Genomic DNA, 57,233 nt, shown 5'->3' with positions numbered 1-57,233 from the left:
CGCCGCTCGCTCCTCACTGAGCACGCGGGGGCGTGAGGAGTCGCCTCTCGCGCCTCCAGGGCGCGAGCAGCCGCGCATCCCGCCTGCCGGTCACTCCTCCCCTGACCGCCCCCCGGGCGCCAGCAGCCGCATCCCGCCCATCAGTTCGCGCAGGCACCGCACCGCGAGCTCCGCGGGCGCGCCCTCGCCTCCCCGTACCGGCGCGTCCGTCTCGGCCCAGGTCTCCAGGGCGAGCCGGATCGCGTCGGTGGCCGCGGCGGCGGCGAGTCGCAGTTCGAGCGGGTCGGCGCCGGGGCCGGCGAGCTCGGCGAGGACTCCGCGCAGCCGGTCCTCGGACTCCTGGTTGACCCGGTACCAGACGGCCCGCAGCGCCGGGTCGTGGTCGGCCGCGCGTAGCAGCCCGCGGGTCCAGCGCAGCCCTTCCTCGGCCTCCGCGCCCTCGGCGGCGAGCGACTCGGCGATGGACCGCTCCAGGGCGGTGGGCAGCGTGGTGCCCGGCGCGGTCGCGGCGAGCGCGGCCCGCCAGCGGTCGGCGCCGCCCGCGAGGAGCGGGGCGACGGCGTCTTGCTTGGAGCGGAAGTAGCGGTAGAAGGTGCGCAGCGCGACCCCGGCCCGCAGCGCGATGTCCTCGGCGGTGGTGTCGTCGGGCCCGCGCTCGGTGAACAGCTCGGCCGCCGCGCGGGCGATGTCGAGCTGGGTGGCGGCCTTGCGGCGCTCGGTCAGCGTCGCGGGCCGGGGCGGGCGGGGGGATCGGGGCTTCGGGTCCACCGGACCAGAGTACGCCCGCGCCTGCCAGGCGTGCATTTCGTGCAGCTATGGCAAAACGTGCCACTTGGGCGTACGGTGGCAGTACCCCCGGAAGCTCGACATCGAGAGGTTCTCGTCATGAACCAGCTGACCCGTTACGAAGGACGCCGCGCACTCGTCACCGGAGGCGGCTCCGGCATCGGCCAGGCCACCGTCCTGCGCATGCTCGCGGAGGGCGGCCGGGTCGTCGCCGCCGACATCAGCGAGGACGGCCTCAAGGACACCGTCGCCAAGGCCGGCGCCGCCGCCGACCGCCTCACCACCCTGGTGGTGAACATCGCCGACGAGACCTCCGTGCGCGAGGGCGTCGCCGCCGCCGTCGAGGTCCTCGGCGGCCTGGACGTGCTGGTCAACGCGGCCGGCATCCTGCGCTCCTCGCACACCCACGAGACCAGCCTCGACGCGTTCGAGCAGGTCGTCCGGATCAACCTCACCGGCACCTTCCTGATGATCCGCGAGGCCATACCGGCGCTCCTGGAGGGCAACGGCTCCGCCGTCGTCAACTTCTCCTCCACCTCGGCGATGTTCGCCCACCCGTACATGGCGGCCTACGCGGCCAGCAAGGGCGGCATCCAGTCCATGACCCACGCGCTCGCCGCCGAGTACGCCAAGCAGGGCATCCGCTTCACCGCCGTGCAGCCCGGCTCCATCTCCTCCGGCATGACCGACGGCTCCGGCGCCTCCAAGCAGTCCGAGGGCCCCGGCCTGCCCGAGGACACCGACTGGTCCCTCTTCGCCAAGCTCGCCCCCGCCCTCGGCCAGGGCTTCGCCGGCCCCGAGACCGTCGCCGGTGTCGTCGCGATGCTCGCGAGCGAGGACGGCAAGTTCATCACCGGCACCGAGATCCGCATCGACGGCGGGACCCACTTCTGATGTCCACCCCGGCGGACACCCCGGTCACGGACCCGTCCACGGCCGTCGGTCCGGCCACGGGCCCGTCCACGGCCGGCCGTCCGGCCGCGGGTGCGGCCGCGAGTTCCGGCGCGGCCATAGGCCCGACCACGGGCCCGTGCCCGGCCGCGGGCCCGGCCCCGGCCACCGGCTCCGCCCCGGCCACCGGCGCCGCCCCGGCCACCGGCCCCGCCCCGGCCGCCGGCGCCGCCCCGGCCACCGGCACGGCCCCGGCCACCGGCTCCGCCCCGGCCGCCGGCCCCGTCTCGGCCGCCGGCGTGTTCGGTGGCCGGGTGGCCGTCATCACCGGTGCCTCCTCCGGCATCGGTGCCGGGCTCGCCCGGCATGCCGCCGCGCTCGGCATGAAGCTGGTCCTCGCCGACATCGCCGCCGAGCGGCTCGCCGAGTTCGCGGGCGAGCTGTCCGCCACCGGCGCGGAGGTCATGGCCGTCGTCACCGACGTCGCCGACCCCGCTTCCGTCACGGCGCTCGCGGACACCGCGTACACCCGGTTCGGCACTGTCGACCTGCTGGTCAACAACGCCGGGATCATGGCCATGGGCTACTCCTGGGAGATCCCCGCCGAGCGCTGGGACGCCATGCTCCGGGTCAACATCGGCGGATACGTCAACGGCATCCGGGCCTTCGTCCCGCGCATGCTGGAGCGGGGCGAGCGCGGCGAGAAGTCGTGGGTCGTCAACGTGTCGTCGATCGGCGGCCTGCTGCCGAGCCCGCTCATGGCCCCGTACAGCGTCACCAAGTTCGGCGTGCTCGCCCTCACCGAGTCGCTGCACTACGAGATGCGGATGAAGGGCGCACCGGTCCAGGTGTCCGTCGTGACCCCCGGCTCGGTCAAGAGCGAGATCTTCAGGGCCGCCCGCCCCGGCGAGACCGCGCCCCCGGAGATCGCCGCGTTCAACGCGCAGCTGCAGCAGCTCGCCGACGAGCACGGGCTCACGCCCGAGGAGCACGCCGAGAGGGTCTTCGACATGGTCGCCGAGGGGAAGTACTGGGCGATACCCCAGCCCGAGCAGCTCTTCCCCGCCCTCCAGCCGCGCACCGACATGATCCTCGGCCAGGTGAACCCCGAGCTCCGGCTCGGCGGCTGAGCCGGAAGGACGCCCCTCAGGGCGCCCGAACCGGGCCGGGCCGGAGCCGAATCGGTCCGGACCGGCCCGGTTCGGCTCCGGCCCCCTCCGTCATGCGGGGCCGAACCGGGCCCACAGCCGCGGGAAGCGGGCCGCGAGCACCCCGTCGTCGTCCAGGTCGAACGGGGTGCCTGCCGGCTCCGCGGGCTGCGGCGGAATGCCCAGGTCCGGTGCCTCCGTGCCGGTCAGCCGCTCGTACGCCTCGTCCGCCGCGTAGCCGAGCTCCTCGCCGTCCCCGTCTATCTCCTCGTCGAAGTCCACGAGCAGCTCCGCCAGCGCGTCCGGCTCGTGCACCGCCCCCTCGAAGACCTCCCGGCCCTGGCCGATCAGCCAGCAGCGGAAGTAGTCGAAGGCGTCGTCACTCGCCCCTTCGAGCAGGACGGCCGCCGCACCCCACAGCTCCCAGGTGTAGGCCCGGTTGTAGCGGGCCTCGAAATGGCGGGCGAAGTCGAGGACGGAGTCCGGGTCGAGCTCCGTCAGCCGCTCGACGAGCAGGTCGGCGTGCTCCTCCGGATCGCCCTCCGCGCGCTCCCGCGTGGAGTCGATGATCTCCCAGAACTTCGTCTCGTCCATCACGGGACAAGCATCGTGGCTCACGCCGGGCGACGCACCCGGAAACGGCTGAAATCAATCCGGACAGAAGGTGTCGTCTTTCCCTGTCACGCTGGCCGCATGATCAACGAGACCCAGGAACAGCTGCCCCTCGCCGGACGTGTCGCCCTCGTCGCCGGCGCCACCCGGGGCGCCGGGCGCGCCATCGCCGTCCAGCTCGGCACCGCCGGAGCCACGGTCTACGTCACCGGCCGCACCACCCGCGTCAAGGTCAGCGAGGTCGGCCGCAGCACCGAGACCATCGAGGAGACCGCCGAACTCGTGACGGCCGCGGGCGGCACGGGCATCGCCGTCCCCACCGACCACCTGGAACCCGACCAGGTCCGCGCCCTCGTCGACCGGATCGACCGCGAGCAGGACGGCCGGCTCGACGTCCTCGTCAACGACGTGTGGGGCGGCGAACATCTCATCGGCGGCTCGTTCGGCAAGAAGACCTGGGACATCGCCCTCGCCGACGGCCTGAGGATGCTCGAACTCGGCGTGAAGACCCATCTGATCACCTCCCACGCCGCCCTGCCGCTGCTCACCCGCCGGCCCGGCGGACTCGTCGTCGAGGTCACCGACGGCACCACCGCCTACAACGGCACCCACTACCGCGAGAACCTCTTCTACGACCTCGCCAAGAACGCCCCCATCCGGATGGCCTTCGGCCTGGCGAAGGAGCTGGCCGACACCGGCGGCACCGCCGTCTCCGTCAGCCCCGGCTGGCTGCGCTCCGAGCAGATGCTCGCCCACTTCGGCGTCACCGAGGACAACTGGCGCGACGCGACCAAGAAGCTGCCGGACTTCGGCATCTCCGAGTCGCCGGTGTACGTGGGCCGGGCGGTCGCCGCGCTCGCCGCCGACCCGGAGCGGGCCCGCTGGAACGGGCAGTCGCTCGACAGCGGACAGCTCGCCCGGGCGTACGGCTTCACGGACGCGGACGGCTCGCGGCCGGACTCGTGGGGCTTCATGCTCGCGAAGGAGGCCGACCCGGACGTACGGGTCGAGGACTACCGGTAGCGGTCGGCCACCGGTAGCCCTCCGCCGCGGCCTGCTGCCCGAAGATCTCTCGGTCATGGCCCGCGCGGTGCCCGTCGGCTACCCGTAGTCCTGCGCCACGGCCCGCTACCGGTGGACCTCCGTCACGGGGCCGCGCGGCAGCGGTCGGCTACCCGTAGTCCTGCGCCACGGCCCGCTACCGGTGGACCTCCGTCACGGGCTCGCGCGGTAGCGGCTCGCTACCGGTGGACCTCCGTCACGGGGCCGCGCGGCAGCGGTCGGCCACCCGTAGTCCTGCGCCACGGCCCGCTACCGGTAGACCTCCGTCACGGGCTCGCGCGGTAGCGGTCGGCTACCGGTAGACCTCCGTCGTGGCGCGCGGAAATGGCCCCGCTACCCGTAGACCTCCGCCATGGCCCGCGCGGCCTCCGCGAACCGCTCGCGGAGCGTCGCCGGGGCCAGCACCTCCACCTCCGGCCCGAGCCCGAGCAGCTGCGAGAAGGCGACCTCCTCGCTCTCCACGGCCAGCACCACCCGCCGCCGGCCGTCCTCGTCGGCCCCGGCCGCCAGCGCCGCCTCCGCGGCCGCCCGGTCCGTCACGTACGGCAGCCGCCGCGCCCCCGCCGCCGTGAGCCGCAGCTCCACCTCGGCCCGCAGCAGCGAGCGCGCGAACTCGGCCGCGCGCTCCGTCCAGAACGCCGCCAGATCGAAGTCCGGGTCACGCTCGAACCGCTCCTCGCCGGGCACGACACGCGTGAACCGGTCCACCCGGTACGTGCGGTAGGCGGTGCCCGCGCGGGCGCACACGTACCAGACCCCGGCCTTCAGGACGAGTCCGTACGGCTGGAGCTCGCGCTCCACCTCGCGGTCGCCGCGCCGGTAGCCGGCCCGCACCGGGCGGTCGTCCCACACCGCCTCCGCGAGCGGCGCGAGCAGCTCCGGGGTCTCCGGCTCCTGGTACCAGGCCGGGGCGTCCAGGTGGAACCGCCGCCCCGCCGCCTCCGGCGCGTCCCGCAACGACGGCAGCAGCGCCGCCGACACCTTCAGCCGCGCCGCCGAGGCCGCGTCCGCGAGCCCCATGTCGCGCAGCGCCTGCGGCAGCCCGGACAGGAACAGCGCCTCCGCCTCCCCGCGCGCCAGCCCGGTCAGCCGCGTCCGGTACCCGCCGACCAGCCGGTATCCCCCGGCCCGCCCCCGGTCCGCGTACACCGGCACCCCCGCCTCCGACAGCGCCAGCGCGTCCCGCGTGATGGTCCGCTCCGACACCTCCAGCTCTGCGGCGAGTTCGGCGGCGGTCATGGACGGACGGGACTGGAGAAGAAGCACCAATTTGATGAGGCGGGCGGCACGCATGGGCCCAGCCTGCCATCCATACTGTGGCCCTGGGGCCGGAGACCACAGGGGGGAGCGGCGATGCAGCGAGGCGTGTTACTGGACGGCCGGTACGAGCTCACGCACGAACTCGGCCAGGGCGGGATGGGCGAGGTCTGGGCCGCCCGCGACCAGAAGATGCAGCGGGATGTGGCGGTCAAGTTCGTCAGCAGGACCGCGCGGGACGAGACGCTCCTCATCCGCTTCCGCCGCGAGATCCGGGCCGCCGCGGAACTGCCCGGCCGGTACACGACCGTCGCCCACGACTGGGGCGCCACCGAGATCGGCGGCGTGCACCTCCTCTACATGGTGATGGAGCGACTGCCCGGGCCCACGCTCAAGGACGCCGTCGAGGCGGGACTGCCGCGCTGGGACGTGGCCGTCTCCTGGGCACGGCAGGTGGCCGCGGCCCTCGACGCCGCGCACCGGCGCGGGATCGTCCACCGGGACATCAAGCCCAACAACGTGATGTTCACCGAGGAGGGCGAGCTGAAGGTCCTCGACTTCGGCATCGCCAAGTTCTTCGGGGAGACCCTCAGAGAGGGCGGACTCACCCTCACCGGCATCCCGCTGGGCACCCCCGCGTACATGTCGCCCGAGCAGGCGAAGGGCGCACGGACCGTCGACCACCGCAGCGATCTCTACTCGCTGGGCGCGCTGCTCTACTTCCTGCTCACCGGTCAGGCGCCCGTCACCGGGGACAACGCGTGGGCGATCACGTACCAGGTGATCCACGGCGAGGTGCGCGCCGTCGACGAACTCGCGCCCGGGATCCCGCCCGAGCTCGCCGAACTCGTCATGCAGCTCCTCGCCCGCGAACCCGAGGACCGGCCGGCCTCAGCGGCGGCCGTCCTGGACCGTCTGGTCGGGTACCCGGCCTCGGCAGTCGAGGGGGTGCTGGAGCTGGCCGCGGCGGAGGCCCTGCAGCTGCGAGAGGAGGCCCGGCAGGCCGCCGAGCAGCACCGCCTGCTGGCCGAGTCGGCCGCCCAGCAGGTGCGCGACGACGCGGAGGCCTTCGCGGCCGAGCTGCGTTTCGAGGTGGAGAAGGACGTCGCGGCCGTACGGGGCGCGGCGCTGCAGGACGCCCAGGACCTGCGGGCGCGGGCGGAGGCCCTCTTCGCGGAGACCCGCGACAAGGCGGCCCAGGCCGCCAAGGAGTTCGAGACGAGCCTCGCCAAGCGCCGCGAACAGTCGGAGCGCGACCTCCTCTCGCGTCAGGCCAAGGCGGAGACGCGCCTCGCCGAGATCGAGAACCGGGCAGAAGAACTGCGCCTGGAGGCGGAGAAGCTGCGCACGGACGCGGAGCGCAGGGCCCGCACGGTCGTGGGCCGGGCCGTGGAGCTGCGGGACGCGGCGGAGCGGGAGTGGGCACGGCTGCAGGAGGTCCATGCCGAGATCGCCGCGATCCTGGCGGCAAGCCGGTACCAGCCGGTCGACGCCCTCGTCGAGCAGCGGTCCCGCATCGTCCGCCAGCTGCAGGCCCTTGCGGACGCCCTGTCGGCCGGTACGGCGCCCGAGCCCGGGCCGGCCGAGGCGATCCCGGTCCAGCAGACCAAGGGCTGACCGCACGGAACCGCGAGGGGCCGCCCTCCGCGTACGTGTCGGCGTACGGGGAGGGCGGCCCCTCGGTCACTCACCGCCCGGGCGGGCGGCCGGCCTCACAGGCCGTACCGCTCCCGGGCCTCCTTGACCGCGGTCACCTGGACCTCGCCCTTGCGGGCGAGCTGGGCCAGGGCGGCCACGACGATCGACTGGGCGTCGACGCCGAAGTGGCGGCGGGCGGCCTCACGGGTGTCCGACAGGCCGAAGCCGTCGGCGCCCAGCGAGGTGTAGTCCTGCTCGACCCACTGCGCGATCTGGTCCGGGACCTGGCGCATGTAGTCGGAGACGGCCAGGACGGGCGAGTCGACGCCCTCCAGGGCCTGGCGGATGTACGGCACCCGCTCCTCGCCGCGCAGCAGGGCCGCGTCGGCCTCGAGGGCGTCACGGCGCAGCTCGGTCCAGGAGGTCGCGGACCACACGTCGGCGGCCACGCCCCACTCGGCGGCGAGCAGCTTCTGCGCCTCCAGGGCCCAGTGGATGGCCGTGCCGGAGGAGAGCAGCTGGATGCGGGCGGCGTTCGCGGGCAGCTCCAGGCCGGCCGACTCGGCCGTGTTGAAGCGGTAGAGGCCCTTGACGATGCCCTCGTCGACGCCCGCGTGGCCCGGCTTGGCCGGCTGCGGCATGGGCTCGTTGTAGACGGTGAGGTAGTAGAAGACGTTCTGGTCCTCGCCCTCGGCCGCCTCGCCGTACATGCGGCGCAGGCCCTCCTTGACGATGGCCGCGACCTCGTAGGCGAACGCCGGGTCGTAGGTCAGCGCCGCCGGGTTGGTGGCCGCGATGACGGGGGAGTGGCCGTCGGCGTGCTGCAGGCCCTCACCGGTCAAGGTCGTGCGGCCGGCGGTCGCACCGACGAGGAAGCCGCGGCCGAGCTGGTCGCCGAGCTGCCACATCTGGTCGGCGGTCCGCTGCCAGCCGAACATCGAGTAGAAGATGTAGAACGGGATCATGGCCTCGCCGTGCGTCGAGTACGCGGTCGACGCGGCGATGAAGTCGGCCATCGAGCCGGCCTCGGTGATGCCCTCGTTCAGGATCTGGCCGTTGACGGCCTCCTTGTAGTACATCAGCTGGTCGCGGTCGACCGGCTCGTACGTCTGGCCCTTCGGCGAGTAGATGCCGAGCGACGGGAACAGCGACTCCATACCGAAGGTACGGGCCTCGTCCGGGACGATCGGGACCCAGCGCTTGCCGGTCTCCTTGTCGCGGACCAGGTCCTTGATCAGGCGCACGAAGGCCATCGTGGTGGCGACGTTCTGCGAGCCGGAGCCCTTGTCGAAGGAGGCGAAGACCTTGTCGGCCGGGGCCGGCAGCGGCGCGACCGGGTGGACGCGGCGGGCCGGGGCGGGGCCGCCGAGGGCGGCGCGGCGCTCCTGGAGGTAGCGGACCTCGGGGGAGTCGGCGCCCGGGTGGCCGTAGGGGACCACGCCGTCGACGAACTGCGCGTCGGAGATCGGCAGCTCCAGCAGGTCACGCATCTGCTTGAACTCGTCCGACGACAGCTTCTTCATCTGGTGATTCGCGTTCTTCGACGCGAAGCCCTCACCGAGGGTGAAGCCCTTGACGGTCTGCGCCAGGATGACGGTCGGCGCGCCCTTGAACTCCAGCGCGGCCTTGTACGCGGCGTACACCTTGCGCGGCTCGTGGCCACCACGGGAGAGGTGGAAGCACTCGAGGATCTTGTCGTCGGACAGCAGCTGCGCCATCGCGACGAGCGCCGGGTCCTTGCCGAAGAAGTCCTGGCGGATGTAGGCGGCGTCGCGGGTCTGGTACGTCTGGACCTGCGCGTCCGGCACCTCGCGGAGGCGGCGGACCAGGGCGCCGGTGGTGTCGAGCGCGAACAGCTCGTCCCAGGCGTTGCCCCACAGGGTCTTCACGACGTTCCAGCCGGCGCCGCGGAACTGGGCCTCCAGCTCCTGCACGATCTTGAAGTTGGCGCGGACCGGGCCGTCGAGGCGCTGCAGGTTGCAGTTGATGACGAAGGTCAGGTTGTCCAGACCCTCGCGGGCGGCGAGTGCGAGTGCCGCCGTCGACTCGGGCTCGTCCATCTCGCCGTCACCGAGGAAGGCCCACACGTGGGAGGCGGAGACGTCCTTGATGCCGCGGTTGGTCAGGTAGCGGTTGAAGCGCGCCTGGTAGATCGCGGAGAGCGGGCCGAGGCCCATGGAGACGGTCGGGAACTCCCACAGCCAGGGCAGGCGGCGCGGGTGCGGGTAGGAGGGCAGGCCGTTGCCGCCGGACTCCTGCCGGAAGTTGTCGAGGTGGGCCTCGTTCAGGCGCCCGTCGAGGAAGGCGCGGGCGTAGATGCCGGGGGAGGCGTGGCCCTGGATGTAGAGCTGGTCGCCGGAGCCGTCCCCCTCCTTGCCCTTGAAGAAGTGGTTGAAGCCGGTCTCGTAGAGCCAGGCCGCGGAGGCGAAGGTGGCGATGTGGCCGCCGACGCCGTGCTTGGCGCCGCGGGTGACCATCGCGGCCGCGTTCCAGCGGTTCCAGGCGGTGATCTTCCGCTCCATCTCCTCGTCGCCGTCGATGACGGGCTCGGCGGAGGTGGGGATGGTGTTGAGGTAGTCCGTCTCCAGGAGCTTCGGCAGGGCGAGGCCCGCCGTGTCGGCGTGCTGGAGGGTACGGCGCATCAGGTAGGCGGCCCGGTGGGGGCCGGCGGCCTTGGTGACGGCGTCGAGAGAGGCCGCCCACTCGGCGGTCTCCTCGGTGTCACGGTCCGGGAGCTGGTCGAGCTCGCTCGGAATCTTGCCTACGGGATCGGTCATGATCGCCGCCTTCCGGACAGGTGGGGGTGGAGATAAATCGGCCTTGTCTGGCAGGACAGGGCGTGGACCGGGGTACGGCCCGCCGAAGACTGTAAGCCGTCGATCGATGATCGATCAAAGCTTCGCCAAGAAAAAGATGCCCGGAGCACCAAAGTCGGCACAGGGTGCCGCGACGGAGGGCACCCGGTGCCTTGTTTTCGCAGGTGGGCTCTCATTCTGAGGCGCCCCTCGCACAAATGAGCGGGCCCGCCCGGAGGTGGACCCGCTCATCGATCCGGTGGCCGGGATCAAACGACCCGTCGGCCGGATCACGCCCTCGGCGCGCATCCCAGGACGTGCGCCTTCACCAGCGCCCCGATGTTCGGGTCGCCCCGGCGGAACGCCTCCACCAGCTCCTGGTGCTCCTCCGCGTACGACTTCTGCACCGTGCCCAGCCAGCGGATCGACAGCGCCGTGAACACCTCGATGCCCAGGCCCTCCCAGGTGTGCAGCAGCACGCTGTTCCCGGCCGCCTTCACCAGCTCCCGGTGGAAGGCCACCGTGTGCCGCACCTGCGCCGTGCCGTCCGAGGCCGCGTCCGCCTCGTACAGCGCCGCCACGTGCGGCTCCAGGGCCGAGCAGTCGGCCGCCAGACGGCCGGCCGCCAGCTCCGCCGCGATCTGCTCCAGACCGGCCCGGACGGGATAGCTCTCCTCCAGGTCCGCGGCCGAGAGGTTGCGCACCCGGACGCCCTTGTTGGGCGCCGACTCGATCAGCCGCAGCGACTCCAGCTCGCGCAGCGCCTCGCGCACCGGCGTCTGCGAGACCTCCAGCTCGGTCGCGATCCGCCGCTCCACGATGCGCTCGCCCGGCTTCCAGCGACCGCTGACGATGCCCTCCACGATGTGCTCGCGGATCTGCTCGCGCAGCGAATGGACGACGGGCATGGTCATGGGGGCAGCTCCAAATAAAAAGGTGCGGCCCGAAGGGCCTCCGGCAGGGGTGGCGGTCGGGCGACGGGAGGGCGTGACATTTAGACAATACGGCGGCGCCCCCGCCCGGAAACACATCCGGACGGGGGCGCCGACGGTGAGGCTCGTTACGTTGCCTTCCGGCCGCGTGCCTTACAGACCGAGGTCGACCTCGAACTCGCCGGCCTCCAGGATCGCCTTCACGGCGGTCAGGTAGCGGGCCGCGTCGGCGCCGTCCACCAGGCGGTGGTCGTACGACAGCGTCAGGTAGGTCATGTCGCGGACGCCGATGACGGTGCCCTCGGCGGTCTCGATGACGGCCGGACGCTTGACCGTGGCACCGATGCCCAGGATGGCGACCTGGTTCGGCGGCACGATGATCGTGTCGAAGAGCGCACCGCGCGAGCCGGTGTTGGAGATGGTGAAGGTCGCACCGGACAGCTCGTCCGGCGTGATCTTGCTGGCGCGGACCTTGCCGGCCAGCTCGGCCGTGGCCTTGGAGATGCCGGCGATGTTCAGGTCGCCCGCACCCTTGATGACCGGCGTCATCAGACCCTTCTCGGAGTCCACGGCGATGCCGATGTTCTCCGAGTCGAAGTACGTGATGGTGCCCTCGTCCTCGTTGATCCGGGCGTTGATGACCGGGTGGGCCTTCAGCGCCTGGGCCGCCGCCTTCACGAAGAACGGCATCGGGGAGAGCTTGACGCCCTCGCGGGCCGCGAACGCGTCCTTGGCGCGGGCGCGCAGCTTCATCAGCTTGGTGATGTCGACCTCGACGACCGAGGACAGCTGGGCCTGGCCGTGCAGCGCCTTCATCATGTTGTCGCCGATGACCTTGCGCATGCGGGTCATCTTGACCGTCTGGCCACGCAGCGGGGAGACCTCCAGGGCGGGGGTCTTCGGCGCGGCGGCGGCATGGCCTGCGGCAGTTGCAGTGGCGGGGGCCGGGGCGGCAGCGGCGGCCTTCTTGGCCTCGGCGGCCGCGAGGACGTCCTGCTTGCGGATGCGGCCGCCGACGCCCGAACCCTTGACGGCCGTCAGGTCGACACCGTTCTCGGTGGCGAGCTTGCGGACCAGCGGGGTCACGTAGGCGCCGTCCTCCGCCGGCTGTGCGGCGGCGGGAGCCGGAGCGGCCGGGGCGGCGGCCGGGGCCGGGGTGACCGGGGCCGGAGCGGCCGGGGCGACCGGAGCCGGGGCGGCGGCCGGGGCAGCCGGAGCCGGAGCCGGAGCGGCCGGAGCCGGAGCGGTGGCGGGGGCCGGAGCGGTGGCGGGGGCCGGGGCGGCGGCCGGGGCCGGGGCGGCCGGAGCGGCACCCGCGGCACCGATGACGGCCAGCTTGGCGCCGACCTCGGCGGTCTCGTCCTCACCGACGACGATCTCCAGGAGAACGCCGGAGGCGGGGGCGGGGATCTCGGTGTCGACCTTGTCCGTGGAGACCTCGAGCAGCGGCTCGTCGGCCTCGACGGTCTCGCCGACCGACTTCAGCCAGCGGGTGACGGTGCCCTCGGTGACGGACTCGCCGAGCGCCGGCAGGACGACGTCGGTGCCCTGGGCGGCACCGGCGGGGGCGGCGGCCGGAGCCTCGGCGGCGGGCGCCGGGGCGGCCGGGGCCTCGGCCACGGGGGCCGGAGCCGGCTCGGCGGCCGGAGCCGGAGCGGCCTCGGCGGCGGGGGCCGGGGCAGCCGCGGGGGCGCCGGTGCCGTCGTCGATGATGGCCAGCTCGGCGCCGACCTCGACCGTCTCGTCCTCGGCGACCTTGATGGAGGCCAGGATGCCCGAGGCGGGGGCGGGGATCTCGGTGTCGACCTTGTCGGTCGAGACCTCGAGCAGCGGCTCGTCGGCCTCGACACGCTCGCCCTCGGCCTTGAGCCAGCGGGTGACGGTGCCCTCGGTGACGCTCTCGCCGAGCGCCGGCAGGGTTACGGAAACCGACATGGTTTCAGTTGCTCCTAACGAATTGCGGAAGTTGGTCGTCGCGCCCTGTGATGACGTGAGCGTCAGTCGTGGGAGTGCAGAGGCTTGCCGGCCAGGGCCAGGTGGGCCTCGCCGAGCGCCTCGTTCTGCGTCGGGTGGGCGTGGATGAGCTGCGCGACCTCCGCCGGCAGCGCCTCCCAGTTGTAGATCAGCTGCGCCTCGCCGACCTGCTCGCCCATGCGGTCACCGACCATGTGGACGCCGACCACGGCACCGTCCTTGACCTGGACGAGCTTGATCTCGCCCGCGGTCTTCAGGATCTTGCTCTTGCCGTTGCCCGCGAGGTTGTACTTCAGGGCGACGACCTTGTCCGCGCCGTAGATCTCCTTGGCCTTGGCCTCGGAGATACCGACGGAGGCGACCTCCGGGTGGCAGTACGTCACCCGCGGCACGCCGTCGTAGTCGATCGGCACGGGCTTCAGACCGGCCAGCCGCTCCGCGACCAGGATGCCCTCGGCGAAGCCGACGTGCGCGAGCTGGAGCGTCGGGACCAGGTCGCCGACCGCGGAGATCGTGGGCACGTTGGTCCGCATGTACTCGTCCACCAGGACGTAGCCGCGGTCCATCGCGATGCCCTGCTCCTCGTAGCCGAGACCGGCCGAGACCGGGCCGCGGCCGATGGCGACGAGCAGCACCTCGGCCTCGAAGGTCTTGCCGTCGGCCAGGGTGACCTTGACACCGTTCTCGGTGTACTCGGCCGACTGGAAGAACGTGCCCAGGTTGAACTTGATGCCACGCTTGCGGAAGGCGCGCTCGAGCAGCTTGGAGCTGTTCTCGTCCTCGACCGGGACGAGGTGCTTCAGGCCCTCGATGACCGTCACGTCGGTGCCGAAGGACTTCCACGCCGAGGCGAACTCGACGCCGATCACACCGCCGCCGAGGATGATCGCGGACTCCGGCACCCGGTCCAGGGTCAGCGCGTGGTCCGAGGAGATGATCCGGTTGCCGTCGATCTCCAGACCCGGGAGCGACTTCGGCACGGAGCCGGTGGCGAGGAGGACGTGACGGCCCTCGACCCGGCGGCCGTCGACGTCGACGGAGGTCGGGGACGACAGGTGGCCGGTGCCCTCGATGTACGTCACCTTGCGGGAGGCGACGAGACCCTGCAGACCCTTGTAGAGGCCCGAGATCACGTCGTCCTTGTACTTGTGCACGGCCTTGATGTCGATGCCCTCGAAGGAGGCCTTGACACCGAACTGCTCCGCCTCGCGCGCCTGGTCGGCGACCTCGCCGGCGTGGAGCAGGGCCTTCGTGGGGATGCAGCCGTTGTGCAGGCAGGTGCCGCCGAGCTTGTTCTTCTCGATCAGTGCGACGTCCAGGCCCAGCTGCGCTCCGCGCAGCGCCGCGGCGTAACCGCCGCTACCGCCGCCGAGGATCACTAGGTCGAAAACGGTGCTGGCGTCGTTCGCCACGTCACGTCCTCCATGCATGTGCGCTCGTCGCTGGTCGTCGGTGACCAGGCGGCGGCTCCGGGTGTCCGGCCGCATATTTGTCGGCCCTGTGGTGGGGGCCCTGTCCTGCCGAGAACCCATCTTCGCACTTGTTGCCGGACGGCGGGACGCGGGGCCGCGCTCTGAGACGGCGGATAGTCCGTACGGACGGGCGACGGCCACGTACGAAGCTACGGATTTCGTCGCGAGCGAACGGCCCCCAGGTCGATGACCTGGGGGCCGTGACGCGGATCACTCAGTGACCGGAACCGGATCGGAACCGGATCGGAGCCGGACCGGACCTGGCCCGGAGCCGGATCCGGACCGGATCAGAGGTCGCCGTCCGCCGTGCGCTCCGCGAGCCGGACCAGGGTGCGCACCGAGGAGCCGGTGCCGCCCTTCGGGGTGTAGCCGTACGGGGCGCTCTCGTGGAAGGCCGGGCCCGCGATGTCGAGGTGGGCCCAGGTGATGCCCTCGCCGACGAACTCCTGCAGGAAGAGGCCGGCCACCAGGCCGCCGCCCATCCGCTCGCCCATGTTGGCGATGTCGGCGGTGGCGGAGTCCATGCCCTTGCGCAGGTCCGCGGGGAGCGGCATCGGCCAGGACTGCTCGCCGACCTCCTCGGCGATCTCGTGGATCGCGGAGCGGTAGTCGTCGTCGTTGGCCATGATGCCGAAGGTGCGGTTGCCGAGCGCCAGGACCATGGCACCGGTCAGGGTGGCCACGTCGACGATCGCGTCCGGGTGCTCCTCCGACGCCCTCGTCAGCGCGTCCGCGAGGACCAGGCGGCCCTCGGCGTCCGTGTTGAGGACCTCGACCGTCTTGCCGCTGTACATGCGCAGGACGTCACCGGGGCGGGTGGCGGAGCCGGACGGCATGTTCTCGGCGAGCGCCAGCCAGCCGGTGACGTTGACCTCGAGGCCCAGGCGGGCGGCGGCGACGACGGCGGAGAACACGGCGGCGGCGCCGCTCATGTCGCACTTCATCGTCTCGTTGTGGCCGGCCGGCTTCAGCGAGATGCCGCCCGAGTCGTAGGTGATGCCCTTGCCGACCAGGGCCAGGGTCTTCTCCGCCTTCGGGTGGGTGTAGGCGACGCGGACCAGGCGCGGCGGGTTCACCGAGCCGTTGCCGACGCCCAGGATGCCGCCGTAGCCGCCCTTGGTGAGCGCCTTCTCGTCGAGCACCTGCACCTTGAGGTTGTGCTCCTTGCCGGCGGCCTGCGCGGCGGCGGCGAACGCGGCCGGGGTCAGGTCGTTCGGCGGCTGGTTGATCAGGTCGCGGGCGCGGTTCATCTCCTCGGCGACGGTCCGCGCGCGCTCCGCGGCGGCCTTGTAGGCCTTGTCGCGGGGCTTGGCACCGAGCAGGGCGACCTCGCCGAGCGGCTTCTTGCGGCCCTCGCCGTCCTGGTACGCGGTGTAGGCGTACGCGCCGAGCAGCGCGCCCTCGACGATGGCGGCGGCGTCCTCGGGGGCGCCGATCGGCAGCGCGAAGGCGGCCTTCTTCACGCCGGCCAGGGCGCGGGCGGCGGTGCCGGCGGCGCGGCGCAGCGCCTCGGCGTCGTAGCCCTCGCCGTCCTCGGGCGCGGAGCCCAGGCCGACGACGAGCACGACGGGGGCCTTGAGGCCGGCCGGCGAGGGAAGCTTGGTCGCCTCACCCTCTGCGCCGGTGGCACCCAGAGTGTCCAGGACGGCGGCCAGGCCGCCGTCGAACGCCTGGTCGACGGCCTCGGCGCCGGGGGCCACGACGAGGGTCTTCCCGGACTTCGCGGCGCCGACCACGACGACGTCGGCGCGCAGCGTCGCCGCGCCGGCGGTGCTGAGAGTGAGAGCAGTCACGGTGGTGAATTCTCGCTTCCGTTGAGTTCTGTGGCGGTCGAGGGATGGGCCGACCGTGCCCGCCGCATCGTATTTCGGCCCGAAGAGCGCCCGGACACGAGGTTACGCTCGCTCACCGCCTTCGCTCACGGCGACGGCGATTCACTCGTCCGTGGAGTCTCTGTCGGGTTTACGTCGCGGGCCGGGCGGCCGCGTTCCAGACTCGGCTCGCGTCACCGGGCCGCGTCGGCTCCGCGTCAACTCCGACGCGCCGTCGAACGCGCCTCGACCACGCCATCCACTGCGACATCTCCACAGGTCCCGCCGCCCCGGCGGGCCTGCCGAGGGGGGACACCACCGATGGATTCCAGCCGCTCCCGCACGCCCGGAACCGCCCGCGGATCCAGGGTTCCGGCCCGCGGGGACTCCGGGCTCGCGGCTCGAAGCGAGGCCCGCGAGAGCTCCGGGCTCGCCGCCTCCCGTGCCGCGGCCCGCGGGGATGCCCGGCCCGGCGCCTCCCGCGGGGCCTCTCCGTCCGGCGCCCGACGCGCGGCCCGCGGGGGCTCCCGGTTCGCCGCGCTCGCCGCCGCCGCGCTGCTCGCCGCCGTCGTCCCCGCCGCGCAGGCGGGCGCCGCGACGACCGCCCCGCGCGTCGACCTGACCGTGCTCGTCGTCGACGACGGCGGCAGCGCGGTCGAGGCGATCACCGCCGAGCTGACCGGCTCCGGCATCCCGTACCGCCGGATCGGCCTCGACGACCCGAACCGGCCCGTGCTCACCGCGGCCTTCCTCCACGACACCGTCGACGGCCGGCCGCGCGCCAGGTACCAGGGCGTCGTCCTGCCCCACGAGGCCGTCTTCGGCCCCGACTCCGCCGAGCAGGCCGCGCTCGTCGCGTACGAGCGGGACTTCGGCATCCCGCAGGTCGACGCCTACACCTGGGCGCACCCCGACGTCGGCCTCGACTACACGTCCGACGGCGGCTGGGCCGGCGTCCTCGACGGCGCCCGCGCCTATGTCACCCCCGCCGGGCAGGCCGGGCCGTTCCGGGACCTGCGCGGGACCGTCACCTTCGACGACAACGACCCGGACGTCTCGGAGAGTTACGGCTACGCGGGCCGCCCCCGGGCCGGCTACACCAGCTACCTCGACATGCCCGCCGCCGACGGCGGCCGGATGAGCCTGATCGGCGAGTACGCCCACGACGGGCGGCGCGAACTCGTCGTCACCTTCGCCTACAACCCGTACCAGCGCCAGTTCCGGGTGCTCGCCCGCGGCATCGTCGACTGGCTCACCCAGGGCGTCCACCTCGGCCAGAGCCGCAACTACCTCTCCGTCCACGTCGACGACGTCCTCGCCCCCGACGCCCGCTGGGACACCGTCCGCGACTGCACCCCCGGCGACAACGACTGCGCCGGCGGCGACCAGGCCGGCGGCAACCCGATCCGGATGACCGCCGAAGACGCCGCGTACGCCGCCGCCTGGCAGAAGTCCTCCGGCCTCCTCCTCGACCTGGTCTACAACGGCGGCCAGGGCGAGGAGTGGAAGACCGAGCACGGCGGCAGCGACCCGCTGGCCGCCCGGCTGCTCGCCGACCGGGCGCAGTACCGCTGGGTCAACCACACCTACACCCACGCCTTCCTCGGCTGCGTCCAGGACACCACCACCGTCCCCTGGAGCTGCGCCAAGGACGCCACCGGCGCCGTCCGGTGGGTGAGCCGCAGCGAGATCTCCGCGCAGATCCGGGACAACCTCGACTGGGCCGCCGGCAAGGGCGTCCCCGTCGACCGCACCGAGCTCGTCACCGGCGAGCACTCCGGCCTGAAGACCCTGCCGCAGCAGCCCGCCGACAACCCGAACCTGGCCGGCGCCCTCGCCGACAACGGCGTGAAATGGACCGCGAGCGACGCCTCCCGCGAGCCGCGGCAGCGCTCCGTCGGCACCGGCTACGGCGCCGCGCTGACCGTGCCCCGCCACCCCATGAACGTGTACTACAACGCGGGCACCGCCGCCGAGATGACCGATGAGTACAACTGGATCTACACCTCGCGCGCCGACGGCGGCAGCGGCCTCTGCGAGAACAACCCGGCCTCCACCTGCCTGCCCGCCCCGCTCGACCCGGCCACCGGCTACGCCGCGTACATCGCGCCGCGCGAGGCCCGCACCGTCCTCACCCACGTCCTCGGCAACGACCCGCGCCCGCACTACGTCCACCAGTCCAACCTCGCCGAGGAACGTCTGCTCTACCCCGTCCTCGACCAGGTCCTCGCCGACTACAAGGCGGTCTACGCCGCCAACACCCCGCTGGTGAACCCGCGCCAGAAGGACGTCGGGACCGAGCTGAGCCGCCGCGCCGACTGGGAGCGGGCGCTCGCCGCCGGCCAGGTCACCGCCTACCGCGTCGGCGACACCGTCACCGTCAAGGCGCCCTCCGGCGTCGCCGTCCCCGTCACCGTCCCCGAGGGCACCCGCAAGCAACTCCTGCTCGGCACGGCCGCGTTCGGAACCCCGTACGCCGGCACGCGGTCCGCCTGGACCACGCCCGAACTGCTCCAGACCGCCGTCACGCTCAAGCTGCCGACGACCTGACCAGCCCGCCTCGCGTCCGGGGGGACACGCACATGCCGAGCAGCGGCCGTCACGTCACCATGCTCACCGAAGGCACCTATCCGCACGTCCACGGCGGCGTCAGCACCTGGTGCGACCAGCTGATCCGGGGCATGCCCGAGGTCGACTTCCACGTCCTCGCCCTCACCGGCAGCGGCCGCGAACCCGTCACCTGGGAACTGCCGCCCAACCTCACCGCCCACACCTCCTTCCCGCTCTGGGGCGCCGCCCCGGAGCGGGCCCGGTGCGCCCCGCGCGGCCGGGCCGCCCGCCGCTTCCTCGACGCGTACGAACGCCTGCTGCTCGCGATCCTCGACCCGGCGGCGGACTGCGACTTCGGCGACAGCCTGTTCGTACTCGCCGGGCTCGCCCGCGAGGGCCGGCTCACCGCCGCCCTGCGCTCCGAGCGCGTCCTGCGCTCCCTGATGTGGATCTGGACCATGCCGCACCTGCCGACGGCCGCGGCCCGGCCCACCGTCCACGACGCCCTCACCGCCACCGACCTGCTCGAACACGCGCTGCGCCCGCTCGCCGCCCGGATACCCGGGGGCCGCGTCGCGCACGCCGTCTCCAGTGGACTCGCCACCCTGCCGGCGCTCGCCGCCCAGCACTTCGAAGGGGTGCCCTTCCTGCTCACCGAACACGGCATCTACCTGCGCGAGCGGTACCTCGGCTACCGCACCGAGGCCCAGCGCTTCCCGGTCAAGGCCCTGCTCCTCGGCTTCTACCGCGAGCTCAACACCCTCGGCTACCGCAAGGCCGACCTCATCACCCCGTGCAACCAGTACAACCGGCGCTGGGAGGAACGCGGCGGCGCCCCCGCCGACCGCATCCGCACCGTCTACAACGGCGTCGACCCCGCCGCCTTCCCCTGGGCCGGCCCCGAGCCCGAGACCCCGACGCTCAGCTGGGTGGGCCGCGTCGACCCCATCAAGGACCTGGAGACCCTGATCCGGGCCTACGCGATCTGCCGCGCCGAACTCCCCGAGCTGCGGCTCCGGTTGTTCGGCCCGGTCCCGGCCGGCAACGAGGACTACCGCACCCGCCTGGAGAAACTCGCCGCCGAACTCGGCGTCGCCGACGGCGTCACCTTCGAGGGCCGCACCTCCGACGTCGCCGGGGCCTACGCCTCCGGCAACGTCGTCATGCTCTCCTCCATCAGCGAGGGCTTCCCCTTCTCCCTCATCGAGTCCATGTCCTGCGGCCGCGCCACCGTCTCCACCGACGTCGGCGGCGTCCGCGAGGCCGTCGGCGACACCGGCCTCGTCGTCCCGCCCCGCGAACCCGCCGTCATGGCCGCCGCCGTCACCGAGCTGTTGAACGACCCCGGGCGCCGCGCCGACCTGGCCCGCCGCGCCCGCCAGCGCGTCGTCGACCGCTTCACCCTCCACCGCTCCGTCGACGGCTTCCGCCGCATCTACCTCGAACTCGCGGGCCGCCCCACCTGCCCGCCCGCCGAACCCGAGGACTGGACGGTCCGTCTCACGGACCCGTGGCGCCGGACGTGGGGGGAGGCGGTGCCGGCATGAGCGGCTCGCTGTGGCTGAAGCCGGGCACGACCGGCGACTCTCTGCCGACGATCCCGCGGCAGCGGACGACGACGGCGGGGACCGGGGCGCCCGCGTCGACGGCCGCGCCGGCAGGCAGGCGAGGCTCGGTGGAGTACGCCCCCGACCCCCTCGACGACCTCGTCGTCCGTCTCGGCGCGCTCGCCGCCGTCGCCGTGCATCCCGACGAGATAGCCGCGATCCTCGAGTCGGACGGCATGACGGACGATCACATCCGGCTCACCTACGGCCGGGCCGACTCCTTCGCCCTCGCCGAGGACCTCTACGCCCGTACCGAGCGCCGCCACCCCGAGCCCGAGGCGCCGGCCGCCGGGCCCTGGCACACCGGCCTCGCCGGGTGTCTGCTGCGCGGGCTCGTCTTCGCGCTGCCGGGGCTCGCGTACGTGCTGGGGGCGCCGGTCCTGGCCGCCGGGCCCGGGCGGTACGGGCTGCCGCCGGGGAGTGTGCCGCTGTTCGCGGGGGCGGTCACCGGGTGGGTGTGGAACCAGGCCCTGGCGCACCGCGCGTACAGCTGGCTCGGGCTCGGCGACCGGCGGGCCGCCGTACGGGCGCTGCAGACCGGCGCTCCGGCGGGGGCGCTCGCGGGTGCGGCGGTCGCGGTGGCGGCGGCCGGGCCGGGGGAGGGGCCGGCCGCGCTGTTCGGGGCCGGGCAGGCGGTGTACCTGGCGGCGGCGACCGTGCTGCTCGTCCTCGGGCGCGAACGCGCCCTGCTGGCCGCCCTGTTGCCGCTCGCCGGCGCCGTCCCGGCCGTCCGCCACGACCTGCCGGAGCCGCTGCGGATCGCCCTCCTGTTGCTCTCGCTCGCCGCCACCGCCGCCTTCGCGGGGCTCTCGCTGCGCGCCGGCCGCGCCGGGGGCCGGGGCGGCGGCCGGGGCGGACCGCCGTTCGCCGCCTCGCTCCCGTACGGCCTCTTCGGCCTCGGCAGCGGACTGCTCGTGCTCGGCGTCGGCGCCGACGCCGTCATCGCGCTCAGCCTCTCCATGGGCCCGGCCGAATGGCTCCTGCACCGCTTCCGCGGCGCCAGCCTCACCCGGCTGCGGCTGCTGACCACCGCGTACGAGTTCCGGCGCGCCGTCACCGGCATGCTGGCCCGCTGCCTCGGCGGCTACCTCGCCCTGCTCCTCGCGCTCACCGTCACCGCCGGGGCCCTGTGGCCCGGCGCCGCCGCCGTGTCCGCCGGGCGGATCGTCGCGCTGCTCCTGGTCGGCGCGGTGCTGTGGCTGGGGCTGCTGCTGCAGGCGTTCGGCGCGGTGTCGAGCGCGGCCGTGGTGTGCCTGCTCGCCGCCGTCGCGCAGGCGCTGGCCCCGGCGGCCGGGCCGGTCGCGGCGGGCCTGGCGGCGGCCGTGCTGTGCGTGCTGACCTGTGTCCTGCTGGTTCGACCGACCGCCCACCGCTTCTAGGGGCCCGGACTGTGACTCCCTCCTCCCTCCTGCTGCCCTTCTACGAGCACCCCGCCGACCGCCCCGACGACTGGGCCGCCGTCGTCGCGGCCGCGCCCGCCCTCTACGGCGTCGTCCTCAACCCGGCGAGCGGCGCCGGCCGCGCCCCCGACCCCGCCTTCGCCGAGGTCGCCGCCCGGCTGCGGGCCGCCGGGGTGCGGGTCCTCGGCTACGCGGACACCGACTACGGCCGCCGCCCGCACGCCGAGGTCGTCGCCGACCTGGTACGGCACCGCGACTGGTACGGCGCCGACGGCGCGTTCCTCGACCAGGTGCCGACCGAACCGGCCGCGCTGCCGCACTACCGCCGCCTGACCGTGGCCGCGCGGGCCGCCGGCGCCACGACCCTCGTCCTCAACCACGGCGCCCACCCGGCCCCCGGCTACGAGGAGATCGCCGACCTCCTCGTCACCTTCGAGGGCCCCTGGGACGCCTACCGCGCCCTCGACCTCCCGGTCGCCGACCACTACTGCCACCTCGTCTACGCGGTCCCCGCCGACGCCCCGCGCCCGGCGACCCCGGTCCACTGCGCGGTGCCGGGCACGGGCGCGCACCCGTGGGGCACGCTGCCGCACACCCTGGAGCCCGTCCGGTGACCCGCCGCCCGCTGCCCCTGCTCGCCCTCCTCCTGCTCCTGCTCACGGCCTGCACGACGACGCCTCCCGCGCCGGATCCCAGGCCGGATCCCGGGCCGCGGGCCGACCGCTGGCGACCGGCCCCGGGTCTCGCCTGGCAGTGGCAGCTCAGCGGCCGCCTCGACCCCTCCGTGGACGTCCCCGTCTACGACATCGACGGCTTCGACCACCCGGCCACCACCGTCGCCGCGCTGCACCGCCGCGGCCGCAAGGTCATCTGCTACGTCTCCACCGGCGCCTGGGAGGACTTCCGCCCCGACGCCGCGAAGTTCCCCAAGGCCGTCCTCGGCAAGGGCAACGGCTGGCCCGGCGAGCGCTGGCTCGACATCCGCCGCACCGACCTCCTCGCCCCCCTCATGGCCGCCCGCCTCGACCTGTGCCGCGCCAAGGGCTTCGACGCGGTCGAACCCGACAACATGGACGGCTACCAGAACGACACCGGCTTCCCGCTCACCCCCGCCGACCAGCTCCGCTACAACCGCCTCGTCGCCCGCCTCGCCCACGACCGCGGCCTCGCCGTCGCCCTCAAGAACGACCTCGACCAGATCCCCGCCCTCCTCCCCGACTTCGACTTCGCGGTCAACGAACAGTGCGCCCAGTACGAGGAGTGCGACCGGCTCGTCCCGTTCGTGAGGGCGGGCAAGGCGGTCTTCCACGTGGAGTACGAGCTGGAGACGGGGGAGTTCTGCCCCGAGACGCGGCGACTGGGCCTCAGCTCGATGCGGAAGCGGTACGAACTGGGGGCGTGGCGGGAGGCCTGTTGAGAGGCCCCCGACGCGCCGGATTCACCCCAGTGTCAACACCACCACCGCCACCGTCCCCGCCGTCTCCGCCACCGCTCCGAAGACGTCCCCCGTCACCCCGCCGAAGCGCCCCACGCACCGTCGCAGCAGCAGTTCCGCCGCGCCCAGGGCGGCCAGGGCGGCCAGGGTGTGGCGGAGGGCGTCGTACGGGGAGAACAGGGCGCCGGCGGCCGCGCAGAGGAGGACGACCAGGGCGGTCGTGAGGGCGGCGGCGCGGACCGGGACCGTCGCGGCGACGATCGCGCCGAGGCCCTCGGGGCGGGCCGCCGGGACGCCCTCGCGGGAGGCGAGGGTGAGGGCGAGCCGGGCGACGGTCGCGGCGAGGGCGGCGGCGATCGTGCCGTACACCCAGCCCTCGGCGTACAGCTGGGAGAGCGCGGCGATCTGGGCGAGGAGGACGAAGACGAGGGCGATCACGCCGAAGGGGCCGATGTCGGACTGCTTCATGATCCGCAGGGCGTCCTCCGCGGGCTTGCCGCTGCCGAGCCCGTCGGCGGTGTCCGCGAGGCCGTCGAGGTGGAGGCCGCGCGTGAGCAGGGCGGGGACGGCGGCGGTGAGGACGGCGGCGAGCAGCGGGCCCGCGCCGAGGAGCAGCGACACGCCGCCGGCCGCGGCCGCGCACAGGCCGACGACGAGACCCGCGAGCGGGGCGCAGAGCATCCCGGCCCGGGCCGCGTCGCGGTCCCAGCGGGTGATGCGGGCGGGAAGCACCGTGAGGGTGCCGAAGGCGAATCGCAGGCCGTCCATCCGCGGAAGGGTAGTGCCCCGGCGTAGACGCTAAATTGGCCGTACCGGACGAAAACTGACCAATCGGCAGAGGGTGGCATGGGTCACTGGTTCTCGCGCAACATCGTCGAACCCGGGAAGCTCCCGCTGTTCCTCGCCCTGACCGCCTTCGTGGTGACCTTCCTGGTCACCCGCACCATCACCCGGCTCATCCGGGCAGGCAAGGGCCCGTTCGGCAACGTCTCCTCCGGCGGCCTGCACATCCACCACGTGGTGCCGGGCGTCGTGCTCAGCGTGCTCGGCGGCTTCGGGGCGGTCAGCAGCGGGCGGCACGGCGTGACGGCCGCGGTCTTCGCGGTGGTGTTCGGCGTCGGCGCCGGGCTCGTCCTCGACGAGTTCGCGCTGATCCTGCACCTCGACGACGTCTACTGGTCGGACGCCGGCCGTCAGAGCGTCGAGGTCGTCGTCCTCACCGCCACCCTGGTCCTGCTCGCGCTCACCGGCTTCTCGCCGCTGGGCGTCAATGACATGACGGGGGAGGAGCGCCAGGACCGTACGGCCCTGATCCTGACCCTCGCCGTCAACTTCCTCTTCGTCCTGATCACCCTCGTGAAGGGAAAGCTGCGGCTGGCGATCATCGGCACCCTCGTGCCCCTCGTCGCGATCATCGGGGCCGTCCGGCTCGCCCGCCCCGGCTCCTGGTGGGCCCGCCGGCTCTACGCCCGCCGCCACCGCGCCCGCGCCCGCGCCCGGATCCGCGCCTACCGGCACGACAAGCGCTGGACCCGGGTGCGGCGGAAGGTTCAGGACCTGATCGGCGGCTTCCAGGAGCGTGCCCCCGGCCGCGGCGGCTCCACGTCGTCGAGCTGAGCCAGCGGCCCGCGCCGCTGCTCCCGCCACTCCTGGAAGGCGATCACGAGGAGTACGGCGGCGATGGCGGCGATGTGCTCCTTGCCCGCCAGGTTGTTCTTGACCAGCACCTCGACGACCATCGCGACGATCACCAGGATCCCGGTCCACCGCGCCCGGTGGCGCCAGCACACGTACACCGCGAGGCCCACCACCGCCGCCGACGGCCCGGTGTCCACGATCAGCGCGTCGGAGGCGGGCAGCCCCAGCGGGTTGTCGGGGCCGAGGGCGATGCCGACGCGCGCGTAGAGCGTGCCGGCCAGCGTGGCCGCGTACGCGATCAGCAGTGTCCGCCACCGGCCCAGACAGATCTCGGCGATCCCGAACACCAGCAGGACCTGCCCGAGCGCGCCCCACACCGGCAGGTCGAGCGCCGGCACGAAGAGCGAGAGCGGGGTGCGGAGCAGCGCGTACCCCAGCGGGTCCTCGGCCCGCACCGAGCCGATGTCCTGGACCGCCTGATAGCCCCAGTCCTGGTTCTGCACCAGCTGGAAGACCGAGGTCAGCAGGACGGCGCCGATCGTCATCGGGATCGCACGCCACCGGCGTAAGGCGAGCGCCGTGCGTACGGTCCCGAAGAGCGGACCCCACTCACGGCGCGCGAACGTCCGCACGGATGCTCGCGCGGACGCCCGCACGGACGAGGGGCGGGTCAACGTCTGCCCTCCAGATGTTTGCGGTGCAGCCACTTGGGCAGCCCGGGGGCCTCCAGGAAGCCCTCCGCGCGGCCGGCGGCGAGGCCGATGCGCAGCAGGTCGGCGCTCTTCTCGAAGAGCATGAATCGGGGCTCCCAGATCGGTCGGTACTTGGCGTTGGCGCGGTACAGCGACTCGATCTGCCACCAGCGGGAGAAGAAGCTGAGCAGTGAACGCCACATGCGCAGCACCGGTCCCGCACCGAGCCTCGAGCCACGTTCGAAGACGGATCGGAACATCGCGAAGTTGAGCGAGACCTGAGTGATTCCGATCTCCTTGGCCCGCTGGAGGAGTTCGATGACCATGAACTCCATCAGGCCGTTCTCGGACTCCCGGTCCCGCCGCATCAGGTCGAGGGACAGCCCCTTCGGCCCCCACGGCACGAACGACAGCAGCGCGCGCAGCTCGCCCTGCTCGTCGAAGCACTCCAGCATCACGCAGCGCCCGTCCTTCGGGTCGCCGAGCCGGCCGAGCGCCATCGAGAAGCCGCGCTCGGTCTCGCCGTCCCGCCAGTCGTCCGCCTTGGCGAGCAGTACGGCCATCTCGTCGGCCGGGATCTCCTCGTGGCGCCGGATCCGCACCTGGTACCCGGCCCGCTTGACCCGGTTGTACGCCTGCCGGACCGTGCGCATGGCCCGCCCGTCGATCGTGAACTCGTCGGTCTCCACGATCGCCTCGTCGCCCAGCTCCAGCGCGTCGAGCCCGTGCCGGGCGTAGATCTGCCCGGCCTCCTCGCTCGCGCCCATCACCGCCGGGATCCAGCCGTGCTCGCGCGCCTCGGCCAGCCACGGCTCGATCGCGCCGGGCCACGCCTCCGGGTCGCCGATCGGGTCGCCGGAGGCGAGGGAGACACCGCCGACCACCCGGTAGGTGATGGCCGCCTTCTCGCTCGGGGACCAGATGACGCTCTTCTCACGGCGCAGCGCGAAGTAGCCGAGCGAGTCCCGGTCGCCCTGCTTGTCGAGCAGCGCCCGCAGCCGGTCCTCGTCCTCCTCGGTGAGCGGGTCGACGGCCCGCCGGGCCCGGAAGGCGGCGAACAGCACCGCGAACAGCAGCAGCGTCGACATCACGTTGATCACGACGTCGACCCAGCCGGGCGTGTTGATCGTCGCGAACGCCTTGTCGTCCGAGGCCAGCGTGATCAGCCGCAGCACGCCGTACTTCCAGCGCTCCAGGAACGTCGAGTGCCCGGACGCCGTGTTGGTGACGGTCACCAGGAGCGTGGCGAGGAGGGACGTGACGAGCAGCCCGCCGACCGCGACGACGGCGGCCGCGATCGGGTTGGAGCGGTCACCCTTCGCGTAGAACTCCCTGCGGCCGAGCAGCAGCGAGCCGAAGAACGCGGCGGTCAGCGCCAGCGACACCCAGTTCTGGGCGTGCTGCCGGATCTCCGGGAAGATCATCACGACCGCGAAGAGCAGCAGGAACAGCCCGCTCAGCACGAAGTTCAGGATCCACGCGGCCCGCTTGCGACGGCGCATGGTGATCGCCAGGAACAGCGTGAAGACCCCGGAGGCGAAGCCGGCGGTCAGCATGTACGGGGTGAAGTAGTTGTCCTCGTTGTGCCGGCGCAGGTCGTTGCCGAACGAGACCCAGACGGCGCTCAGGAAATTGACGAACGTGACGGCCCGCAGATACCAGACGGCGAACGCGGCGCTGCGGCGCGAGCGGACCGTGCTCTGTGGTGCTCCGGTGGTGGACAAACGGACTTCTCCCATAAAACGCGATCATATTGGGCGCCGCTCACACTGTCCGGCCCGGGCCGGGCCCGAACACGGCGCGCGTGGCGCCCGTCCTGGACGCGGTGCGTGGCACCCGGGCCCGAGCGGGGCCCGACCTCCGGCCAGGGCGGGCCGAGCCTGCTCGGCCTGGATCGACCAGACCCGAGTCGGCCCAGCCCGGGACCTGGCCCGAGCAGGGGCACGACGCCCCGGCCGGGACGGGCCGAGCGTGGCCGGCCGTGGCCGAACCGAGCCGGGACCGGTCGGCCGCAGCAGGACCGGCCTCGGCCGGAGCCGAGTCCGCCGGACCGGCCGAGCCCGACCGGCCGAGCCTGACTCGACCTGGCTGAGCCGGACCGGCCGAGCCCGGCTCGACCTGACCCGACCTGGCTGAGCCGGACCGGCCGACCAGGCCGGCCTGGCCTGGCCGACGGACCGGATCCGGTCGTGGCCCGGGGCGGCCGAAGCCGACCCGTGCCGTGACCTGTCCGGTCTACCTCTCGGGCCCTGCCGAGCGCTAGGCGTTCGGTGCCGGGTCGGCCGCCGGCGGGTCGGCCGGGGCGGTTGCTTCCGGCAGGTCCGCTGCCAGGGCGGCCGCGGCACGGACGAGGGGAAGGGCGAGCAGCGCGCCGGTTCCCTCGCCCACAGTGACGCCGTGGTCGAGCAGAGGGTTGAGTGCCATCCGGTCGAGGGCCTTCGCCTGGGCCGGCTCGCCGCTCACCTGGCCCGCCAGCCACCAGTCCGGCGCGCGGAACGCCGCCCGCTGCGCGACCAGCGCGCAGGCCGCGCCCACGACGCCGTCCAGGATGACCGGCAGCCGGCGCACCGACGCCTGGAGCAGGAAGCCCGTCATCGCCGCCAGGTCCGGTCCGCCGACCGCCGCGAGGAGTTCCAGCTGGTCGCCGAGGACCGGGCGGGCCCGGCGCAGCGAGTCGCGGATCGCGGCGCACTTGCGCATCCAGGCCAGGTCGTCGATGCCGGCCCCGCCGCGCCCGGTCACCACCGAGGCGTCCGTCCCGCACAGCGCCGCGATCAGCGTGGCCGCCGGGGTCGTGCCGCCGACGCTCAGGTCGCCGAGCACGACCAGATCGGTGCCCGAGTCGGCCTCCTCGTCGGCGATCGCGATGCCCAGCTCGAGCGCCTCCCGGGCCTCCTCCGGGCTCTGCGCGTTCTCCTGGTCGATACGGCCCGTCCCGCGCCGCACCCGGCGCCGGGTCACCTCGGCCGGCAGCAGCTCCGGGTCGCAGTCCAGACCCGCGTCCACCACCCGCACCGGCACGCCCTGCGTCCGCGCGAGCACCGCGACCGGGCTCGCGCCGTCGAGGACGGCGCGCACCAGCTCGTACGCGGTGCCGGCGGCCCGCCCCGAGACGTCGAGCGAGGCCACCCCGTGGTCGCCCGCGAACAGGACGACCTTGGGCTGCTCCACCGGCCGCACCGGCACCCGGCCCTGGGCCGCCGCCAGCCACTCGCCCAGCTCGTCGAGCCGCCCGAGCGCGCCGGGGCGCACGGCGAGCCGCTCCCGGCGCTCCTCGGCGTCACGCCGGATCCCGCCGTCGGGGCGCTCGATCAGATCGGAGAAGTCGTCGAGGTTCAAGGTTGGTTCCGCCTAGGGACGTCAATCGGTCGTGGGACACACGGGTGAGTAGGGCGATCGTTCGAACCCTACCGGCTAGCCCCGCAGCACCAGGGCCTGTCCCGCGACCACCAGGAGCACCTGCTCGCACTCGTCGCCGAAGGCCGCGTTGAGCCGCCCCAGCTCGTCCCGGAACCGCCGCCCCGACGCGGTCGCCGGGACCACGCCCGACCCGACCTCGTTCGTCACGGCGACCACCGTGCGGCGGGTCGCCCGTACCGCCGCCACCAGCTCCGCGACCCGCTCCGCGAGCGCGTCCCGGCCGCCGGCCGCCCAGGTCTCGTCGTCCCACGCGCCGACCCGGTCCATGGCGTCCGTCAGCCACAGCGACAGACAGTCGATGAGCAGCGCCGGGCCCTCGGCCGCGAGCAGCGGTACGAGATCGGTCGTCTCCTCCGTACGCCAGGAACCCGGTCGCCGGTCCCGGTGCAGCCCCACCCGGTGCGCCCACTCCGGGTCGCCCTCGCGGGTGCCGCCCGTCGCCACGTACACGACCTCGGGGAAGGTCTCCAGACGCCGCTCCGCCTCCACCGACTTGCCCGACCTGGCCCCGCCGGTGACCAGCGTGCGGCGCGGCACGTCCGGCACGGCGTGGTACTCGCCCACGTACAGGGTCGTCCCGTCCGGCACCGCCCGGGCCCCCGCCGCCGCGAGTCGCCGGTCCAGTTCGGCGCCCGTCGGGGCGTCGTGGTCCAGGTGGACCGCGATGACCTCCGTGCCCGGCCCGACCGCGCCCGTCGCCCGCAGCCGGGCCAGCGCGTCCGGACGGCCCGTCACGTCCGCCACCACCATGTCGTACGGGCGCCGGTGATCGTCCGTCAGGCCGGCCGGGGCGCCGCCCGGCGGCAAATACAGGAACCGCTCGCCGTCCGTCGACGTCACCTCGTACCCCGTGCCCGGCGCGTCCATCGCCACCGCCCGCACCCGGTGCCCGCTGATCAGCGTCAGCTCCCGACCGTCCGGCACCCGTACCGCCGTCGGCAGCCCCGCCGGCACCTCCAGGGCCGGCCCGTCGTGCGGATGCGTCAGCAGGACCTGCCGTACGCCGACCAGCGAATGCCCCGAACGCGCGGCGGCCAGCGCGGCCCCCGGCGTCAGATCGAGCAGCAGCGCACCGTCCACGAGCAGCGACGTCGCGGCCCGCGCCTGTTTCCCCCGGGACAGCGCGCACACCGCGCACGGGCAGTCGGGGCGGGGGAGTCCGAGGGGTGCGCCGGTGCCGAGCAGAGTCAGTTCCACGTATCGATCCTCCCGCGTCGCCGCAACCCGTGCGCGTCCGGCTACGCTGCGGGCAGGAAACCGATCATCCGGTGAGCTCCAGCATCCCCAGGAGGCGGACATGGCATGGACGTGGCGGTTCGAGAAGTCCGACGGCAGCGAGGTCACCCCCTCGGTGGCCCCGGAGGAGTTCACCACCCAGGGCGACGCCGAGTCCTGGCTCGGCGAGAACTGGCGTGACCTGCTGGACGGCGGCGCGGACCAGGTGACGCTGTCGGAGGACGGGGCGAAGATCTACGGCCCGATGCCCCTGGACGCGGAGGGCTAGGTCCACTCTTCCGGCGCCCTGCTCGCCCGGGCCGGCGCCGAAGGCGACCTCGACCGGGTCGTCGCGGTCGACTCCGCCATCGGCCGTGCCCACCAGTACGCCGCCGGGGCCCGCCCGAAGGGGCCCCGGCCGGCGAGCCGGACGACCATGCCCCCGGCCGCGCGAGCCGGACGACCATGCCCCCGGCCGGCCCGGCGGCGGACCGACCGCCAGGATCCATCTCGCCGTGACAGCCCCTGCCGGCCGCCGGCCTTCGTGCTCACGCCCGGCCGGACAGGTGACGCACCCGCGTTCGCCGAGGTCACGGCCCTGTTGCCGAAGGCCGGTCATGCGGCGGGCAGGGCCGGGCGAGCCCCTGGACCTGTCCGGTGAAACGGACTTGTCCCGATCACGCAACGGACCCTGCAGAACCATGGGCGGCTCAATCCCTGATGCGCCATCATGACGGAATGACCAAGCGAAAGTTGGCTCTGTCCGCAGGGCTGCTTCTTTTGTGTATAGGCGCCTTCTGTGTCTGGGTCGGTCTGGACAGGGCTGACCAGGTCGCCAATATCGTCGGAGCGGTTGCCACGGCGGGTGGCGTCGCTCTTTCTCTCTGGCAAACCCGCGGCGCCGCCGTTGCCGCGGTCGACAACGGTAGCGCTGCTGATTCCAGCGGGAATTCCGTGGAAGTGAGCCCGGTCCTTCAGAACGGGGTCGGCAATCAGTACCAGACCGGCGGATCCAGGTATGACATGACGGGTCCGGCAGTCGTGGTCCACAACTCTTCCCCTCCCTCCAGGGGCATGGGCATAGGCGATGCTGCTGCCGTCCTTGCGGTGGTGGGCGCGGTCGCCGTCGCACTTGTCGCGGTCAACGCGCTCCACAAGGACACGGGCGGGCCTCTTGCGTCGCCTCCTCCGTCTCCCTCCCTTCATGCGGGTTCCGGCCCGTCTCCGACGATTTCCTCATCTCCCCCCGGAGGGATGACGGTTACGTGCCGAGTACTGGAAAGCCCGCAGAACGTCCAACGCGGCCAGACCATCGAGTTGACCTATGAGATCTACGCCCCGACATCCGTCCACGTCGGGCTCGGAGCGGGCCTCTACGACAATGCCGGGAACGATCACACGAATGGTGCGGGCGACAGAGACGACATCTCTCTGACGGCGGGGCGACAGAATGTGATGACCCGCAAGATGGAAATCCCTCGTGACCTGACCGCTGGACGCTACGAAATCGCTGCCGAAGTCTGGCCGGCACACCACATCGGCAGCGGCGAGACCCTCGCGGACCACTCGTGCACGACCGTGACGCTGCGCTGAGTCGTCGCGGCCAGCCGCGACGGTCCGCCACCGGTCCAGAAGCTCACGGGCGAACCCTGGCGTAGGCACACGGGGCGGCGGCGCCGTCAGGCGCGCGGTGCAGGCGGGACGACTACCCGCGCGGGGGTGGGCGGCCGGGCGCGGGGCGCCGGATCACGTGGTCGTCAGGAACTGCGTCGCCGCCAGCTCCCCGTACAGCTCGTCCCCCGCCACCAGCTCCGCGTGCGTTCCCACCGCCCGTACCCGGCCCGCCTCCATGACGACGATCCGGTCGGCGAGCGTGACCGTGGACAGCCGGTGCGCCACGACGAGGACCGTGACCTCCTTCGCGACCTCGGCCACCACGTCCCGCAGCGCCAGCTCGTTCACCGCGTCCAGCTGCGAGGTCGCCTCGTCGAGCAGCAGCAGGCGGGGCTTGCGGAGCAGTGCCCGGGCGATGGCGACACGCTGTCGCTCGCCGCCCGAAAGTGTGGAGCCGCGGTGGCCGACGAGCGTCTCCAGGCCGTCGGGCAGCCGCTCCACCAGGGCGTCGAGCCTGGCCCGTGCGAGCACCTGCCGGATCTCCTCCTCGGTGGCGTCGGGCGCGGCGAAGGTCAGGTTCTCGCGCAGGGTGCCCGACAGGACGGGCGCGTCCTGCTCCACGTACCCGATGGCGGCGCGCAGCTCCGCGAGCGGCCACTCCCGTACGTCACGGCCGTCGACCAGGACCCGGCCGCCGGTCGTCTCGTAGAACCGCTCGACGAGCCCGAAGACGGTCGTCTTGCCGGCGCCGGACGGGCCGACGAACGCGGTCATGCCGCGGCCGGGGACGGCGAAGGAGACGCCACGGTGTACGGGCGGCAGGTCGTCGCGGTAGCGGAAGGAGACCTCGTCGAAGACGACGGACGCCGGGCCGCGGTCGACCGATCGGGCTTCTCCGGTCTCCTCCGTCTCCAGCGCCTCCGCCTCCAGGATCCGGGAGACCGCCGCCGAACCCACCTGGAACTGCGTCGCCGCCTCCACCAGCTTCGAGATCGGCTCGATCAGGTAGAAGAGGAAGAGCAGGAAGGCGATGAGCGAGGAGACCGTGGTGGCGCCGGACGCCACCCGCGCGCCGCCGATGCCGAGCACCGCCAGGAACGACACCTGCACCGCGAGCCCGATCGAGGAGCCCGCGAGCGACTGCCATTTCGCCGACTTCACGCCGTGCCGCCAGGCCTCCTTCGCCGCCGCCTCCACCACGGCCGTCTCGCGCGCCTCCGCGCCCGACGCCTTGATCGTGCGGAACGCCCCGAAGGCCCGCTCCAGGACCGTCGAGATCTCCCCGACCGCCTCCTGCGAACGCCGGGTCGCCGCCGCGATCCGCGGCATGAGGAGGGCGACGGCGCCGCCGATCAGCGCGATCACGCCGAGCGTGACGCCGAGCAGCACCGGGTCCATGAGGCCCATCAGCACGAGCGTGGCGAGGAAGGAGAGGCCGCCGGTCGCCGCCGAGACGGCGGACTGGGTGGTGACGGCGCGCAGCAGGGTCGTGTCGGAGGTGATCCGGGACATCAGGTCACCCGGCTGCGTCTTCTCCACCTCCGGGAGGCGCAGCCGGAGCAGCCGCCCGATCAGCGAGCGCCGGGCGGCGAGGACCACCGACTCGGCGGTGCGCTCCAGGACGTACGAGCCGAGCGCCTCGACCGCCGTCCCGAAGACCACGAGCCCGGTGAGGACGAGCAGCACGGCGACGATCGGCTCGTCCTGGCCGAGCCGGTCCACCAGCGCCTTCGCGGCCAGTGGCTGCGCGAGCCCGCTCGCCGCGCCGACCAGCGCGAGCACCGCGCCGAGCGCGACAGCGGCCCGGTGCGGCCGGAAGTGGGCGTAGAGCGCGCGCCGGACCTGACGCGCGGGCACAACGGGCATGGGCGAGGGGGCTGCCGTGGCAGCGGCTTCGGTGCGGGTCACACCGGTCAGGACGCGGAGAAGCGGCGGTCACCTGACCGCCGCTTCTTCCCACTCGTACTCGTACGGGTGCTAGCCCCGCACCCCGCACAGATGCAGCAGCCCCGCGATCCGCCGGTACGGGTCCGTCCGGCCCGCCCGGTCCTCCGCCGTCAGGAGGCGCTCCAGCTCGTCCGCGGCCGGCAGGCCCTCGTCGGCCGGGAGGCCGTCGGTGAAGACCCGCACGCCGTACCAGGCGTGCAGCGGCGCCGCGATCCCGGCGAGGGTCGAGGTCAGCGCGTCGAGGCGGTCGGCGCGCACCTTCGTGCCGTTGCGGTCGGGGTAGACGTCCGACTCGAAGGCGCCGAGGGCGCCCGCCCAGTCCCCGGCGAGGCCCGGCCGCATGGCCAGCGCCTCCGCGTTCCGTACCACCAGGGAGAGCAGGCCGCCGGGGGCCAGCATCCGGGCCAGGCCGGCGAGCAGCGCGTCGGGCGCGTCGGCGTACATCAGCACGCCGTGGCACAGCACGACGTCGAAGCTGCCGGGCAGGAAGTGCACGCCGGTCTCGCGGCCGTCGCCCTGGATCAGCCGGACCCGCTCGCGGATGCCGGCCGGTTCGGTCGCGAGCGACTCGCGGGCGGCCGTGAGCAGCTCGGGGTCGGCCTCCAGGCCGGTCACGGTGTGTCCGGCGCGGGCGAGGCGGAGCGCCTGGGTGCCCTGGCCCATACCGGCGTCGAGGATCCGCAGCCGCTGCCCCACGGGGTAGCGGGCGGCTATCTGCTCGTCGAGCTGGCGGGCGACGAGCTCCTGGCGGACGGTGTCGCGCAGCCCGCCGGGCACCACCGGCCAGTGGCCGACCAGCGGCAGCACCTCGGCGGCGGTCACGGCCGGAGCCGCGAGATCCGCGTCAGCCTCGTCGGCCGCCACCGGCTCAGGGCCCGAGAACTCCGCGCTCAGGGTCGCTCTCCGCGCTTGACCTGCGGCTTCGGCAGCCGCAGCCGGCGCATCTGGAGCGAGCGCATCAGGGCGTAGGGGATCGCGCCACGGGTCGGCTGGTTCGGGAAGCGCTGCTTCAGCTGCCTGCCGAGGCGGAACCAGATGCCGATCGAGTCGAGCACGATCAGGACGATGATCGCGGCCCACAGCAGCAGCGACACGTTCTGCAGCGCCCGGTTGGTGTTGCCGAACAGCGACAGCACCAGGATCACCACGGCGACCGGCAGGAAGAACTCGGCGACCACGAACCGCGAGTCGATGTAGTCGCGGACGAAACGCCGCACCGGGCCCTTGTCACGGGCCGGCAGGTAACGCTCGTCGCCGCTGGCCAGCGCCTCGCGCTGCTTGGCGAGGTCCACACGGCGCGCTTCGCGCTGCCGCTTCATGGCCTCCTTGCGGTCGGCCGGTGCGGACTGCGCGCGGCGGCGCTGCGACTGCGCGTCGCTCCGCTTGGGAGTCGGGCGGCCCTTGGGGGCCTGCGGGTCGCGGGGCTGCTTGGAGAGGTCCGCCGTCACCTGCTCGGTGGGGGCCTTCTCATCCTTGGAACGGCTACGGAACACATCGCCAAGGGTACGTGCTGAGTGGTGTGGGACCCAGCACGGGCGGGAACGATCCGCTAACGGCCTGCGTCCCTGGCCTTGGAACACCGTGGAGAACGGTGGGACACCGGGGAATCCTCTACTCCCTGGGCGGGAGGATCGGTGATCCCCACTCGTCCTTGGGGAGGAGCACATCGGGTCCCGAACAGTGCGGTAATGGAGTCATGAACCGTACTGTGGTTCATGTTGGAGTGCTGGAGCCCAGTCCGTCAGAAGGGGGCGCGCGAAGCCCATGAGCGGTGTGATGAAGCGTATGGGGATGATCTTCCGCGCGAAGGCAAACAAGGCCCTCGACCGGGCCGAGGATCCGCGCGAGACCCTCGATTACTCGTACCAGAAGCAGCTGGAGCTGCTGCAGAAGGTGCGCCGGGGCGTCGCCGACGTGGCGACCTCCCGCAAGCGCCTGGAGCTGCAGCTGAACCAGCTGCAGAGCCAGTCCGCCAAGCTGGAGGACCAGGGCCGCAAGGCCCTCGCGCTGGGCCGGGAGGACCTGGCGCGCGAGGCGCTGTCCCGCAAGGCCGCGCTGCAGCAGCAGGTGAACGACCTGGAGGTGCAGCACCAGACCCTGCAGGGCGAGGAGGAGAAGCTGACCCTCGCCGCCCAGCGGCTGCAGGCCAAGGTCGACGCCTTCCGCACCAAGAAGGAGACGATCAAGGCCACGTACACGGCGGCCCAGGCGCAGACCCGGATCGCCGAGTCGTTCTCCGGCATCTCGGAGGAGATGAGCGACGTCGGCCTCGCGATCCAGCGGGCCGAGGACAAGACCGCCCAGCTCCAGGCGCGGGCCGGCGCGATCGACGAGCTGCTCGCCTCGGGCGCGCTCGACGACCAGTCGGGCCTGGCCAAGGACGACCTGCAGGCGGAGCTCGACCGGATCTCCGGCGGTTCGGACGTGGAGCTGGAGCTCCAGCGGATGAAGGCCGAGCTGGCGGGAGGGCCGTCGGCGCAGCAGCAGGCGATCGAGGGCGGCTCCGGCACCGGCCAGAACCAGTCGCAGCAGCAGTCCCACCCGCGCTACGAGAAGTAGGCGCACCCCTTCGCAGCAGGAGGACGGCACGTCATGATCGTACGGATCATGGGGGAGGGCCAGGTCAGGCTGGCCGACAGTCACTTCGCCGAGCTCAACAGGCTCGACGACGAACTCCTGGAGGAGATGGAGGGCGGCGACGAGCCCGGCTTCCGCCGGACGCTCGCGGCCCTGCTCGACAAGGTCCGGGAGCTCGGCGAGCCGCTGCCGGACGATGCCCTGGAACCCTCGGAGCTGATCCTTCCGGCGCCCGACGCGACCCTCGACGAGGTCCGCCAGATGCTCTCCGACGACGGCCTCATCCCCGGCTGACGCCTCGGCCACCGGCTGACGCCTCAACCCCGGCCGACGCCTCGGCCCCGCACACCAGCCGGTGCCCCGTCTCCTCCGAAGGGACGGGGCACCGTCGTGTCCGCACCCCGTACCGTCTTCTGTCGTGACGACCAACGGCACCCTGCTCGCCCGGACCCGCTACCGCCTGCGGGCCCACCCCCTCGCCTTCGACGCCGGGCTCGCCGTGCTCGTGTTCGTCGCCATGGTGCTCGCCTCCTTCACCGACCCGCACGGCAGCCCCGACGGGCCCACCTTCGGCGACCGGGTGCCCACCACCGGCGGGACCGTCCTCATGCTGTGCGGCGCCTCCGCGCTCGTGCTGCGCCGCCGCCACCCCATCGGGGTGCTCGCCGCCACCTCGGCGTTCGCCCTCGTCGAGCTGGTCGGCGACGCCCGCCCGGCCCCCGTCGCCATGGGCGCCGTCATCGCGCTCTACACCGTCGCCTCGCGCACGGACCGGCCCACCACCTGGCGGCTCGGTCTCGCCACCATGGCCCTGCTGACCGGCGCCGCCATGTTCTTCGGGGGCACTCCCTGGTACGCGCAGGAGAACGTCGGCGTCTTCGCCTGGACCGGGATGGCCGCGGCCGCCGGCGACGCCGTGCGCAGCCGCCGGGCGTTCGTCGACGCCATCCGGGAGCGGGCCGAGCGCGCCGAGCGCACCCGCGAGGAGGAGGCCCGGCGGCGGGTCGCGGAGGAGCGGCTGCGGATCGCCCGCGACCTGCACGACGTGGTCGCCCACCACATCGCCCTGGTCAACGTGCAGGCGGGCGTCGCCGCCCATGTCATGGACAAGCGGCCCGACCAGGCCAAGGAGGCCCTCGCGCATGTGCGCGCCGCCTCCCGTTCGGCCCTCGACGAGCTGCGCGCCACCGTCGGGCTGCTGCGCCAGTCCGGCGACCCGGAGGCGCCGACCGAGCCGGTGTCGGGCCTCGCCGTTCTCGACGACCTGCTGGCCACCTTCCGCAACGCGGGGCTGCCGGTGGAGCTGACCCGCACCGACGGCGGTGCCGCGCTCCCCGCGGCCGTCGACCTTGCCGCGTACCGGATCATCCAGGAGGCGCTGACCAACGTCCGCAAGCACGCCGGCGCCGACGCCCGCGCCGAGGTGAGCGTGCTCCGGGTCGGCCGTACGGTCGAGATCACCGTCCTCGACGACGGCGCCCCGCACTCCGCGCTCCCCGGGCAGGCGCCCGCGGACGGCGGCGGCCACGGCCTGCTCGGGATGCGCGAACGGGTCACCGCGCTCGGCGGCACGCTCACCGCGGCACCCCGCTACGGGGGCGGCTTCCGGGTGCAGGCGATACTGCCGGTGACCGGCCGCACGGGGGAGGACGACGCATGACGGAACCCACGGAGAGCGAGGAGGCGCGCCCCATCAGGGTGCTGCTCGCCGACGACCAGGCCCTGCTGCGCAGCGCCTTCAAGGTCCTGGTGAACTCCGAGCCCGACATGGAGGTCGTCGCCGAGGCCGCCGACGGCGCCGAGGCGGTGGACCGGGCCCGCGCCGAGCGGCCCGACGTCGTCCTGATGGACATCCGCATGCCGGGTACGGACGGCCTCGCCGCGACCCGGCTGATCACCGCGGACCCGGAGCTCGCCGCCGTACGGATCGTCATGCTGACCACCTTCGAGGTCGACGAGTACGTGGTGCAGTCGCTGCGCGCCGGGGCCTCCGGCTTCCTCGGCAAGGGCGCCGAGCCGGAGGAGCTGCTCGGCGCCATCCGGATCGCGCACGCGGGCGAGGCGCTGCTCTCCCCGGCCGCCACCAAGGGCCTGATCGCCAGCTTCCTCGCGCAGGGCGGCGGCGCCGACCCGGACCGCGAGTCGGCTCCCGGCTACGCGGAGCGGCTCTCCGCGCTGACCGCCCGCGAGCGGGAGGTGCTCGTCCTCGTCGCGGGCGGGCTCTCCAACGACGAGATCGGCGGGCGGCTCGACGTCAGCCCGCTCACGGTCAAGACGCATGTCAACCGGACCATGGCCAAGCTGGGCGCCCGGGACCGCGCCCAACTGGTGGTCACCGCGTACGAGTCGGGCCTGGTACGTCCAAGGGTGGAGTGAGGGGCGGCTCCGGCGTACTCCAGACGCGGTATGCGCGCCATAAGGAATTGGGCCCGGGGGCCGAGGAACGTGCCGTGTTCATGGCGGAAGGTATAGGCGGGCACACCTGGGGCTGCTTCGTTCCGGCCCGGGCGCCCGCCTGCCGCGTACGCCACAGAAACGAGTCCCCATGTCCTGGCTGTCCAGATTCAGCCTCGCGCAACGGGCCCTGATCGGGCTGATGTCCCTCGTCGCGCTCCTCTTCGGAGCGATAGCGATCCCGCAGCTGAAGCAGCAGCTGTTCCCGTCCATCGAGCTGCCGATGGTCTCGATCCTCGCCCCCTACCAGGGCGCGTCCCCGGACGTGGTCGAGAAGCAGGTCGTCGAGCCGCTGGAGAACAACCTCAAGGCCGTCGACGGCATCAAGGGCATCACGTCCACCGCCTCCGAGGGCAACGCCGTCATCATGGCCAGCTTCGACTACGGGGACGAGGGGACCAAGCAGCTCGTCGCCGACGTCCAGCAGGCCGTCAACCGGGCCCGTGCCCAGCTACCCGACACGGTCGACCCGCAGGTGGTGGCCGGCTCCACCGACGACATCCCGACGGTCGTGCTGGCCGTCAGCTCCGACAAGGACCAGCAGGCCCTCGCCGACCAGCTGGACCGGACCGTCGTCCCCGCCCTGGAGGACATCGACGGCGTCGCCCACGTCAACGTCAACGGCGTCCGCGACCTCCAGGTCTCCGTCACCCCGGACGACCGCAAGCTCGCCGCGGCCGGCCTCAGCCCGATGAAGCTCACCGAGGCGATCCGGAACGGCGGCGGCACCATGCCCGCCGGCGCCTTCTCGGAGGACGGCAAGAGCCGCACCGTCCAGGTCGGCGGCGGCTACACCTCGCTCCAGCAGATCCAGGACCTGCGGATCAAGCCCGAGAAGGGCAGGGCGGTCCGCCTCGGTGACGTCGCCACCGTGAAGCAGGAGGAGGCCACCGCGGTCTCCCTGACCCGCACCAACGGCAAGCCCAGCCTCGCCGTCATGGCCACCATGGACAAGGACGGCAGCGCCGTCGCCATCTCCGACGCGGTCAAGGACAAGCTGCCCGAGCTGCGCAAGGACCTGGGCGCCGGCGCCGAGCTCACCGTCGTCTCCGACCAGGGCCCGGCCGTCGCCAAGTCGATCTCCGGCCTCACCACCGAGGGCGCGCTCGGCCTCGTCATGGCCGTCCTCGTCATCCTGGTCTTCCTGGCCTCGCTGCGCTCGACCCTGGTCACCGCGGTCTCCATCCCGCTCTCGGTCGTCCTCGCCCTCATCGTGCTGTGGACCCGCGACCTGTCGCTGAACGTGCTGACGCTCGGCGCGCTCACCATCGCCATCGGCCGCGTCGTCGACGACTCGATCGTGGTCCTGGAGAACATCAAGCGGCACCTCGGCTACGGCGAGGAGCGGCAGTCCGCGATCGTCACCGCGGTCAAGGAGGTCGCCGGCGCGGTCACCTCCTCCACCCTCACCACCGTCGCCGTCTTCCTGCCGATCGGCCTGGTCGGCGGCATGATCGGCGAGCTGTTCGGCTCCTTCAGCCTCACCGTCACGGCGGCGCTGCTCGCCTCGCTGCTCGTCTCCCTGACGGTCGTCCCGGTCCTCTCGTACTGGTTCCTGCGCGCTCCCAAGGGCACCTCCGAGGACCCGGAGGAGGCCCGCAGGCTGGCCGAGGAGAAGGAGACCAGGAGCAGGCTGCAGCGCGCGTACGTGCCGGTGCTGCGGTTCGCCACCCGGCGCCGCCTCACCAGCGTCGTCATCGCCCTCGTGGTCCTCTTCGGCACCTTCGGCATGGCGCCGCTCCTGAAGACCAACTTCTTCGACCAGGGCGAGCAGAAGGTCCTGACGGTCAAGCAGAAGCTGGCCCCGGGCACCAGCCTGGCCGCCTCCGACGCGGCCGCGAAGAAGGTCGAGGAGGTCCTCGCCGGTACCGAGGGCGTCAAGGACTACCAGGTCACCGTCGGCTCCTCCGGCTTCATGGCGGCCTTCGGCGGCGGCACCGGCTCCAACCAGGCGTCGTACCAGGTGACCCTGGAGGACTCCGCCTCGTACGAGAAGACCCGCGACGCCCTGCACGAGGCGCTCGGCAAGCTCGACGGCATCGGCGACACGACCGTCGCCGCCGGTGACGGCTTCGGTAACCAGGACCTCAGCGTGGTCGTCAAGGCCGCCGACCCGGCGACCCTGAAGAAGGCGTCCAAGCAGGTCGAGGACGCCGTCGCCAAGCTGAAGAACGTCACCGACGTGCAGAGCGACCTGTCCCAGTCGGTGCCGCGGATCTCGGTCCGGGCCAACGAGAAGGCGGCCGACGCCGGCTTCGACGACACCACCCTCGGCATGGTCGTGGCGCAGGCCGTGCACGGCACGCCGGCCGCCAAGGCGATCCTCGACGACACCGAGCGGGACGTCCTGATCACCTCCGCCCACCCGGCCACCACCCTGGCCGAGCTGAAGGCGCTGCCGCTCGGCCCGGTCAAGCTCGGCGACATCGCGCACGTCGACCTGGTGCCCGGCCCGGTCTCCATGACCCGGATCGACGGCGCCCGCGCGGCCACCATCACGGCCAAGCCGACGTCGGACAACACCGGCGCCGTCAGCGCCGAGCTCCAGACGAAGATCAAGGCGCTCGACCTGCCCGAGGGCGCCACCGCCTCCATCGGCGGCGTCTCCCAGGACCAGTCCGAGGCCAACAGCAAGATGGCCCTGGCGATGCTCGCCGCCGTGGCGATCGTCTTCATGCTCCTGGTCGCGACCTTCCGCTCGCTGGTCCAGCCGCTGATCCTGCTGGTCTCCATCCCGTTCGCGGCCACCGGCGCCATCGGCCTGCTCGTCGCGACCGGCACGGCGATGGGCGTCCCGGCGATGATCGGCATGCTGATGCTCATCGGCATCGTGGTCACCAACGCGATCGTCCTGATCGACCTGATCAACCAGTACCGGGCCCAGGGCCTCGGCGTCATCGAGGCCGTCGTCGAGGGCGGCCGGCACCGACTGCGCCCGATCCTCATGACGGCCCTGGCGACGATCTTCGCCCTGCTCCCGATGGCGCTCGGCGTCACCGGCGAGGGCGGCTTCATCGCCCAGCCGCTGGCCGTGGTGGTGATCGGCGGTCTGATCACCTCGACGCTGCTGACCCTGCTGCTCGTGCCGACGCTCTACGCGATGGTGGAGCTCCGCAAGGAGCGCCGCGCGAAGAAGCGGGCGGCGAAGCGGGAGAAGAAGGCGGGCGGCAACGCCCCGGTCCCGCCGCAGACGAAGGAACCGGCGGGCGTCTGACCGCCGCGGTACGACCGGAGGGGTGCCCCGCGCGAGCGTGCGGGGCACCCCTCCGGGGCGTCCGGGACGGACAAAGGGGTGGGCCCCCGCGCATCGCGCGGCGGCCCACCCCTTGGCACGTCCGGGAGGAATCGTTACGGCAGCGCCAGCATCCGCTCCAGGGCCAGCTTCGCGAAGGCCTCCGTCTGCTTGTCGACCTCGATGCGGTTGACCAGGTTGCCCTCGGCCAGCGACTCCAGGGTCCACACCAGGTGCGGCAGGTCGATCCGGTTCATGGTCGAGCAGAAGCAGACCGTCTTGTCGAGGAAGACGATCTCCTTGCCCTCGGGGGCGAAGCGGTTCGCCAGGCGGCGGACCAGGTTCAGCTCGGTGCCGATCGCCCACTTCGAGCCGGCCGGGGCCGCCTCCAGGGCCTTGATGATGTACTCCGTCGAGCCCACGTAGTCGGCCGCGGCGACGACCTCGTGCTTGCACTCCGGGTGGACGAGCACGTTCACGCCCGGGATGCGCTCGCGCACGTCGTTGACCGAGTCCAGGCTGAAGCGGCCGTGCACCGAGCAGTGGCCGCGCCACAGGATCATCTTGGCGGCGCGCAGCTCCTCGACGGTGAGCCCGCCGTTCGGCTTGTGCGGGTTGTAGACCACGCAGTCGTCCAGGGACATGCCCATGTCGCGGACGGCGGTGTTGCGGCCCAGGTGCTGGTCCGGCAGGAAGAGCACCTTCTCGCCCTGCTCGAAGGCCCAGTCCAGGGCCTTCTTCGCGTTCGACGAGGTGCAGATGGTGCCGCCGTGCTTGCCGGTGAACGCCTTGATGTCGGCCGAGGAGTTCATGTACGAGACGGGCACGACCTGCTCGGCGATGCCGGCCTCGGTCAGCACGTCCCAGCACTCGGCGACCTGCTCGGCGGTGGCCATGTCGGCCATCGAACAGCCCGCGGCCAGGTCCGGCAGCACGACCTTCTGGTCGTCGCCGGTCAGGATGTCCGCCGACTCGGCCATGAAGTGCACGCCGCAGAAGACGATGTACTCGGCCTCCGGCCTGGCGGCGGCGTCACGGGCGAGCTTGAACGAGTCGCCGGTGACGTCGGCGAACTGGATGACCTCGTCACGCTGGTAGTGGTGCCCGAGGACGAAGACCTTGTCCCCGAGCTTCTCCTTGGCGGCGCGGGCGCGCTCCACCAGGTCGGGGTCGGAGGGCGACGGAAGGTCGCCGGGGCACTCCACGCCGCGCTCGCTCTTCGGGTCGGCCTCCCGGCCGAGCAGGAGGAGGGCGAGCGGCGTCGGCTGGACGTCCAGGGGCTGGGCGGTGGTCACGTCACGCACCCTTTCTGCATCTGAGGTGAGCCTCGTAAAGCCTTTTCGTCTAAATGACGCTATCTATCATAACCGGTTCACGTCACTTTGACGATGTCCATAGTGTCGATGTGACGAATTCGCCTTCCGCGTCTCTGGACAGGGTGTGCGAGCATGAAAAGAGGTAAAAGACGCGCCCCGGCCCGCCCGCCCCGGAATGAATCCGCGGCGCCGCCGGTTGCAACGTCGGCAAGCAGTCTCCGTACAACCCGGGAGAGATGTAGATGTCCGTATCGGACGAGACCAGCACCGTCACCGACGGCATCATCCTGACCGACGCCGCCGCGGCCAAGGTCAAGGCCCTGCTCGACCAGGAAGGCCGTGACGACCTGGCCCTGCGTGTCGCCGTTCAGCCCGGTGGCTGCTCCGGCCTGCGCTACCAGCTGTTCTTCGACGAGCGCTCGCTCGACGGCGACGTCGTCAAGGACTTCGACGGCGTCAAGGTCGTCACCGACCGCATGAGCGCCCCGTACCTCGGCGGCGCCCAGGTCGACTTCGTCGACACCATCGAGAAGCAGGGCTTCACGATCGACAACCCGAACGCCACGGGTTCCTGCGCCTGCGGCGACAGCTTCAGCTAAGCCGTAGCGCTCAGCCGCACGTACGTGAGAGGGCGGCACCCACACCGTGGGTGCCGCCCTCTCACGTACACGCGTGCACGGGCGCGCGGCTCAGCTGCGCGGCACGGCCTGTCCGCTCGCCCCGTCCACCACCGCCCGGCCGTCCAGCGGCGCGTCAAGCGTCACCGTCTTCGTGATCTCCACGGCGATCGCGATGCACGCCTTGCCCGGCTCCGTCGGCTTCTCGGCGATCCGCACGGTCACCTTCTGCGGGGTCTCCGCCGCCGTGACGGTGTACGTGCTGCACACCCCGCCCCAGAAGGTCACCGACAGCTGCCGGCCGCTCGCGTCCGTCCGGTACGCGCTGATCTGCCGCTCCGGCACCGCCGGCGGCGCCGACTGCGCGGGCGGCCTCAGGTACCGGTCCTCCACCGCGGTCCGTACCACCGTGTACGGCCTGGCGCCGGGCTGCTCCCGTGCCTCGAACAGCCACGCCGGTACGAGGGAGGCCTCGCCGCCCACGTCCTGCGCGGCGAGCCCGAAGACGGCGCCCGTGACGGTGACGACGTGCGGCTCCGGCGTCGGGCAGGAGGAGTCCGCCCGGCTCGGGTCGCCCTCGCCCTGCGCCTTGCCCGCCGGCGGGTCGATCGCGCAGCCGCCGATCGCGGCCGGGCCCGCGCCCTTCGCGTCCCTGTTCAGCTCGTCCAGGGCCTGCTTCGCCCCGATCACCGGATACGTGGCGCCCTTGGCCGGTTCGAGCAGCCGCCCGCTCCCGGCCACCACGGAGCCGTCGGGGCCCACCTGGATGCCGGTCGACCAGCCGTACGTGGGCAGGCCGTCGACGACCGGGTCGGCGTTGACCACCCGTACCGAGCCGTTCATGATCTGGCTCGCGTCCAGCTTGGCGTCGTCCTGGCCGATCGCCTTGAGGACCGGCGCCGCCGCCGCCCTGGCCACGGCCTCGCTCACCGGAGAGCCGCCGCCCGTCGGCGGCTTCGCCTCTCCCGGTGGCGGGCACGCCTTGCCCTTGAGGCAGGTGTCGCCGACCGGGCCGCCGTCGTAGCGGCTCACGGTCCAGCTTCCCGGCGCCCGCTCGGACACGTCGAGCCGCAGCCCGTTGCTGTCCTTCTCCGGCGTCAGCTGCCACACCCCGGACACCAGCCGGGGCGTGCCGGCGAGCCCGAGGGCCCGGGCCAGCCGGGTCACCTCGGCCGAGGTGACCCGGCCCTCGGGCCGGTGGACAGCGGCCGAGGAGGGCCCTTGGGGGAGGGGGCCCCGGGCCCGGTAGACGGTCCCGCCGGAACCGCTCGGGTCGGGTTCACCCGGCGCGATCCCCTGACCGCCGCCCTGCGTCGGTGCGGCGCGCACCGCCGAACTGCCGCTGTTGCCGCCGTGGCCGTCGCTGCCGCCGTCGCCGCTGGCCGTGGCGGCGTAGTACACGCCTCCGCCGCCCACCAGCAGCACCGCTGCCGCCACCGAGGTGACAAGAAACGGGCGCTTTCCCGGCCCGGTCTCCGAACTGCTCACCGTTCGCTCCTTCCCAAGGACACCCCTGGGACGGGAACGAGGGTCAACCGGTTCCGGTTCTGTGCTCAGATCCCGTACTCGGGGGTCGCGGCGATCAGCCGCGCCGACGCGGCCGGCACCTTCACGCCGTGGATCAGCGCGGGAGAGACCGGAGCGGCCTGCGGAACGGAGTCGGGGACCCAGTGCGGGGCCATCCGCGCGCCGTCCCCGCACAGCTCGGCGAGGCTGAACTCGGACTCCTGCGGCTCACGAGGAGCGGGATACTCGGTCATGGCGGCACCGTACGCACGTCTCGGCATCGGGGAAAAGCCCTACTCTGGGGTAGTTTCCACTGTTCGGCTTCCGCCCCCGCAGCCGGTAGCGTGAACTGTCATTACCGTCCTTCCCCACGGGAGCATCCAGCCGTGCGTATCGCAGTCACCGGCTCCATCGCCACCGACCACCTCATGACCTTCCCGGGCCGGTTCGCCGACCAGCTCGTGGCGGACCAGCTGCACACGGTCTCGCTCTCCTTCCTCGTCGACAACCTCGACATCCGACGGGGCGGCGTGGGCCCGAACATCTGCTTCGGCATGGGCCAGCTCGGGGGCAACCCGATCCTGGTGGGAGCGGCCGGTTACGACTTCGACGAGTACCGTGCCTGGCTCGACCGGCACGGCGTCGACACCGCCTCGGTCCGCATCTCCGAGGTCCTGCACACCGCGCGCTTCGTGTGCACCACGGACAAGGACCACAACCAGATCGGCTCCTTCTACACGGGCGCCATGAGCGAGGCCCGGCTGATCGAGCTCAAGGCCGTCGCCGACCGCGTGGGCGGTCTCGACCTGGTCCTGATCGGCGCCGACGACCCCGAGGCGATGCTGCGCCACACGGAGGAGTGCCGGACCCGCGGGATCCCGTTCGCCGCCGACTTCTCGCAGCAGATCGCGCGCATGGACGGCGAGGAGATCCGCACGCTGCTCGACGGCGCGACCTACCTCTTCTCCAACGAGTACGAGAAGGGCCTCATCGAGTCGAAGACCGGCTGGACCGAGGAGGAGATCCTCGGCCGCGTCGGCCACCGGGTCACCACCCTCGGCTCGCGCGGTGTCCGCATCGAGCGCGTCGGCGAGGACCCGATCGAGGTCGGCTGCCCGGAGGAGGACGCCAAGGTCGACCCGACCGGCGTCGGCGACGCCTTCCGCGCCGGCTTCCTGACCGGTCTCGCGTGGGGCGTCGGCCTGGAGCGCGCGGCGCAGGTCGGCTGCATGCTGGCCACGCTGGTGATCGAGACCCTGGGCACGCAGGAGTACACGCTGCGCCGCGCCAACTTCATGGAGCGCTTCACCAAGGCGTACGGCGAGGAGGCGGCCGCCGAGGTCCAGGCGCACCTGGCCTGACGCGCACGGTCGGTACGGGAGCCCCGGGGCGCGCGCCCCGGGGCTCCCGCGCGTCCGGGGGCTCCCGCGCGTCCGCGGGCTACGACACGCGTCGCACCAGGTACGCCGTCCCGCCCTTCGGCCACGCCTCCTCGCCCACGTACTCCTGCCCCCGCATCTCGCACCACGCCGGGATGTCGAGGCGCGCCGCCTCGTCGTCCGAGAGGACCGTCACCGTGGCGCCGACCGGGACGTCGCCGATGACCTTGGCGAGTTCGATGACCGGGATCGGGCAGCGCCGGCCGAGGGCGTCGACCACGAGGGTGCCGGAGGTCTCCTCGGGCGGGGCGAACATCGCCGACGGGGCGCCGAGGCGGTCGCGTACGGAGGCCACCACGCCCGGGAGGACGGCGAGGAAGCGGTCCACGTCCTCCGTCGTCGTGCCGGCCGGCAGCGAGACCCGGACGTTGCCCTCGCTCAGCACCCCCATCGCGCGCAGCACATGGCTGGGCGTCAGCGTCGAACTCGTGCACGACGAACCGGACGAAACGGAGAAACCCTCCCGGTCGAGCTCGGCGAGCAGCGTCTCCCCGTCGACGTAGAGACAGGAGAAGGTGACGAGATGGGGGAGCCGCCGCAGCGGGTCGCCCACCACCTCCACGTCCGGCACCAGCTCCGGCACCCGCGTCCGGATCCGGTCCACCAGCGCCCGCAGCCGCGCCGACTCGGCGGCCGCCTCCGCCCGTACCGCCCGCAGCGAGGCCGCCGCCGCCACGATCGCCGGCAGGTTCTCGAAACCGGGCGCCCGCCCCGACTCCCGTTCGTCCGACGGGCCTTGAGGGGCGAACCGGACACCCTTGCGCACCGCGAGCAGCCCGACCCCGGCGGGCCCGCCCCACTTGTGCGCGCTCGCCGCGAGCAGCGACCAGCCCTCCGGCACCGGCCCCCAGCCGAGCGACTGCGCCGCGTCCACGAGGAGCGGCACCTCCGCCTCCCGGCAGGCCGCCGCGACCTCCGCCACCGGCTGCTCGGTGCCCACCTCGTGGTTGGCGGACTGCAGACAGGCAAGGGCGGTACGGGAGTCGAGCGCCTCCGCGAAGACCTCCGGGTCCACCGCGCCCGAGCGCCCCACCGGCACCTCGGCCACCGTCCCGCCCGCCGCCGCGTGCGCCTCGCCGGCGTGCAGCACGGAGGAGTGCTCGACCGCCGACACCACGAGCCGCTCCCCGGCCCGCCGGCGCCCCGCGAGCGCCCCGGCGACGCCCGCGTGAACCGCGCGTGTCCCCGAAGGAGTGAACACCAGCTCGTCGGGCCGGCAGCCGACCGCCTCCGCCGCGGCCTCCCGCGCCGCGTCGAGCAGCATCCGGGCCCGCCGCCCCTCCCGGTAGAGGCGGGCCGGATCGGCCCAGCCCTCGTCCAGGGCGGCGAGCAGCGCCTGACGGGCGACGGGGTGCAGCGGAGCCGCCGATGCGGCGTCGAAGTACGGCATCCCGCCACGCTATCCCCGCCGCCGGCCGCACGGTTCCCTGCCCGCCGCCCGTGCCGTTCCCGACCCGCCGCCCGTGCCCTTCCCCCTCCGCGCGACTCCCCTTCGGAAGCCCCGTCAGAAGCCCCGTCCGCACCGGCGACAGGGGCGGCACGCACGGCCGTTCGGCCCCCCGCGTCACGCCTCCAACGCGCCGGAGTCCACCCCTTCGGGGGCCCGGACGGCGCGTTGGGCACCCTCCCCGCGCGACCCCAAATAGCGTCCAGTAGGGTTTGGTCCGCATAAACATCCAAACCCCTGCCCGCGGCCGGGGCGGCGACCGACCAGCGAGACGGACGGCCGTGGCAGCCGACCTCGCGGGCCGAGACTCTCGGGAAGGCGCTACGTGAGTCCCAACGGCTCCGACCGCTCGTCGCGGCGCCCGATGCGGCGGAAGCTGCCGCAGGTGCTGACTGCGGGCCTGATCCTGGCGACAGCCACCGGCTGCTCGTACAACTGGAAAGACTTCCCCCGCCTTGGCATGCCCACCCCGGTGACGGAGGAGGCTCCCCGGATCCTCTCCCTCTGGCAGGGTTCCTGGGCCGCCGCGCTCGTCACCGGCATCCTGGTGTGGGGCCTGATCATCTGGGCCGCCATCTTCCACCGGCGCAGCCGCACCAAGGTCGAGGTACCTCCGCAGACCCGTTACAACATGCCCATCGAGGCGCTGTACACGGTCACGCCGCTCATCATCGTGTCGGTGCTCTTCTACTTCACCGCGCGCGACGAGTCCAAGCTCCTCGAGCTCACCCCGAAGCCGGCGCACACGGTCAACGTGGTCGGCTACCAGTGGAGCTGGGGCTTCAACTACGTCGAGGGCGTGCCCGGTGTGACCGGTGACGCCAAGACGGACAAGAACCTCGCGGCGATTCCGGACAAGTTCAAGGCCGACTTCCCGGCGAACGCGGGCGGCGTCTACGACGCCGGCATCCCCGGCACCCGGAACCCGCAGACCGGCAACCCGGGCCCGACCCTGTGGCTGCCGAAGGGCGAGAAGGTCCGGTTCGTCCTGACCTCGCGTGACGTCATCCACTCCTTCTGGGTGGTGCCCTTCCTGATGAAGCAGGACGTCATCCCCGGCCACACCAACTCCTTCGAGGTCACCCCGACCCAGGAGGGCACCTTCCTCGGCAAGTGCGCCGAGCTGTGCGGTGTCGACCACTCCCGGATGCTCTTCAACGTCAAGGTGGTCTCCCCGGAGCGCTACCAGGCGCACCTGAAGGAGCTCGCCGCGAAGGGGCAGACCGGCTACATCCCGTCCGGCATCGCGCAGACGGACCCGGCCCGGAACGCGGAGAAGAAGAAGCTGTGAGCATTCTCAACGAACCCCACGGGGCGGCCGCGGCTGAGGACTCGTACGAGAACGAGCTCCCGGTACGCCGCAAGCAGCCCGGCAACGTCGTGGTCAAGTGGCTCACCACCACCGACCACAAGACGATCGGCACGATGTACCTGCTGACGTCGTTCATGTTCTTCATCATCGGCGGCATCATGGCGCTCTTCATGCGCGCCGAGCTGGCCCGTCCGGGCACGCAGATCATGTCGAACGAGCAGTTCAACCAGGCGTTCACGATGCACGGCACGATCATGCTGCTGATGTTCGCGACGCCGCTGTTCGCCGGCTTCGCGAACTGGATCATGCCGCTGCAGATCGGCGCGCCCGACGTGGCGTTCCCGCGGCTGAACATGTTCGCCTACTGGCTGTACCTCTTCGGCTCGCTCATCGCCGTGGCCGGCTTCCTCACCCCGCAGGGTGCCGCCGACTTCGGCTGGTTCGCCTACTCCCCGCTGTCGGACGCCGTCCGCTCGCCGGGTGTCGGCGCCGACATGTGGATCATGGGTCTGGCCTTCTCCGGCTTCGGCACGATCCTCGGCTCGGTCAACTTCATCACCACGATCATCTGCATGCGCGCTCCGGGCATGACGATGTTCCGCATGCCGATCTTCACCTGGAACGTGCTGCTGACCGGTGTCCTGGTCCTGCTCGCCTTCCCGGTCCTGGCGGCCGCGCTGTTCGCCCTGGAGGCGGACCGCAAGTTCGGTGCCCACGTCTTCGACGCGGCCAACGGCGGAGCGTTGCTCTGGCAGCACCTCTTCTGGTTCTTCGGACACCCAGAGGTGTACATCATCGCCTTGCCCTTCTTCGGCATCATCTCCGAGGTCATCCCGGTCTTCAGCCGCAAGCCGATGTTCGGCTACATCGGTCTGGTGGCCGCGACCATCGCGATCGCCGGTCTGTCCGTGACCGTGTGGGCCCACCACATGTACGTCACCGGTGGCGTGCTCCTCCCGTTCTTCTCCTTCATGACGTTCCTCATCGCCGTTCCGACCGGCGTGAAGTTCTTCAACTGGATCGGAACGATGTGGAAGGGCTCGCTGTCCTTCGAGACCCCGATGCTCTGGGCCGTCGGCTTCCTGGTCACCTTCACCTTCGGTGGTCTGACCGGCGTCATCCTGGCCTCGCCCCCGATGGACTTCCACATCTCCGACTCGTACTTCGTGGTGGCGCACTTCCACTACGTCGTCTTCGGCACCGTCGTCTTCGCGATGTTCTCCGGCTTCCACTTCTGGTGGCCGAAGTTCACCGGCAAGATGCTGGACGAGCGCCTCGGCAAGATGACCTTCTGGACGCTGTTCGTGGGCTTCCACGGCACCTTCCTGGTGCAGCACTGGCTGGGCGCCGAGGGCATGCCGCGTCGTTACGCGGACTACCTCGACGCCGACGGCTTCACCACGCTGAACACGATCTCGACGATCTCGTCGTTCCTGCTCGGCCTGTCGATGCTGCCGTTCTTCTACAACGTCTGGAAGACCGCCAAGTACGGCAAGAAGATCGAGGTCGACGACCCGTGGGGCTACGGCCGTTCGCTCGAGTGGGCGACGTCCTGCCCGCCGCCGCGGCACAACTTCCTCACCCTGCCGCGGATCCGTTCCGAATCCCCGGCGTTCGACCTGCACCACCCTGAGATCGCGGCTCTCGACCAGCTCGAGAACAAGCCTCACGAGGTGGCGGCCCTCAGCGGCGGCAAGGAGGCCGGCAAGTGAAGATCCAGGGCAAGATGTTCATCTGGCTGAGCGTCTTCGTCCTCGCCATGGCGATCGTCTATGGCGTGTGGTCGAAGGAGCCGGTCGGTACGACGGCGCTGTTCCTGGCCTTCGGTCTGTGCATCATGATCGGCTACTACCTGGCCTTCACGGCCCGGCGGGTCGACGCCATGGCGCAGGACGACAAGGAGGCCGACGTCGCGGACGAGGCCGGCGAGGTGGGCTTCTTCGCCCCGCACAGCTGGCAGCCGCTCTCGCTGGCCATCGGCGGTGCGCTCGCGTTCCTCGCCATCGCGATGGGCTGGTGGCTGCTGTACTTCTCGGCTCCGCTGATCCTGGTCGGCATCTGGGGCTGGGTGTTCGAGTTCTACCGCGGTGAGAACCAGAACCAGTAGCAGGCCGCCGGCAGCGGCACCAGCAGTACCCGGTAACACCCGGAGGGGCCCGGTCACTTCACCCGAAGTGACCGGGCCCCTCGTTTGCTCCACTCGGCGCGCCGCGCGTGAGAATGGTTCTTAACGTGAGGGCATGAACGACACGCCGCGCATTCGGACTGTTCTGAGCTGCACCCTTCTGGCCCTCACCGTCACCGCCGGTGCCACCGCGTGTGCGGGCTCCGAGGACCATCCGCTGTCGGCGAGGCCCTACGACGCGTCCGACGAGATCGCCTTCAACGCGCCCGGCGACGGGAAGAAGGCGGACCCCGACAAACCCCTGGAGATCACCGCCAAGGGCGACGACGGGCGGATCACCGACGTCACCGCCACCGACGAGACCGGGCACCACCTGGCCGGAGAACTCACCGCGGACGGGCGGAAATGGCGCTCCACGGCCGCTCTCGCGGCCGGTGCCCGGTACACCGTCCAGGTGGCCACCGAGGACGAGGACGGCGCTCCAGGGGCCCGTACGTTCACGTTCGAGACAGCACCGGCCAAACGGGCCCTCACCGTCGCCTTCGGCCCCGAGGCGGGCACGTACGGGGTCGGGCAGCCGATCACGGCCGAGCTGAGCGTCCCGGTCAAGGACAAGGCGGCCCGCGCCGTCGTCGAACGGGCCCTCAAGGTCCGCTCCACGCCCGCCGTCGAGGGCGGCTGGTACTGGGTGGACGACAAGAACCTGCACTACCGCCCGAAGGAGTACTGGCCCACCGGCGCCGCCGTCACCGCCACCGGCAACCTCGACGGTCTGAAGATCGGCGACAAGCTCTACGGCGGCAAGTCCAAGCCGCTGAAGCTCACCATCGGCGACCGCCTGGAGGCGGTCGCGGACGCGAGCGAGCACTACATGACGGTGAAGAAGAACGGAGAAGTGATCAACACCATTCCGGTGACCACCGGAAAACCGGGCTTCTCCACCCGAAACGGCATCAAGGTGGTGCTCGGCAAGGAGTACTACGTCCGGATGCGGGGCACCAGCATCGGCATCTCGGAGGGCAGCTCCGACTCGTACGACCTGCCGGTGTACTACGCCACCCGGGTGACCTGGAGCGGCGAGTACGTGCACGCCGCCCCCTGGTCGGTGGGCTCGCAGGGCGTCGCCAACGTCAGCCACGGCTGCGTGGGCATGTCGACCGGCAACGCCGCCTGGTTCTACGAGAACGTGCGCCCCGGCGACATCGTCCGCGTCGTCAACAGCGAGGGCGAGATGATGGACACCTTCGGCAACGGCTTCGGCGACTGGAACATGCCCTGGGACAAGTGGCGCAAGGGCAGCGCCCTGGTGACGGGCGGCGGCTCGGACCCCGCCGCCACCGAGGACGCCAAGGCCCGGCTCAGGCCGTCTCTCTAGAGGCTCGGGTCACCGCCGGGCGCCGGCCCGGCAGGGCGTCACGCGTCCACGGACAGGCGTGAACGCAGCAGGGCCGCCAGCGACGCCGCGAACTCCACCGGTTCCACCGGATGGGTGATCGCGGCGTCCGCGCGGCTCCAGGTGGCCAGCCAGGCGTCCTGCGGACGGCCGATCAGCAGCAGGACGGGAGGGCAGTGGAAGACCTCGTCCTTGATCTGGCGGCACACGCCCATGCCACCGGCCGGCACCGCCTCACCGTCGAGCACGCACACGTCGATACCGCCCCGGTCCAGCTCCTCCAGGACCGCCGGCAGCGTCGCGCACTCGACGAACTCGACCGGGGGAACATCGGCGGCGGGCCTGCGGCCGGCCGCGAGGCGCACCTGCGCCCGGGTGTTCGCGTCGTCGCTGTAGACCAGGACCGTGGCGCTCGACTGCATCGTTCCTCCGTGAAGGTGGTCGGTCGTTGCGCGGATGCTACTCCGGTCCACACCCCGTCAACACCCGTTCAACACCTGTTCGAAGGGTGCCGGGGCCCCGTTCCGATGGGCCGTTCGGGCTGGACACGCGGCCCGGACACTCCGAACGGCACCCCCCGGAGTGAGGGCGGGATAAGCGACCGACATAATGTCGGTCGTGGCGACAGTAACGACAGTAGATACCGGGCACGCGCACCCGTCGGTCAATCGACCGAACCTCACCAGCGTCGGAACCATCATCTGGCTGAGTTCCGAGCTGATGTTCTTCGCGGCCCTCTTCGCGATGTACTTCACCCTGCGATCCGTGATGGGTCCGGACTTCTGGGCGGAAAAGGCCGATGCCTTGAACCTCCCGTTCTCCGCGACGAACACCACGATCCTGGTGCTCTCCTCCCTCACCTGCCAGCTCGGCGTCTTCGCCGCCGAGCGGGGCGACGTGAAGAAGCTCCGGACGTGGTTCATCATCACCTTCGTGATGGGCGCGATCTTCATCGGCGGCCAGGTCTTCGAGTACACCGAGCTGGTCAAGAAGGACGGCCTCTCGCTGTCCTCGGACCCGTACGGCACGGTGTTCTACCTGACCACCGGCTTCCACGGCCTGCACGTGACGGGCGGTCTCATCGCCTTCCTGCTGGTCCTCGGCCGGACGTACGCCGCCAAGAGGTTCACTCACGAGCAGGCAACCGCCGCCATCGTCGTGTCCTACTACTGGCACTTCGTCGATGTCGTCTGGATCGGCCTCTTCGCCACGATCTACTTGATCAAGTAATCGGTCTCCGCCTCCGGGCGGAGACACATCCAGCAAGCATCGACGCAGAAGATCCTGACACCGGGGTAATCCGTGAAAAAGCTCTCCGCACGACGACGCCATCCGCTGGCGGCGGTCGTCGTCCTACTTCTCGCGCTGGCGGCAACTGGGGGGCTGTACGCCGCGTTCGCGCCCGCGGGCACGGCCAAGGCCGACGAAACCGCCCAGTCCCTCGCCATCGAGGAGGGCAAGAAGCTCTACTCCGTCGGCTGCGCCAGCTGCCACGGAACCGGCGGTCAGGGCACCTCTGACGGCCCGTCCCTGGTCGGCGTGGGCTCGGCGGCGGTGGACTTCCAGGTCGGCACCGGCCGTATGCCCGCCCAGCAGCCGGGCGCCCAGGTCCCGAGGAAGAAGACGATCTACTCGCAGGCTGAGATCGACCAGCTTGCCGCGTACGTCGCCTCCCTCGGCGCCGGCCCGATCGCACCGAAGGAAAGCCAGTACAGCCCTGACGGTGCCGACATCGCCAAGGGTGGCGAGCTGTTCCGCACCAACTGCGCCCAGTGCCACAACTTCACCGGTGAGGGCGGCGCGCTGACCTACGGCAAGTACGCGCCCACCCTTGAGGGCGTGGACCCGAAGCACCTCTACGAGGCCATGCAGACCGGCCCGCAGAACATGCCCTCCTTCCCCGACACCACGATGCCGGAGAAGCAGAAGAAGGACATCATCGCCTACGTCCAGGCCGTCAACAGCGACAAGGCCGACAGCCCGGGTGGTCTCAAGCTGGGTGGCCTCGGCCCCGTCAGCGAGGGTCTGTTCGCGTGGATCTTCGGTCTGGGCGCGCTGATCGCAGTTGCCATCTGGGTCGCGGCCCACACCGCTAAGGCCAAGAAGTCATGAGTACCCAAGAGAATCCAGAAGAGAACCTGCCGACCGTGCAGGACACCGCGCACGGCGCGGTGAAGGTCGCCGACGACCCGTTCGCCGACCCGGGCCTTCCGCCCCACAAGCCGCGCATCCAGGACATCGACGAGCGGGCCGCCCGCCGGTCCGAGCGTGCGGTCGCCTTCATGTTCACGCTGTCGATGCTGGCCACGATCGGCTTCATCGCCTCGTACGTGATCTTCCCCGTGGACGCGATCGTGTACATCTGGCCGTTCGGCCGGGTGTCCTCGCTCAACTTCGCCCTGGGTCTGACCCTCGGTGCGGCGCTGTTCTTCATCGGCGCGGGCGCGGTCCACTGGGCCCGCACCCTGATGTCCGACGTCGAGATCGCCGACGAGCGTCACCCGATGGCGGCGGAGCCCGAGGTCAAGGCGAAGGTCATGGCGGACTTCGCGGCCGGTGCCGCCGAGTCCGGCTTCGGCCGCCGCAAGCTGATCCGCAACACGCTCTTCGGGGCGCTCGCGATGGTTCCGCTGTCCGGCATCGTCCTGCTGCGTGACATGGGTCCGCTGCCCGAGGAGAAGCTCCGCAGCACGCTGTGGGCCAAGGGCAAGCAGCTCATCAACATGAACACGCACGAGCCGCTGCGTCCCGAGGACGTCGCGGTGGGTTCGCTGACCTTCGCGATGCCCGAGGGCCTCTCGGAGCACGACGAGCACTTCCAGACCGAGATCGCCAAGGCCGCCCTGATGATCATCCGGATCCAGCCGGACGACATCAAGGACAAGCGCGAGCTCGAGTGGTCGCACGAGGGCATCGTCGCCTTCTCGAAGATCTGCACCCACGTCGGCTGCCCGATCTCGCTGTACGAGCAGCAGACGCACCACGTGCTCTGCCCGTGCCACCAGTCCACCTTCGACCTGTCCGACGGCGCCCGCGTCATCTTCGGCCCGGCCGGCCACGCCCTGCCGCAGCTGCGGATCGGCGTGAACGACAAGGGTTACCTCGAGGCGCTCGGCGACTTCGAAGAGCCCGTCGGTCCTGCCTTCTGGGAGCGCGGATGAGCACCGTGACCAACACGCGTAAGCAGGCGCCCCGCGGTGAGCGGATCGCCGACTGGGCCGACGGACGCCTGGGGATCTACACGCTGGCCAAGGCCAACATGCGGAAGATCTTCCCGGACCACTGGTCCTTCATGCTGGGTGAGGTCTGCCTCTACAGCTTCCTCATCATCATCCTGACCGGCGTCTACCTGACGATGTTCTTCCACCCGTCTATGAACGAGGTGGAGTACATGGGACCGTACGTCCCGCTGCAGGGTCAGCTGATGTCCGAGGCGTTCAACTCGACCATGCACATCTCCTTCGAGGTGCGCGGTGGTCTGCTCATCCGGCAGATCCACCACTGGGCGGCGCTGATCTTCCTCGCCGGCATGTTCGTGCACATGATGCGCGTCTTCTTCACCGGCGCGTTCCGCAAGCCGCGTGAGATCAACTGGCTGTTCGGCTTCCTGCTGTTCTTCCTGGGCATGTTCACCGGCTTCACCGGTTACTCGCTCCCGGACGACCTGCTCTCCGGCACCGGTGTCCGCTTCATGCAGGGCGCGATCCTGTCCGTGCCGATCATCGGCACGTACCTGTCGATGTTCCTGTTCGGCGGCGAGTTCCCCGGCGGCGACTTCGTCGCCCGGTTCTACTCGGCGCACGTGCTGCTGCTCCCGGGCATCATGCTCGGCCTGGTGGTCGCGCACCTGATCCTGGTGTTCGTCCACAAGCACACCCAGTTCGAGGGCCCCGGCCGCACGAACAAGAACGTCGTCGGC

General features: G+C 72.1%; 47 protein-coding genes and 3 pseudogenes (1 of these 50 cut by a window edge). 29 read left to right on the top strand and 21 right to left on the bottom strand.

Annotation, left to right across the window (positions count from 1 at the left end; genetic code table 11):
• Window positions 1–90 precede the first annotated feature (90 nt).
• Window positions 91–768, bottom strand: coding sequence for a TetR family transcriptional regulator (locus tag ACIRSU_RS29905; protein ID WP_403798557.1), 678 nt, complete (start codon window positions 766–768; stop codon window positions 91–93).
• 117 nt (window positions 769–885) lie between these two features.
• Here ACIRSU_RS29905 and ACIRSU_RS29900 point away from each other — a divergent pair, with 117 nt between their 5' ends.
• Together ACIRSU_RS29900 and ACIRSU_RS29895 are read left to right on the top strand one after the other, a co-directional pair.
• Window positions 886–1,680, top strand: coding sequence for an SDR family NAD(P)-dependent oxidoreductase (locus tag ACIRSU_RS29900; protein ID WP_403798555.1), 795 nt, complete (start codon window positions 886–888; stop codon window positions 1,678–1,680).
• Window positions 1,680–2,807 carry an SDR family NAD(P)-dependent oxidoreductase gene (locus ACIRSU_RS29895; RefSeq protein ID WP_403798552.1) on the top strand — a complete coding sequence of 376 codons (1,128 nt, stop codon included), beginning with the start codon at window positions 1,680–1,682 and terminating at the stop codon, window positions 2,805–2,807. Before ACIRSU_RS29900 ends, ACIRSU_RS29895 begins: the two co-directional genes overlap by 1 nt.
• Window positions 2,808–2,897: 90 nt before the next feature.
• Here the strand turns inward: ACIRSU_RS29895 and ACIRSU_RS29890 are convergent, their stop codons facing one another.
• Window positions 2,898–3,419 (bottom strand): DUF4240 domain-containing protein, encoded by a 522-nt coding sequence (locus ACIRSU_RS29890; RefSeq protein WP_403798621.1) that lies wholly within the window; start codon window positions 3,417–3,419, stop codon window positions 2,898–2,900.
• A gap of 99 nt (window positions 3,420–3,518) precedes the next feature.
• Between ACIRSU_RS29890 and ACIRSU_RS29885 the strand changes: the two genes are divergently transcribed.
• Window positions 3,519–4,460: an SDR family oxidoreductase gene (locus tag ACIRSU_RS29885; protein ID WP_403798549.1), complete on the top strand. Its 942-nt coding sequence runs from the start codon at window positions 3,519–3,521 to the stop codon at window positions 4,458–4,460.
• A 372-nt stretch (window positions 4,461–4,832) separates the two neighbouring features.
• Here the strand turns inward: ACIRSU_RS29885 and ACIRSU_RS29880 are convergent, their stop codons facing one another.
• Window positions 4,833–5,792, bottom strand: a complete 960-nt coding sequence (locus ACIRSU_RS29880; protein WP_403798547.1) for a helix-turn-helix transcriptional regulator — start codon at window positions 5,790–5,792, stop codon at window positions 4,833–4,835.
• Window positions 5,793–5,852: 60 nt separating this feature from the next.
• On the opposite strand from ACIRSU_RS29880, the pseudogene ACIRSU_RS29875 reads away from it, so the two are divergent.
• The 3 pseudogenes from ACIRSU_RS29875 to ACIRSU_RS29865 all read left to right on the top strand — a co-directional run.
• A pseudogene (locus ACIRSU_RS29875) lies at window positions 5,853–6,647 on the top strand (serine/threonine-protein kinase); the annotation flags it as partial.
• A gap of 48 nt (window positions 6,648–6,695) precedes the next feature.
• A pseudogene (locus tag ACIRSU_RS29870) lies at window positions 6,696–6,840 on the top strand (cellulose-binding protein); the annotation flags it as partial.
• Window positions 6,841–6,881: 41 nt separating this feature from the next.
• Window positions 6,882–7,137, top strand: a pseudogene (locus ACIRSU_RS29865) (cellulose-binding protein); the annotation flags it as partial.
• 331 nt (window positions 7,138–7,468) lie between these two features.
• On the opposite strand, the gene aceE reads toward ACIRSU_RS29865, so the two are convergent.
• From aceE to ACIRSU_RS29840, 5 genes are all read right to left on the bottom strand, one after another.
• Complete coding sequence (gene aceE / locus ACIRSU_RS29860) at window positions 7,469–10,171, bottom strand: pyruvate dehydrogenase (acetyl-transferring), homodimeric type (RefSeq protein WP_403798544.1); 2,703 nt, start codon at window positions 10,169–10,171, stop codon at window positions 7,469–7,471.
• A gap of 308 nt (window positions 10,172–10,479) precedes the next feature.
• On the bottom strand, window positions 10,480–11,103 hold the full coding sequence (locus tag ACIRSU_RS29855) for a GntR family transcriptional regulator (protein WP_403798543.1): 624 nt from the start codon (window positions 11,101–11,103) through the stop codon (window positions 10,480–10,482).
• A gap of 171 nt (window positions 11,104–11,274) precedes the next feature.
• Window positions 11,275–13,056 (bottom strand): 2-oxoglutarate dehydrogenase, E2 component, dihydrolipoamide succinyltransferase, encoded by a 1,782-nt coding sequence (sucB, locus tag ACIRSU_RS29850; protein WP_403798541.1) that lies wholly within the window; start codon window positions 13,054–13,056, stop codon window positions 11,275–11,277.
• A 62-nt stretch (window positions 13,057–13,118) separates the two neighbouring features.
• Window positions 13,119–14,507 (bottom strand): dihydrolipoyl dehydrogenase, encoded by a 1,389-nt coding sequence (gene lpdA, locus ACIRSU_RS29845; RefSeq protein WP_403798538.1) that lies wholly within the window; start codon window positions 14,505–14,507, stop codon window positions 13,119–13,121.
• Between the two features lie 347 nt (window positions 14,508–14,854).
• Window positions 14,855–16,360 (bottom strand): leucyl aminopeptidase, encoded by a 1,506-nt coding sequence (locus tag ACIRSU_RS29840; protein ID WP_403798535.1) that lies wholly within the window; start codon window positions 16,358–16,360, stop codon window positions 14,855–14,857.
• 339 nt (window positions 16,361–16,699) lie between these two features.
• On the opposite strand from ACIRSU_RS29840, the gene ACIRSU_RS29835 reads away from it, so the two are divergent.
• From ACIRSU_RS29835 to ACIRSU_RS29815, 5 genes are read left to right on the top strand one after another with little or no spacing between them, the layout of a single operon-like run.
• On the top strand, window positions 16,700–18,928 hold the full coding sequence (locus ACIRSU_RS29835; protein ID WP_403798532.1) for a hypothetical protein: 2,229 nt from the start codon (window positions 16,700–16,702) through the stop codon (window positions 18,926–18,928).
• Between the two features lie 32 nt (window positions 18,929–18,960).
• The gene (gene pelF / locus ACIRSU_RS29830; RefSeq protein WP_403798529.1) at window positions 18,961–20,475 is read left to right on the top strand and encodes a GT4 family glycosyltransferase PelF; all 1,515 of its coding nucleotides are present in this window, start codon (window positions 18,961–18,963) and stop codon (window positions 20,473–20,475) included.
• Window positions 20,472–21,914, top strand: a complete 1,443-nt coding sequence (locus tag ACIRSU_RS29825; RefSeq protein ID WP_403798526.1) for a hypothetical protein — start codon at window positions 20,472–20,474, stop codon at window positions 21,912–21,914. Before pelF ends, ACIRSU_RS29825 begins: the two co-directional genes overlap by 4 nt.
• A gap of 11 nt (window positions 21,915–21,925) precedes the next feature.
• Window positions 21,926–22,549, top strand: coding sequence for a spherulation-specific family 4 protein (locus ACIRSU_RS29820; protein WP_403798524.1), 624 nt, complete (start codon window positions 21,926–21,928; stop codon window positions 22,547–22,549).
• The gene (locus ACIRSU_RS29815) at window positions 22,546–23,352 is read left to right on the top strand and encodes an endo alpha-1,4 polygalactosaminidase (RefSeq protein ID WP_403798521.1); all 807 of its coding nucleotides are present in this window, start codon (window positions 22,546–22,548) and stop codon (window positions 23,350–23,352) included. The genes ACIRSU_RS29820 and ACIRSU_RS29815 overlap by 4 nt, the downstream gene beginning before the upstream one ends.
• A gap of 21 nt (window positions 23,353–23,373) precedes the next feature.
• Here ACIRSU_RS29815 and ACIRSU_RS29810 read toward each other — a convergent pair whose 3' ends face one another.
• Window positions 23,374–24,138, bottom strand: coding sequence for an adenosylcobinamide-GDP ribazoletransferase (locus ACIRSU_RS29810; protein WP_403798519.1), 765 nt, complete (start codon window positions 24,136–24,138; stop codon window positions 23,374–23,376).
• Window positions 24,139–24,216: 78 nt separating this feature from the next.
• Between ACIRSU_RS29810 and ACIRSU_RS29805 the strand changes: the two genes are divergently transcribed.
• Window positions 24,217–24,987, top strand: coding sequence for a hypothetical protein (locus ACIRSU_RS29805; protein ID WP_403798516.1), 771 nt, complete (start codon window positions 24,217–24,219; stop codon window positions 24,985–24,987).
• Here the strand turns inward: ACIRSU_RS29805 and ACIRSU_RS29800 are convergent.
• From ACIRSU_RS29800 to ACIRSU_RS29785, 4 genes are all read right to left on the bottom strand, one after another.
• Window positions 24,921–25,640 (bottom strand): hypothetical protein, encoded by a 720-nt coding sequence (locus tag ACIRSU_RS29800; protein ID WP_403798514.1) that lies wholly within the window; start codon window positions 25,638–25,640, stop codon window positions 24,921–24,923. The genes ACIRSU_RS29805 and ACIRSU_RS29800 overlap by 67 nt on opposite strands.
• 38 nt (window positions 25,641–25,678) lie before the next feature.
• Window positions 25,679–27,439: a phosphatidylglycerol lysyltransferase domain-containing protein gene (locus ACIRSU_RS29795; protein ID WP_403798511.1), complete on the bottom strand. Its 1,761-nt coding sequence runs from the start codon at window positions 27,437–27,439 to the stop codon at window positions 25,679–25,681.
• Between the two features lie 520 nt (window positions 27,440–27,959).
• Window positions 27,960–29,039: a nicotinate-nucleotide--dimethylbenzimidazole phosphoribosyltransferase gene (gene cobT / locus ACIRSU_RS29790; RefSeq protein WP_403798508.1), complete on the bottom strand. Its 1,080-nt coding sequence runs from the start codon at window positions 29,037–29,039 to the stop codon at window positions 27,960–27,962.
• 75 nt (window positions 29,040–29,114) lie between these two features.
• Window positions 29,115–30,317, bottom strand: coding sequence for a bifunctional adenosylcobinamide kinase/adenosylcobinamide-phosphate guanylyltransferase (locus ACIRSU_RS29785; RefSeq protein WP_403798505.1), 1,203 nt, complete (start codon window positions 30,315–30,317; stop codon window positions 29,115–29,117).
• A gap of 100 nt (window positions 30,318–30,417) precedes the next feature.
• Between ACIRSU_RS29785 and ACIRSU_RS29780 the strand changes: the two genes are divergently transcribed.
• Window positions 30,418–30,624, top strand: coding sequence for a hypothetical protein (locus ACIRSU_RS29780; RefSeq protein WP_403798502.1), 207 nt, complete (start codon window positions 30,418–30,420; stop codon window positions 30,622–30,624).
• Window positions 30,625–31,073: 449 nt separating this feature from the next.
• Window positions 31,074–31,928, top strand: a complete 855-nt coding sequence (locus tag ACIRSU_RS29775) for a hypothetical protein (protein ID WP_403798499.1) — start codon at window positions 31,074–31,076, stop codon at window positions 31,926–31,928.
• 153 nt (window positions 31,929–32,081) lie between these two features.
• Here the strand turns inward: ACIRSU_RS29775 and ACIRSU_RS29770 are convergent, their stop codons facing one another.
• The 3 genes from ACIRSU_RS29770 to ACIRSU_RS29760 all read right to left on the bottom strand — a co-directional run bounded on the left by ACIRSU_RS29770 (window position 32,082) and on the right by ACIRSU_RS29760 (window position 35,389).
• A complete protein-coding gene (locus ACIRSU_RS29770; RefSeq protein ID WP_403798497.1) occupies window positions 32,082–33,815 on the bottom strand; it encodes an ABC transporter ATP-binding protein in 1,734 nt (577 codons plus the stop codon).
• Between the two features lie 111 nt (window positions 33,816–33,926).
• Complete coding sequence (locus ACIRSU_RS29765) at window positions 33,927–34,718, bottom strand: class I SAM-dependent methyltransferase (RefSeq protein ID WP_403798618.1); 792 nt, start codon at window positions 34,716–34,718, stop codon at window positions 33,927–33,929.
• A gap of 68 nt (window positions 34,719–34,786) precedes the next feature.
• Complete coding sequence (locus ACIRSU_RS29760) at window positions 34,787–35,389, bottom strand: DUF3043 domain-containing protein (protein WP_403798494.1); 603 nt, start codon at window positions 35,387–35,389, stop codon at window positions 34,787–34,789.
• Between the two features lie 271 nt (window positions 35,390–35,660).
• Between ACIRSU_RS29760 and ACIRSU_RS29755 the strand changes: the two genes are divergently transcribed.
• The 5 genes from ACIRSU_RS29755 (at window position 35,661) to ACIRSU_RS29735 (ending at window position 42,141) form a co-directional block, all read left to right on the top strand.
• Window positions 35,661–36,455, top strand: coding sequence for a PspA/IM30 family protein (locus ACIRSU_RS29755; protein WP_403798491.1), 795 nt, complete (start codon window positions 35,661–35,663; stop codon window positions 36,453–36,455).
• Between the two features lie 33 nt (window positions 36,456–36,488).
• Window positions 36,489–36,767, top strand: a complete 279-nt coding sequence (locus ACIRSU_RS29750; protein WP_403798488.1) for a hypothetical protein — start codon at window positions 36,489–36,491, stop codon at window positions 36,765–36,767.
• 124 nt (window positions 36,768–36,891) lie between these two features.
• Window positions 36,892–38,133 (top strand): sensor histidine kinase, encoded by a 1,242-nt coding sequence (locus tag ACIRSU_RS29745; RefSeq protein WP_403798485.1) that lies wholly within the window; start codon window positions 36,892–36,894, stop codon window positions 38,131–38,133.
• Entirely contained in the window at window positions 38,130–38,849 is a 720-nt protein-coding gene (locus ACIRSU_RS29740; protein ID WP_403798482.1) for a response regulator, read from the top strand. The genes ACIRSU_RS29745 and ACIRSU_RS29740 overlap by 4 nt, the downstream gene beginning before the upstream one ends.
• A 169-nt stretch (window positions 38,850–39,018) precedes the next feature.
• The gene (locus ACIRSU_RS29735) at window positions 39,019–42,141 is read left to right on the top strand and encodes an efflux RND transporter permease subunit (RefSeq protein ID WP_403798480.1); all 3,123 of its coding nucleotides are present in this window, start codon (window positions 39,019–39,021) and stop codon (window positions 42,139–42,141) included.
• 134 nt (window positions 42,142–42,275) lie between these two features.
• Here the strand turns inward: ACIRSU_RS29735 and nadA are convergent, their stop codons facing one another.
• Window positions 42,276–43,463 carry a quinolinate synthase NadA gene (gene nadA / locus ACIRSU_RS29730; RefSeq protein WP_403798478.1) on the bottom strand — a complete coding sequence of 396 codons (1,188 nt, stop codon included), beginning with the start codon at window positions 43,461–43,463 and terminating at the stop codon, window positions 42,276–42,278.
• A gap of 254 nt (window positions 43,464–43,717) precedes the next feature.
• Between nadA and erpA the strand changes: the two genes are divergently transcribed.
• On the top strand, window positions 43,718–44,074 hold the full coding sequence (erpA, locus tag ACIRSU_RS29725) for an iron-sulfur cluster insertion protein ErpA (protein ID WP_389205390.1): 357 nt from the start codon (window positions 43,718–43,720) through the stop codon (window positions 44,072–44,074).
• Between the two features lie 90 nt (window positions 44,075–44,164).
• Here erpA and ACIRSU_RS29720 read toward each other — a convergent pair whose 3' ends face one another.
• Both ACIRSU_RS29720 and ACIRSU_RS29715 read right to left on the bottom strand, forming a co-directional pair.
• Window positions 44,165–45,580 (bottom strand): hypothetical protein, encoded by a 1,416-nt coding sequence (locus ACIRSU_RS29720; protein ID WP_403798475.1) that lies wholly within the window; start codon window positions 45,578–45,580, stop codon window positions 44,165–44,167.
• 65 nt (window positions 45,581–45,645) lie between these two features.
• Window positions 45,646–45,852: a hypothetical protein gene (locus ACIRSU_RS29715; protein WP_403798473.1), complete on the bottom strand. Its 207-nt coding sequence runs from the start codon at window positions 45,850–45,852 to the stop codon at window positions 45,646–45,648.
• 132 nt (window positions 45,853–45,984) lie between these two features.
• Here ACIRSU_RS29715 and ACIRSU_RS29710 point away from each other — a divergent pair, with 132 nt between their 5' ends.
• A complete protein-coding gene (locus ACIRSU_RS29710) occupies window positions 45,985–46,959 on the top strand; it encodes a carbohydrate kinase family protein (RefSeq protein ID WP_403798470.1) in 975 nt (324 codons plus the stop codon).
• Between the two features lie 79 nt (window positions 46,960–47,038).
• Here ACIRSU_RS29710 and ACIRSU_RS29705 read toward each other — a convergent pair whose 3' ends face one another.
• Window positions 47,039–48,427, bottom strand: coding sequence for a cysteine desulfurase/sulfurtransferase TusA family protein (locus ACIRSU_RS29705; RefSeq protein WP_403798467.1), 1,389 nt, complete (start codon window positions 48,425–48,427; stop codon window positions 47,039–47,041).
• 382 nt (window positions 48,428–48,809) lie between these two features.
• Between ACIRSU_RS29705 and coxB the strand changes: the two genes are divergently transcribed.
• The 4 genes from coxB to ACIRSU_RS29685 all read left to right on the top strand — a co-directional run bounded on the left by coxB (window position 48,810) and on the right by ACIRSU_RS29685 (window position 53,296).
• The gene (gene coxB / locus ACIRSU_RS29700) at window positions 48,810–49,775 is read left to right on the top strand and encodes a cytochrome c oxidase subunit II (RefSeq protein ID WP_403798464.1); all 966 of its coding nucleotides are present in this window, start codon (window positions 48,810–48,812) and stop codon (window positions 49,773–49,775) included.
• Window positions 49,772–51,508 (top strand): cytochrome c oxidase subunit I, encoded by a 1,737-nt coding sequence (gene ctaD, locus ACIRSU_RS29695; RefSeq protein WP_403798461.1) that lies wholly within the window; start codon window positions 49,772–49,774, stop codon window positions 51,506–51,508. The genes coxB and ctaD overlap by 4 nt, the downstream gene beginning before the upstream one ends.
• Window positions 51,505–51,903, top strand: coding sequence for a cytochrome c oxidase subunit 4 (locus ACIRSU_RS29690; RefSeq protein WP_389205377.1), 399 nt, complete (start codon window positions 51,505–51,507; stop codon window positions 51,901–51,903). Before ctaD ends, ACIRSU_RS29690 begins: the two co-directional genes overlap by 4 nt.
• 133 nt (window positions 51,904–52,036) lie before the next feature.
• Entirely contained in the window at window positions 52,037–53,296 is a 1,260-nt protein-coding gene (locus tag ACIRSU_RS29685) for an Ig-like domain-containing protein (protein WP_403798458.1), read from the top strand.
• Between the two features lie 38 nt (window positions 53,297–53,334).
• On the opposite strand, the gene ACIRSU_RS29680 is transcribed toward ACIRSU_RS29685, so the two are convergent.
• Window positions 53,335–53,736, bottom strand: a complete 402-nt coding sequence (locus ACIRSU_RS29680) for a hypothetical protein (RefSeq protein ID WP_403798455.1) — start codon at window positions 53,734–53,736, stop codon at window positions 53,335–53,337.
• Between the two features lie 187 nt (window positions 53,737–53,923).
• Between ACIRSU_RS29680 and ACIRSU_RS29675 the strand changes: the two genes are divergently transcribed.
• The 4 genes from ACIRSU_RS29675 to ACIRSU_RS29660 form a co-directional block, all read left to right on the top strand.
• On the top strand, window positions 53,924–54,544 hold the full coding sequence (locus ACIRSU_RS29675) for a heme-copper oxidase subunit III (protein ID WP_403798452.1): 621 nt from the start codon (window positions 53,924–53,926) through the stop codon (window positions 54,542–54,544).
• A gap of 72 nt (window positions 54,545–54,616) precedes the next feature.
• Window positions 54,617–55,426, top strand: coding sequence for a c-type cytochrome (locus ACIRSU_RS29670; protein WP_403798450.1), 810 nt, complete (start codon window positions 54,617–54,619; stop codon window positions 55,424–55,426).
• The gene (locus ACIRSU_RS29665) at window positions 55,423–56,475 is read left to right on the top strand and encodes a Rieske 2Fe-2S domain-containing protein (protein WP_403798447.1); all 1,053 of its coding nucleotides are present in this window, start codon (window positions 55,423–55,425) and stop codon (window positions 56,473–56,475) included. Before ACIRSU_RS29670 ends, ACIRSU_RS29665 begins: the two co-directional genes overlap by 4 nt.
• A protein-coding gene (locus ACIRSU_RS29660; protein ID WP_403798444.1) for a cytochrome bc complex cytochrome b subunit crosses the window boundary here: on the top strand, window positions 56,472–57,233 show its 5' end (the start). Its footprint extends 864 nt past the window's final position; only the first 762 of its 1,626 coding nucleotides appear in the window; it begins with the start codon at window positions 56,472–56,474; the stop codon falls past the right edge of the window. Before ACIRSU_RS29665 ends, ACIRSU_RS29660 begins: the two co-directional genes overlap by 4 nt.

This window comes from Streptomyces sp. NPDC101160 (assembly GCF_044768205.1).
In the GTDB taxonomy this organism is placed as follows: domain Bacteria; phylum Actinomycetota; class Actinomycetes; order Streptomycetales; family Streptomycetaceae; genus Streptomyces.
This window is presented reverse-complemented; position numbering and strand designations above follow the sequence as displayed.

Bases quoted from the DNA above. Each gene is read 5' to 3' on its own strand.
- ACIRSU_RS29900 (WP_403798555.1), top strand. From the start codon at position 886: ATGAACCAGCTGACCCGTTACGAAGGACGCCGCGCACTCGTCACCGGA.
- ACIRSU_RS29895 (WP_403798552.1), top strand. From the start codon at position 1,680: ATGTCCACCCCGGCGGACACCCCGGTCACGGACCCGTCCACGGCCGTC.
- ACIRSU_RS29890 (WP_403798621.1), bottom strand. From the start codon at position 3,419: ATGGACGAGACGAAGTTCTGGGAGATCATCGACTCCACGCGGGAGCGC.
- ACIRSU_RS29885 (WP_403798549.1), top strand. From the start codon at position 3,519: ATGATCAACGAGACCCAGGAACAGCTGCCCCTCGCCGGACGTGTCGCC.
- ACIRSU_RS29880 (WP_403798547.1), bottom strand. From the start codon at position 5,792: ATGCGTGCCGCCCGCCTCATCAAATTGGTGCTTCTTCTCCAGTCCCGT.
- aceE (WP_403798544.1), bottom strand. From the start codon at position 10,171: ATGACCGATCCCGTAGGCAAGATTCCGAGCGAGCTCGACCAGCTCCCG.
- ACIRSU_RS29855 (WP_403798543.1), bottom strand. From the start codon at position 11,103: ATGACCATGCCCGTCGTCCATTCGCTGCGCGAGCAGATCCGCGAGCAC.
- sucB (WP_403798541.1), bottom strand. From the start codon at position 13,056: ATGTCGGTTTCCGTAACCCTGCCGGCGCTCGGCGAGAGCGTCACCGAG.
- ACIRSU_RS29835 (WP_403798532.1), top strand. From the start codon at position 16,700: ATGGATTCCAGCCGCTCCCGCACGCCCGGAACCGCCCGCGGATCCAGG.
- pelF (WP_403798529.1), top strand. From the start codon at position 18,961: ATGCCGAGCAGCGGCCGTCACGTCACCATGCTCACCGAAGGCACCTAT.
- ACIRSU_RS29825 (WP_403798526.1), top strand. From the start codon at position 20,472: ATGAGCGGCTCGCTGTGGCTGAAGCCGGGCACGACCGGCGACTCTCTG.
- ACIRSU_RS29810 (WP_403798519.1), bottom strand. From the start codon at position 24,138: ATGGACGGCCTGCGATTCGCCTTCGGCACCCTCACGGTGCTTCCCGCC.
- ACIRSU_RS29805 (WP_403798516.1), top strand. From the start codon at position 24,217: ATGGGTCACTGGTTCTCGCGCAACATCGTCGAACCCGGGAAGCTCCCG.
- ACIRSU_RS29795 (WP_403798511.1), bottom strand. From the start codon at position 27,439: ATGGGAGAAGTCCGTTTGTCCACCACCGGAGCACCACAGAGCACGGTC.
- ACIRSU_RS29780 (WP_403798502.1), top strand. From the start codon at position 30,418: ATGGCATGGACGTGGCGGTTCGAGAAGTCCGACGGCAGCGAGGTCACC.
- ACIRSU_RS29775 (WP_403798499.1), top strand. From the start codon at position 31,074: ATGACCAAGCGAAAGTTGGCTCTGTCCGCAGGGCTGCTTCTTTTGTGT.
- ACIRSU_RS29770 (WP_403798497.1), bottom strand. From the start codon at position 33,815: ATGCCCGTTGTGCCCGCGCGTCAGGTCCGGCGCGCGCTCTACGCCCAC.
- ACIRSU_RS29755 (WP_403798491.1), top strand. From the start codon at position 35,661: ATGAGCGGTGTGATGAAGCGTATGGGGATGATCTTCCGCGCGAAGGCA.
- ACIRSU_RS29750 (WP_403798488.1), top strand. From the start codon at position 36,489: ATGATCGTACGGATCATGGGGGAGGGCCAGGTCAGGCTGGCCGACAGT.
- ACIRSU_RS29740 (WP_403798482.1), top strand. From the start codon at position 38,130: ATGACGGAACCCACGGAGAGCGAGGAGGCGCGCCCCATCAGGGTGCTG.
- ACIRSU_RS29735 (WP_403798480.1), top strand. From the start codon at position 39,019: ATGTCCTGGCTGTCCAGATTCAGCCTCGCGCAACGGGCCCTGATCGGG.
- erpA (WP_389205390.1), top strand. From the start codon at position 43,718: ATGTCCGTATCGGACGAGACCAGCACCGTCACCGACGGCATCATCCTG.
- ACIRSU_RS29715 (WP_403798473.1), bottom strand. From the start codon at position 45,852: ATGACCGAGTATCCCGCTCCTCGTGAGCCGCAGGAGTCCGAGTTCAGC.
- ACIRSU_RS29705 (WP_403798467.1), bottom strand. From the start codon at position 48,427: ATGCCGTACTTCGACGCCGCATCGGCGGCTCCGCTGCACCCCGTCGCC.
- ACIRSU_RS29685 (WP_403798458.1), top strand. From the start codon at position 52,037: ATGAACGACACGCCGCGCATTCGGACTGTTCTGAGCTGCACCCTTCTG.
- ACIRSU_RS29680 (WP_403798455.1), bottom strand. From the start codon at position 53,736: ATGCAGTCGAGCGCCACGGTCCTGGTCTACAGCGACGACGCGAACACC.
- ACIRSU_RS29675 (WP_403798452.1), top strand. From the start codon at position 53,924: ATGTCGGTCGTGGCGACAGTAACGACAGTAGATACCGGGCACGCGCAC.
- ACIRSU_RS29665 (WP_403798447.1), top strand. From the start codon at position 55,423: ATGAGTACCCAAGAGAATCCAGAAGAGAACCTGCCGACCGTGCAGGAC.